59 protein-coding genes (2 of these 59 cut by a window edge) are annotated in these 57,671 nt (G+C 49.4%); 12 read left to right on the top strand and 47 right to left on the bottom strand.

Annotated elements, in window-relative coordinates; translation table 11 throughout:
• The 6 genes from era to EKM96_RS04065 form a co-directional block, all read right to left on the bottom strand.
• On the bottom strand, positions 1–322 hold the 5' end (the start) of the coding sequence (gene era / locus EKM96_RS04090) for a GTPase Era (RefSeq protein ID WP_061777200.1). 584 nt of this gene lie to the left of the window's left edge; only the first 322 of its 906 coding nucleotides appear in the window; the start codon lies at positions 320–322; the stop codon falls past the left edge of the window.
• Positions 323–334: 12 nt separating this feature from the next.
• Positions 335–733 (bottom strand): diacylglycerol kinase family protein, encoded by a 399-nt coding sequence (locus EKM96_RS04085; RefSeq protein WP_125640100.1) that lies wholly within the window; start codon positions 731–733, stop codon positions 335–337.
• The gene (gene ybeY / locus EKM96_RS04080) at positions 717–1,205 is read right to left on the bottom strand and encodes an rRNA maturation RNase YbeY (RefSeq protein WP_125640097.1); all 489 of its coding nucleotides are present in this window, start codon (positions 1,203–1,205) and stop codon (positions 717–719) included. Before ybeY ends, EKM96_RS04085 begins: the two co-directional genes overlap by 17 nt.
• Positions 1,205–2,191, bottom strand: coding sequence for a PhoH family protein (locus EKM96_RS04075; RefSeq protein WP_125640094.1), 987 nt, complete (start codon positions 2,189–2,191; stop codon positions 1,205–1,207). Before EKM96_RS04075 ends, ybeY begins: the two co-directional genes overlap by 1 nt.
• Positions 2,192–2,332: 141 nt before the next feature.
• Positions 2,333–2,818, bottom strand: coding sequence for a GNAT family N-acetyltransferase (locus EKM96_RS04070; RefSeq protein WP_125640091.1), 486 nt, complete (start codon positions 2,816–2,818; stop codon positions 2,333–2,335).
• A gap of 215 nt (positions 2,819–3,033) precedes the next feature.
• Complete coding sequence (locus tag EKM96_RS04065; RefSeq protein ID WP_125640088.1) at positions 3,034–3,480, bottom strand: GatB/YqeY domain-containing protein; 447 nt, start codon at positions 3,478–3,480, stop codon at positions 3,034–3,036.
• Positions 3,481–3,645: 165 nt separating this feature from the next.
• Between EKM96_RS04065 and EKM96_RS04060 the strand changes: the two genes are divergently transcribed.
• Entirely contained in the window at positions 3,646–4,674 is a 1,029-nt protein-coding gene (locus EKM96_RS04060) for a zinc-binding alcohol dehydrogenase family protein (RefSeq protein ID WP_125640085.1), read from the top strand.
• A 55-nt stretch (positions 4,675–4,729) separates the two neighbouring features.
• On the opposite strand, the gene rpsU is transcribed toward EKM96_RS04060, so the two are convergent.
• Complete coding sequence (gene rpsU / locus EKM96_RS04055; protein WP_011667518.1) at positions 4,730–4,918, bottom strand: 30S ribosomal protein S21; 189 nt, start codon at positions 4,916–4,918, stop codon at positions 4,730–4,732.
• A 180-nt stretch (positions 4,919–5,098) separates the two neighbouring features.
• On the opposite strand from rpsU, the gene EKM96_RS04050 reads away from it, so the two are divergent.
• Positions 5,099–5,926 (top strand): pyruvate, water dikinase regulatory protein, encoded by an 828-nt coding sequence (locus EKM96_RS04050; RefSeq protein WP_125640082.1) that lies wholly within the window; start codon positions 5,099–5,101, stop codon positions 5,924–5,926.
• A 93-nt stretch (positions 5,927–6,019) separates the two neighbouring features.
• Here EKM96_RS04050 and EKM96_RS04045 read toward each other — a convergent pair whose 3' ends face one another.
• From EKM96_RS04045 to hisS, 8 genes are all read right to left on the bottom strand, one after another.
• Positions 6,020–6,949 (bottom strand): deoxyribonuclease IV, encoded by a 930-nt coding sequence (locus EKM96_RS04045; protein WP_125640079.1) that lies wholly within the window; start codon positions 6,947–6,949, stop codon positions 6,020–6,022.
• Positions 6,942–8,171 (bottom strand): CDP-glycerol glycerophosphotransferase family protein, encoded by a 1,230-nt coding sequence (locus tag EKM96_RS04040; protein ID WP_125640076.1) that lies wholly within the window; start codon positions 8,169–8,171, stop codon positions 6,942–6,944. The genes EKM96_RS04045 and EKM96_RS04040 overlap by 8 nt, the downstream gene beginning before the upstream one ends.
• A gap of 20 nt (positions 8,172–8,191) precedes the next feature.
• Positions 8,192–9,001, bottom strand: coding sequence for an ABC transporter permease (locus EKM96_RS04035; protein WP_125640073.1), 810 nt, complete (start codon positions 8,999–9,001; stop codon positions 8,192–8,194).
• A gap of 18 nt (positions 9,002–9,019) precedes the next feature.
• Entirely contained in the window at positions 9,020–10,168 is a 1,149-nt protein-coding gene (locus EKM96_RS04030; protein WP_225417588.1) for a CDP-glycerol glycerophosphotransferase family protein, read from the bottom strand.
• Positions 10,169–10,390: 222 nt separating this feature from the next.
• Entirely contained in the window at positions 10,391–11,266 is an 876-nt protein-coding gene (locus tag EKM96_RS04025; protein WP_125640070.1) for a YitT family protein, read from the bottom strand.
• Between the two features lie 104 nt (positions 11,267–11,370).
• Positions 11,371–11,901: a peptide-methionine (S)-S-oxide reductase MsrA gene (msrA, locus tag EKM96_RS04020; RefSeq protein ID WP_125640067.1), complete on the bottom strand. Its 531-nt coding sequence runs from the start codon at positions 11,899–11,901 to the stop codon at positions 11,371–11,373.
• Between the two features lie 160 nt (positions 11,902–12,061).
• Positions 12,062–13,858, bottom strand: a complete 1,797-nt coding sequence (aspS, locus tag EKM96_RS04015; RefSeq protein WP_125640064.1) for an aspartate--tRNA ligase — start codon at positions 13,856–13,858, stop codon at positions 12,062–12,064.
• An 11-nt stretch (positions 13,859–13,869) separates the two neighbouring features.
• Positions 13,870–15,165: a histidine--tRNA ligase gene (gene hisS / locus EKM96_RS04010; protein WP_125640060.1), complete on the bottom strand. Its 1,296-nt coding sequence runs from the start codon at positions 15,163–15,165 to the stop codon at positions 13,870–13,872.
• A 359-nt stretch (positions 15,166–15,524) separates the two neighbouring features.
• On the opposite strand from hisS, the gene EKM96_RS04005 reads away from it, so the two are divergent.
• Both EKM96_RS04005 and EKM96_RS04000 read left to right on the top strand, forming a co-directional pair.
• Positions 15,525–16,370 (top strand): N-acetylmuramoyl-L-alanine amidase, encoded by an 846-nt coding sequence (locus tag EKM96_RS04005; protein WP_125640057.1) that lies wholly within the window; start codon positions 15,525–15,527, stop codon positions 16,368–16,370.
• Between the two features lie 24 nt (positions 16,371–16,394).
• Complete coding sequence (locus tag EKM96_RS04000; protein ID WP_125640055.1) at positions 16,395–17,237, top strand: fructosamine kinase family protein; 843 nt, start codon at positions 16,395–16,397, stop codon at positions 17,235–17,237.
• Between the two features lie 74 nt (positions 17,238–17,311).
• On the opposite strand, the gene EKM96_RS03995 is transcribed toward EKM96_RS04000, so the two are convergent.
• The 7 genes from EKM96_RS03995 to EKM96_RS03965 all read right to left on the bottom strand — a co-directional run bounded on the left by EKM96_RS03995 (position 17,312) and on the right by EKM96_RS03965 (position 23,272).
• Entirely contained in the window at positions 17,312–17,953 is a 642-nt protein-coding gene (locus EKM96_RS03995) for an HAD-IA family hydrolase (protein WP_125640051.1), read from the bottom strand.
• Positions 17,954–18,019: 66 nt separating this feature from the next.
• Positions 18,020–18,466 (bottom strand): D-aminoacyl-tRNA deacylase, encoded by a 447-nt coding sequence (gene dtd, locus EKM96_RS03990; protein ID WP_125640048.1) that lies wholly within the window; start codon positions 18,464–18,466, stop codon positions 18,020–18,022.
• Positions 18,467–18,481: 15 nt separating this feature from the next.
• A complete protein-coding gene (locus tag EKM96_RS03985) occupies positions 18,482–20,719 on the bottom strand; it encodes a RelA/SpoT family protein (protein ID WP_125640045.1) in 2,238 nt (745 codons plus the stop codon).
• A gap of 24 nt (positions 20,720–20,743) precedes the next feature.
• Positions 20,744–21,079, bottom strand: coding sequence for a hypothetical protein (locus EKM96_RS03980; RefSeq protein WP_125640042.1), 336 nt, complete (start codon positions 21,077–21,079; stop codon positions 20,744–20,746).
• Positions 21,080–21,145: 66 nt separating this feature from the next.
• Complete coding sequence (locus EKM96_RS03975) at positions 21,146–21,898, bottom strand: 16S rRNA (uracil(1498)-N(3))-methyltransferase (RefSeq protein WP_125640039.1); 753 nt, start codon at positions 21,896–21,898, stop codon at positions 21,146–21,148.
• Positions 21,899–21,900: 2 nt separating this feature from the next.
• Complete coding sequence (gene prmA / locus EKM96_RS03970; RefSeq protein WP_125640036.1) at positions 21,901–22,851, bottom strand: 50S ribosomal protein L11 methyltransferase; 951 nt, start codon at positions 22,849–22,851, stop codon at positions 21,901–21,903.
• 103 nt (positions 22,852–22,954) lie between these two features.
• Positions 22,955–23,272: a hypothetical protein gene (locus EKM96_RS03965; RefSeq protein ID WP_082622325.1), complete on the bottom strand. Its 318-nt coding sequence runs from the start codon at positions 23,270–23,272 to the stop codon at positions 22,955–22,957.
• A 359-nt stretch (positions 23,273–23,631) separates the two neighbouring features.
• Between EKM96_RS03965 and mscL the strand changes: the two genes are divergently transcribed.
• Both mscL and EKM96_RS03955 read left to right on the top strand, forming a co-directional pair.
• Positions 23,632–24,012: a large-conductance mechanosensitive channel protein MscL gene (gene mscL, locus EKM96_RS03960; protein WP_125640033.1), complete on the top strand. Its 381-nt coding sequence runs from the start codon at positions 23,632–23,634 to the stop codon at positions 24,010–24,012.
• Positions 24,013–24,248: 236 nt separating this feature from the next.
• Positions 24,249–24,503 carry a hypothetical protein gene (locus EKM96_RS03955; protein WP_225417586.1) on the top strand — a complete coding sequence of 85 codons (255 nt, stop codon included), beginning with the start codon at positions 24,249–24,251 and terminating at the stop codon, positions 24,501–24,503.
• Between the two features lie 80 nt (positions 24,504–24,583).
• Here EKM96_RS03955 and EKM96_RS03950 read toward each other — a convergent pair whose 3' ends face one another.
• From EKM96_RS03950 to EKM96_RS03940, 3 genes are read right to left on the bottom strand one after another with little or no spacing between them, the layout of a single operon-like run.
• A complete protein-coding gene (locus EKM96_RS03950; protein ID WP_125640029.1) occupies positions 24,584–25,552 on the bottom strand; it encodes a DUF4097 family beta strand repeat-containing protein in 969 nt (322 codons plus the stop codon).
• Complete coding sequence (locus EKM96_RS03945) at positions 25,549–26,181, bottom strand: DUF1700 domain-containing protein (protein ID WP_125640026.1); 633 nt, start codon at positions 26,179–26,181, stop codon at positions 25,549–25,551. The genes EKM96_RS03950 and EKM96_RS03945 overlap by 4 nt, the downstream gene beginning before the upstream one ends.
• Positions 26,174–26,491: a PadR family transcriptional regulator gene (locus tag EKM96_RS03940; protein ID WP_125640023.1), complete on the bottom strand. Its 318-nt coding sequence runs from the start codon at positions 26,489–26,491 to the stop codon at positions 26,174–26,176. The genes EKM96_RS03945 and EKM96_RS03940 overlap by 8 nt, the downstream gene beginning before the upstream one ends.
• A 269-nt stretch (positions 26,492–26,760) precedes the next feature.
• Between EKM96_RS03940 and EKM96_RS03935 the strand changes: the two genes are divergently transcribed.
• The 6 genes from EKM96_RS03935 (at position 26,761) to EKM96_RS03915 (ending at position 30,932) form a co-directional block, all read left to right on the top strand.
• Entirely contained in the window at positions 26,761–27,123 is a 363-nt protein-coding gene (locus tag EKM96_RS03935; RefSeq protein ID WP_125640020.1) for a hypothetical protein, read from the top strand.
• A gap of 191 nt (positions 27,124–27,314) precedes the next feature.
• The gene (locus EKM96_RS03930) at positions 27,315–27,914 is read left to right on the top strand and encodes a hypothetical protein (RefSeq protein ID WP_125640018.1); all 600 of its coding nucleotides are present in this window, start codon (positions 27,315–27,317) and stop codon (positions 27,912–27,914) included.
• A gap of 503 nt (positions 27,915–28,417) precedes the next feature.
• Complete coding sequence (locus tag EKM96_RS10750) at positions 28,418–28,540, top strand: hypothetical protein (protein ID WP_263853537.1); 123 nt, start codon at positions 28,418–28,420, stop codon at positions 28,538–28,540.
• Between the two features lie 79 nt (positions 28,541–28,619).
• A complete protein-coding gene (locus EKM96_RS03925; RefSeq protein ID WP_125640015.1) occupies positions 28,620–29,009 on the top strand; it encodes a hypothetical protein in 390 nt (129 codons plus the stop codon).
• A 498-nt stretch (positions 29,010–29,507) separates the two neighbouring features.
• Positions 29,508–30,149: a hypothetical protein gene (locus EKM96_RS03920; RefSeq protein ID WP_125640011.1), complete on the top strand. Its 642-nt coding sequence runs from the start codon at positions 29,508–29,510 to the stop codon at positions 30,147–30,149.
• A 282-nt stretch (positions 30,150–30,431) separates the two neighbouring features.
• Positions 30,432–30,932 (top strand): hypothetical protein, encoded by a 501-nt coding sequence (locus tag EKM96_RS03915; RefSeq protein ID WP_125640008.1) that lies wholly within the window; start codon positions 30,432–30,434, stop codon positions 30,930–30,932.
• Between the two features lie 92 nt (positions 30,933–31,024).
• Here the strand turns inward: EKM96_RS03915 and lepA are convergent, their stop codons facing one another.
• The 22 genes from lepA to rseP form a co-directional block, all read right to left on the bottom strand.
• Positions 31,025–32,857 carry a translation elongation factor 4 gene (gene lepA / locus EKM96_RS03910; protein WP_125640005.1) on the bottom strand — a complete coding sequence of 611 codons (1,833 nt, stop codon included), beginning with the start codon at positions 32,855–32,857 and terminating at the stop codon, positions 31,025–31,027.
• A 109-nt stretch (positions 32,858–32,966) separates the two neighbouring features.
• Positions 32,967–34,256 carry a D-alanyl-lipoteichoic acid biosynthesis protein DltD gene (gene dltD / locus EKM96_RS03905; protein WP_125640002.1) on the bottom strand — a complete coding sequence of 430 codons (1,290 nt, stop codon included), beginning with the start codon at positions 34,254–34,256 and terminating at the stop codon, positions 32,967–32,969.
• Between the two features lie 3 nt (positions 34,257–34,259).
• Entirely contained in the window at positions 34,260–34,493 is a 234-nt protein-coding gene (gene dltC, locus EKM96_RS03900) for a D-alanine--poly(phosphoribitol) ligase subunit DltC (RefSeq protein WP_125640000.1), read from the bottom strand.
• 31 nt (positions 34,494–34,524) lie between these two features.
• Positions 34,525–35,736 carry a D-alanyl-lipoteichoic acid biosynthesis protein DltB gene (gene dltB, locus EKM96_RS03895; RefSeq protein ID WP_125639997.1) on the bottom strand — a complete coding sequence of 404 codons (1,212 nt, stop codon included), beginning with the start codon at positions 35,734–35,736 and terminating at the stop codon, positions 34,525–34,527.
• The gene (gene dltA, locus EKM96_RS03890) at positions 35,736–37,265 is read right to left on the bottom strand and encodes a D-alanine--poly(phosphoribitol) ligase subunit DltA (RefSeq protein ID WP_125639994.1); all 1,530 of its coding nucleotides are present in this window, start codon (positions 37,263–37,265) and stop codon (positions 35,736–35,738) included. The genes dltB and dltA overlap by 1 nt, the downstream gene beginning before the upstream one ends.
• A 50-nt stretch (positions 37,266–37,315) precedes the next feature.
• On the bottom strand, positions 37,316–37,465 hold the full coding sequence (locus tag EKM96_RS03885) for a teichoic acid D-Ala incorporation-associated protein DltX (protein WP_061775977.1): 150 nt from the start codon (positions 37,463–37,465) through the stop codon (positions 37,316–37,318).
• A gap of 299 nt (positions 37,466–37,764) precedes the next feature.
• Positions 37,765–38,913, bottom strand: a complete 1,149-nt coding sequence (dnaJ, locus tag EKM96_RS03880; RefSeq protein WP_125639991.1) for a molecular chaperone DnaJ — start codon at positions 38,911–38,913, stop codon at positions 37,765–37,767.
• 124 nt (positions 38,914–39,037) lie between these two features.
• The gene (dnaK, locus tag EKM96_RS03875; RefSeq protein WP_125639988.1) at positions 39,038–40,900 is read right to left on the bottom strand and encodes a molecular chaperone DnaK; all 1,863 of its coding nucleotides are present in this window, start codon (positions 40,898–40,900) and stop codon (positions 39,038–39,040) included.
• 38 nt (positions 40,901–40,938) lie between these two features.
• Positions 40,939–41,526, bottom strand: coding sequence for a nucleotide exchange factor GrpE (grpE, locus tag EKM96_RS03870; protein WP_125639986.1), 588 nt, complete (start codon positions 41,524–41,526; stop codon positions 40,939–40,941).
• Between the two features lie 20 nt (positions 41,527–41,546).
• Positions 41,547–42,584, bottom strand: a complete 1,038-nt coding sequence (hrcA, locus tag EKM96_RS03865) for a heat-inducible transcriptional repressor HrcA (protein WP_125639983.1) — start codon at positions 42,582–42,584, stop codon at positions 41,547–41,549.
• Positions 42,585–42,760: 176 nt separating this feature from the next.
• Positions 42,761–43,711, bottom strand: coding sequence for a riboflavin biosynthesis protein RibF (gene ribF / locus EKM96_RS03860; protein ID WP_125639980.1), 951 nt, complete (start codon positions 43,709–43,711; stop codon positions 42,761–42,763).
• 18 nt (positions 43,712–43,729) lie between these two features.
• Entirely contained in the window at positions 43,730–44,638 is a 909-nt protein-coding gene (gene truB / locus EKM96_RS03855) for a tRNA pseudouridine(55) synthase TruB (protein WP_125639977.1), read from the bottom strand.
• A gap of 96 nt (positions 44,639–44,734) precedes the next feature.
• Positions 44,735–45,085 (bottom strand): 30S ribosome-binding factor RbfA, encoded by a 351-nt coding sequence (rbfA, locus tag EKM96_RS03850; RefSeq protein ID WP_125639974.1) that lies wholly within the window; start codon positions 45,083–45,085, stop codon positions 44,735–44,737.
• 20 nt (positions 45,086–45,105) lie between these two features.
• A complete protein-coding gene (infB, locus tag EKM96_RS03845; RefSeq protein ID WP_125639971.1) occupies positions 45,106–47,508 on the bottom strand; it encodes a translation initiation factor IF-2 in 2,403 nt (800 codons plus the stop codon).
• 47 nt (positions 47,509–47,555) lie between these two features.
• On the bottom strand, positions 47,556–47,861 hold the full coding sequence (locus EKM96_RS03840) for a L7Ae/L30e/S12e/Gadd45 family ribosomal protein (protein ID WP_061775968.1): 306 nt from the start codon (positions 47,859–47,861) through the stop codon (positions 47,556–47,558).
• The gene (gene rnpM, locus EKM96_RS03835) at positions 47,854–48,150 is read right to left on the bottom strand and encodes an RNase P modulator RnpM (RefSeq protein WP_125639968.1); all 297 of its coding nucleotides are present in this window, start codon (positions 48,148–48,150) and stop codon (positions 47,854–47,856) included. Before rnpM ends, EKM96_RS03840 begins: the two co-directional genes overlap by 8 nt.
• Before the next feature lie 25 nt (positions 48,151–48,175).
• Positions 48,176–49,387, bottom strand: coding sequence for a transcription termination factor NusA (gene nusA, locus EKM96_RS03830; protein WP_125639965.1), 1,212 nt, complete (start codon positions 49,385–49,387; stop codon positions 48,176–48,178).
• 23 nt (positions 49,388–49,410) lie between these two features.
• Positions 49,411–49,884, bottom strand: coding sequence for a ribosome maturation factor RimP (rimP, locus tag EKM96_RS03825; protein WP_125639963.1), 474 nt, complete (start codon positions 49,882–49,884; stop codon positions 49,411–49,413).
• 127 nt (positions 49,885–50,011) lie between these two features.
• Positions 50,012–50,287: a hypothetical protein gene (locus tag EKM96_RS03820; RefSeq protein WP_125639960.1), complete on the bottom strand. Its 276-nt coding sequence runs from the start codon at positions 50,285–50,287 to the stop codon at positions 50,012–50,014.
• 103 nt (positions 50,288–50,390) lie between these two features.
• Positions 50,391–54,725: a PolC-type DNA polymerase III gene (locus EKM96_RS03815; protein ID WP_125639957.1), complete on the bottom strand. Its 4,335-nt coding sequence runs from the start codon at positions 54,723–54,725 to the stop codon at positions 50,391–50,393.
• 61 nt (positions 54,726–54,786) lie between these two features.
• A complete protein-coding gene (locus EKM96_RS03810) occupies positions 54,787–56,496 on the bottom strand; it encodes a proline--tRNA ligase (protein WP_125639954.1) in 1,710 nt (569 codons plus the stop codon).
• A 34-nt stretch (positions 56,497–56,530) separates the two neighbouring features.
• Positions 56,531–57,671: the 3' portion of an RIP metalloprotease RseP gene (gene rseP, locus EKM96_RS03805; RefSeq protein WP_125639951.1), read on the bottom strand. It continues 137 nt past the right edge of the window; 1,141 of the gene's 1,278 nt are visible here — the last part of the coding sequence; its start codon lies beyond the right edge, outside the window — the gene reads right to left on this strand; its stop codon occupies positions 56,531–56,533.

Raw genomic sequence — 57,671 nt, 5'->3', positions numbered from 1 at the left:
TAAAGTTGTCCCCGGCACCACGCTTCTCCGTGGCGTTAACCATGAATAAGACGGCATCGACTTCATTCAGAGCAGACATGGCCGATTTCACCATGTAGTCCCCCAGCTTACTCTTGGGCTTATGCACCCCAGGAGTATCGATGAAGACGATTTGTGATTCATCGGTGGTGTAAATCCCCTGAATCTTGTTTCGAGTGGTCTGTGCCGTATTTGACATGATCGCAATCTTTTGACCAATGACCCGGTTTAAAAACGTTGATTTACCAACGTTAGGCCGACCAACGATTGCCACAAATCCTGATTTATAGTTTGGGTTATCCATTTTTTCCTCCAGTTAAAACCGTTTCAATAGTGCGGGTAGCAAAATAATTGCCCCCACGATGACGGCAAAGAAAGCCGCCAATAAGACCCCACCAGCGGCGATATCCTTCGCCCGCTTGGCCAGATCATGATACGTTGTGCCGACAACGAGGTCAACCACCGCCTCAACAATCGTGTTCAACGTTTCCGAGAACAACACCAAGAAGATGGCCATGACCAGCCACAACCAGTCGGTCAACGAGACCTGAAGCGCCACCCCAAGGATAAGGGTAACCGCGCCAAGAACCAGGTGTTTACGAAAGTTTCGTTCATAGTGAAAGAGCGACCGCAGGCCATCCCACGCATGGCCTAACGACTGCAAAAAAGCATGGTTCTTGCCGGTTTGACGCGTTGGTTTATCGTTTGAGCCCATACGCGTCTAAGATGTCGGCTTGCAGCTTGAACATGACCTTTTCGTCTTCCGGTTCCATGTGGTCATAGCCGTTCAAGTGTAAGAATCCATGGACCACCAGGAAGCCGAGTTCCCGTTCGTAGGAGTGGCCCAAGTATTCTGCCTGCTCTTCAACCTTATCCATAGAAACGAAGATATCACCAATATTTTCGGGAATCTCCGCTGCCATATCATCATCCAAAATCAATGGGAATTCATCGGCCTCTTCGTCATCGTCTTCAATGGCGAAACTAATCACGTCGGTGGCCCGATCAACGCCCCGGTACTGTTTGTTGATCTGATGAATATCTTCATTATTCATTAACGTTACCGACATTTCCGTATTCTCGGCAAGTTTGATGTACTTGCCGGCGTATTCCAAGACGTCGCGAATCATCTCAACGTGCTTAGCGGGTACACCATCTTTGGTCTTATCGTAAATCTCTAAATCCATTATTTTTTAGCTCCATTTGGTTTAGTATCGTTTGCTTCATAGGCGTTAATGATGCGAGCAACCACTGGGTGCCGCACCACATCGTCGGCGTTAAACGTCACAAATTTAATGTGACTGACGTTTTGTAAAATGTGTTGGGCCTGAACTAACCCGGAACGGGCGTTGTTCGGCAAATCAATCTGGGAGATATCTCCATTGACAATCATCTTGGACCCAAAGCCTAACCGCGTCAGGAACATCTTCATTTGCATGTTCGTGGTGTTTTGCGCTTCATCCAAGATGACGAAGGCCGATTCCAGCGTCCGCCCACGCATGTAAGCCAACGGGGCAATTTCGATGACCCCACGATCCATGAGGCGCGTCGTATGTTCGGCACCCAGGATGGCGTACAGCGCATCGTAGATTGGCCGCAGATAGGGATCGACCTTTTCCTTCAGGTCACCGGGTAGGAACCCGAGGCTTTCACCGGCCTCAACCGCTGGCCGGGTGATGATGAGCTTCTCAACATCCCCATGCTTCAAGGCAGAGACGGCCATGACCACGGCCAGATACGTTTTCCCGGTCCCGGCCGGGCCAATGCCAAAGGTAATATCGTTATGCTTAATGGCATCAATATATTGGCGTTGGCCAAAGTTCTTAACCCGCACTGCGCGGCCCTTGGCATCCTTAATCAAGGTTTCGGTGTAAAAGTCTTTAAAGTACGTGAGCGTCCCTTTGTCGGCCATCTTCATGGCGCTAATGACATCGGCACTGTTCAAGCGAATGCCCTTGGCGAGCAGATCACTCATGCTCCGCAAAATTGCCAGAGTATCGTCCACCGCTGCCGCGACACCAGCCACCTTGATTGAATTCCCAAAGGGCTTGATGGTCACGTTTAGGCCTTCTTCAAGCAAGGTTACAAACTGATCCTGAGCGCCCAACAAGGCAGCTTCGTCCTCTGGGCGCTCCAAAATATATTCTTTTTCAATCGTCGCGTTTTCAGTCAAATATGGTGGCTCCTTCATCTTTATTTTTTGCGGTACTGATAGTCAAATTTTAGCATACCACCGGGGATTGTAAAAGTATTCGACGCGAAAACCCCTCAGCATTAGAATTGACTGAGTTTCACGTAGCCCAGCAATTCAGCCTTAATTAATCGGTAATCGTGGCAAGCTGATGGTTTTCTCCAAAATTAAGCGATCCCGTAGTGGCAACCCATTTCCCGTGATCGACTGGCCGTAATGCGTGGTGAAATAATCAGGCACCACCCCAACGACCCGGAAGCCACATTTCTGATAGAGGTATAACTGCGTTAAACTCGTGGTCCCGGTTGCGATGCGCACCGTGCGGTACCCATGCTCAATGGCCCACTGTAGCGCAAATTGGATCAAGGCCTGGCCGTAGCCCCGCCGTTGCTTTGCCGGTGACACGGCCACATTCTTGACCTCAACGACCAGATCCGATTGACGCTGAAGAACCAGCACGCCAGCCAAGCCTTGACGATCGTTGGCCGCATAGATCGCACTAGTTGCTAGATAACCATCAACCAACCGCTGACTCGGATCGGCCAACAACAATAGGTCATTCAGAGCCGGCGTCAATGGCAAGCTCATCCGTTCATAAGTTAAGGTCATTACGGACCCTCCCGTTCTCTTCGTTACCAATAAAAGGGTCTGGGACAAAAGTCTCAGACCCTTCGTGCGCTCCGAACGTATATTGCGGAAACGTGCGACAAAAGGCAGTCAACTCCGCTTAACCCCGATAGACAAAAAATCCAAAACCGGGATTATTCGTCTATCGACGTTAATGCTCATTGACTAACCGCCTTCTGTCCCACTCTCTTGCGTCATTACTTGTTCAGTTGGGCCTTTACCGTTTGGTTGACCAACGCACCGTCGGCCTTGCCCTTAACTTGTGGCATCACGACACCCATGACCTTACCAAAGTCACCCATGCCGCTAGCCGAAACCTTGGCGATGCTGTCGGCAACGATCTTTGTCACCTCATCGGCATCCAATTGCTTAGGAGCGTACTTCTTCACAATTTCGATTTCCGCTTCAACACCGGCAACCAGGTCATCCCGGTTACCCTTCTTGAATTCGGCTAAGGATTCCTTACGTTGTTTCATTTCACGTGAGACAACCGCTAACTCTTCATCCGCCGTTAACTCGTGGCCCTGCTTAACGCGTTCGTTGGTTAAGGCCGCTTTCATCATCCGAATCACATTCAGAGATAATTTGTCGTGGGCCTTCATGGCCGTCTTTAAATCCGTGTTGAGTTGGTTTTCTAAACTCATGTCAGTTCCTCCTAAATTTCGTTGATAAGGTCTAGTTTACACCTTATTGTTAACGCCGTCAGTTAATAAATTCGCCCGTTAGTCCCACCAAAAGAAATCAATAATAATGGTAGCTTTCTACTCGTGGTTCAGTTACGCTTAAGCTATCAGAAAGGAAGTTTTGTCATGCCAGACATGCGTGCCATTGGCTTCACTCACAACCAACCAATTGAAAATGAACAGAGTCTTTTCGAGTTCTTCGAACCCCGTCCAGTCCCCAAGGGTCACGACCTCTTGGTGAAGATTCACGCCACCTCGGTCAATCCGGTCGATACCGGGGTTCGACGCGGAACCACCGAACGGCTCGACCGACCTAAGGTCATCGGCTGGGATGCCTATGGGACCGTGACGGCCGTTGGCGACGCCGTCAGCCTCTTTAAGCCAGGCGACCGGGTCTTTTACGCTGGATCGTTCATCCGGCCTGGAACGGACAGTGAATACCATTTGGTGGATGAGCGAATTGTTGGCCCGGCCCCAAAGACACTCACGCCGGCGGAAATTGCCGCCGTGCCACTGACCTCGTTAACGGCGTGGGAGGCGTTATTCGAACAACTACAGATTAATTTCGATTCACCAAAGGAAAATGCCGGACACACCGTCCTAATCATCAATGGCGCCGGTGGTGTTGGTTCAATGGCCACCCAACTGGCTCACCTAGCCGGATTAACCGTGATCGCCACCGCCTCTCGGCCCGAGACTACTGCCTGGACTCAGAATCACGGTGCCGATTACGTGGTAAACCATCGTGAGGACGTTGTCGCCCAGGTTCACGACCTCGGTTTTCAAACGGTCGACTATATCGTCGAGCTCAGTAACCTTAACCAACACTGGGCGGAGATTGTGGCCCTCATCAAGCCCAGCGGTCATATTGTTTCGATCACGGGAAGCGACACCCCAATTGATTTGCGCGCCCTAAAACAAAAGCGCGCGACCTTTGCCTGGGAATGGATGTATACCAAATCTCTCTATGAAACCCCAGACATGACGAGTCAACATGTCATTTTGACCCGCATCCAAGAACTACTGGATGCCGGCAAGCTCAAGTCCACCCTGAATAAAACCCTGTCACCGATCAACGCGGCCAACCTAAGAGCCGCCCATGCCCTGGTTGAATCCAACCGCATGATTGGCAAGGTTATCATCACAAATGATTAACAAAAAGCCGCAGGACAAATTGTCCTGCGGCTTTTATTAGAATTGCAAAAAGAGCTTAGAAACGCTTCTTCTTGGCCTTACGCTTACGCGCAGCTTCTGATTTTAACTTTTTCTTCACACTTGGTTTTTCGTAAAATTCACGCTTACGGTATTCTTGTAAAGTACCGCTACGGGAAACCGTACGTTTGAAGCGCCGAAGAGCGTCGTCAAAAGACTCGTTTTTGCGAACGACTGTCTTTGCCATATAAAATTCCCTCCCTCCGAGCACAAATAATAACACTGGTTGGCTAAACACCACCAGTGCAACGGTTCCTAACTATTATACATAAACACAGAAACCACGTCAATAATGCCAGCAAATAAAATTTGAACCTTCTGCTCCCGGGCGGTAAACTAAGGGAAAACACCAGAGGAGTCTGCCATTATGTCACCTATTACAATCTTTATCATCTCTGATTCATCCGGTGAAACCGCCCTGACCGTGGCGCAAACGGCCGTTTCGCAATTTCCAGCCATCGAAGCAAGTTACCAACGATTCCCTTTTATTCAAACCAACTCGATTCTTGAGGGCATCCTAAATTTGGCAAACAAACAACATGCCATGATTTTTCACACCCTCGTGAATGGAAAACTCAGCCAACGGGTCCGGGACTTTGCGGCCAATAACCAGCTGCAACAGTTTGACTGTATTCAACCGGCCATGAAGGTTCTCCAGGATGCCACTCAGCTTCAGCCAGAGGGGGTCCCTGGTCTCGTGCACAACCTGACCGATACCTACTTCGACCGGATTGCCGCGATGGAATTCGCCGTCACCTACGACGATGGTAAGGATCCTGCCGGCCTGTTGAAGGCAGACATCGTGGTCCTTGGCGTCTCACGCACCTCAAAGACGCCCTTGTCTCTGTTCCTAGCAAACCGTAACCTTCGGGTGGCCAACTTGCCATTATCGCCTAAGACCCAGATTCCAGAGGAATTATGGCGGGTCGACCCCAAGCGGATCTTCGGCCTAACCAATCAACCGGCAACCTTGCGTAAAATTCGGCAAGCGCGGATGTTGTCTTATGGCCTACCTGCCAATAGCGCCTATTCCGATACGGATAAGATCAAGGAAGAATTGGCCTATGCGCAACGCATCTATAAGAAGATCGGCTGCCTCGTCATCGATGTGGCCAATAAGTCTATTGAAGAAACGGCGACCCTCATCATGGAGAGTCTCGACTTCGACCTCATTCCCCACCCACTCGCCGACTAACTAAATCGTTTGAATAGACAAAACAGGTCGTGACCTTGTCACGACCTGTTTTTTTGATCGCCTCATGCTTCGTTACCCGGCGACCCGCATGAACTAACGGGTTAGAAATTCGTCAACCGGCTTTTCAGCCAAGACATCGGCTTCCAGGTCCGGATTGAATTGTTGATGCTTAAGCATGGCCACTTCGTACCCGTGGGGATTCAACCCATGTTTACGATCGGGACCAATTAAAGGGGTTTCCATGATTTTTGGCACGGCGGTTAATTGGGGATGATGCGCGATGCTATTCAGCACGTCAAAACCCAAGGTACCTAACCCAATGTTCGTATGCCGATCCTTATGGCTACCCTGGGGATTCTTCGAATCATTCAAATGAATGACCTTAAGCCGATCGATCCCAATCACATGGTCAAATTCATTCAAGACGCCATCAAAATCAGTGGCAATATCGTAGCCAGCGTCACTAGTATGACAGGTATCGAAACAGACCGATAACCGGTCATTGGCACTGGTTGCCGCCATAATGGCCGCCAATTCTTCGAAGGTACGACCGACCTCGGTTCCCTTGCCGGCCATCGCTTCCAAGGCAATCTGAACGGGTTCCTGGGCCGCAGCAAAGATTTCATCCAGGCCCTGGGCAATCTGGGTAATGGCCGCCGGGGCACCCGCCCCCACATGAGCACCGGGATGCAGGACAATCTGCGTGGCCCCTAAGGCAGCCGCCCGTTGGACTTCGGCCGTTAAGAACTCAACGGCAAAGGCATAGTTTTGTGGCTTAGTTGTATTACCCAAGTTGACGACGTACGGGGCATGCACGACAACGGCCGGCTGATCGTGCTCCCGCATAAAGGCCTGGCCAGCTGGAATGTTCAACTCATCAATCGGTTTCCGCCGCGTGTTTTGCGGCGCGCCCGTATAGACCATGAACACATTCTCATCGAAGCTGGCCGCCTCCCGTGCGGACCCTAGCAACATGTCTTTACCCTTCATGCTAACGTGTGACCCGATTAAAAATTCAGACATTCTGGTCATCCTTTCCTTGAACCATTATACGGACAACCCGATCACTAGCCGTGCCATCCTCCCAATCACAGAACTCATGCTGAAAGGCCGCCTGTTTGGCCGCGTATGCTGGAAAGCCCCCCTGCTTGGTCCATTCATCCAATTGTTGATAAAAGGCCGTTGCAGTCGTTACCAGTGGTCCTGGCAGCTCACTCTGGTAATCAAAGTAGAAGCCGCGAAGTTGATCACGATAGTGTTCCAGATCATAGGCAAAGAACAATTCGGGCCTTTGTAGATTAGCGAAATCAAACATCACGGAAGAATAGTCCGTCACCAGGAGGTCTGTGATGAGATAGAGCTCGGCGATATCCGCATCCGCGAGCACCGAAACCCGATCCTCAAACCCCTTGATGTTGACCGCATCCTTAACCAGATAGTGTGGCCGGATAATCAGATGCGTTCCCACCGGAACGTGTTCAAAAAAGGTCGCCAGATCAAAGGGCAAGTCAAACTTATAGACCCCCGGCCGCACGGCCATGTCGTCCCGCCACGTTGGCGCATAGGTGATGACTGGGCCCGGTGTATTCCCCACTAATGTTTGTTTTAACTGTTGAATCTTAGCGGGCTGGTTGTCCCGATATAGGACATCATTCCGAGGATAACCAATCGATAAGAACTTGCCATTAAACCCAAAGGCCCGCTTGAAAATATCCTGTGAGTATTGATTAGGGGCAATCAGATAGTCCCACTGATGGGCCGCCTTAACAAACTCGGCATGATAGGCTTGCGTAGATGTTCCCGGAATCGCCACGCGGTCGATATCAGTTCCCAATTTCTTTAATGGTGTCCCATGCCAGGTCTGAATGGTCTTGGTTCGCCGATTCTTATGCCACCAATTGGGCAAGCGCGAGTTCAAGACCCAGAACTCGGCTCGGGCCATTAGGGTGACCCAATGTGGCGTGAAGCGCTTGACCAACTGAATATCCGGATACTGTTGGTGGAGTTGCTGATACTCTCGAGGCTTCACGCTGAAGTACGCTGTTTCCCGGTATTCTGGATGTTCGGCTACAAGCTTTCGGTAAATCGCGGCCGGATTGTCATTGACATCCTTGCCGTTGAAGCTTTCAAAGATAATTAGTCGTCGTTTTATAGGTAAACAAATAAGCCCATCGTTCATCACGATGAGCCCATAACGAGCAACTAATTTTAATGACTGGATGAGTTTTTGAACACCATTAGTCATGTGGCAGTTGCTCCTTTCAATTAGATTAAATCAACGAAACGTGAACGGAACTTGAAGTGCAGGTGAGAACCGACTAACAGCACGATGAAGACGAATGACCAAAATTCAAGCGTCATTACTGGCCGTTGCCAGAACCAACCGGTTCCGATAAAGGATTCCCGGAACCCGGAAACAATGTAGTAATACGGGTTCAATTCCAGCAAGTGAACAAATGGTGCTGGGAAGGAAGTCGTGACGAAGTTAAACAACACACCGGACATGTAAAATAACATCCGCATCAACGATTGAAGCAGGATGTGATAGTCGCGGACCAGCACACTGATACAGGAATTTAAGACCCCTAAGGCCACGAGTAAACAGATCATAGCGAAGAAGTAGTAAATCCATTGGAACCAAGAAACCTTTGGATAAACCCCATTCAACAGACCGATAAAGATGGAGAAGACCATCATCGTCCAGAAGGAGCTCAGATTACTAACCACCTTGATGGTTGGTAAGGCTGAAATTGGAAATTTCATCTTGGCAACCATGTTAACCCGTTGGAAGATACTCTTTGACGCATCCAACGTGGCCCGGTTCATAAAGAACCAAGGTGAAATCCCGATAACCATCCAAGGAAGGTAACCGATCCCTTGCAATGGCTTACCATGCTTCAACCCGACACCGAAGACCAACCAGTAGATCGCAATCTGAATCAACGGATATAAGTATTCCCACATTAAACCTAAGTAGTGACTTTGGTAGCTCGCTTGATCCTCATACCGCGAAATCCGTAAAATAATCCCCACGCTGGAGACCTGTTCTTTTATTAAGGTTATGACCTCTTTCAAGGCACTGCACTCCTTTAATTAATTGGCTAGTAACGCAACATATCGAGCCACCACGCGTTGCGTGGCCTCCCCGTCGTTGGCCCTATTCCAATGAGAATTGAATTGGGTAAAGTCGACCGCCGCATCCTGCTGGATGGCGGTGGTTAATTGCTCATTGTCGGTCAAGGCTGGACTCGGCAACCAGTCAAACAGATCTGGCTGGACGCCTGGTCCCAGTTCATAGGTCGACAAATCAAATAAGTAAAATAGCAAGCTGTGCGCATTTGGCAACAAACTGTAATCAAAGGCTACCGACGAATAATCTGTGATGAGCGTCTCCGCTACTGTCAGTAACTCCGTTGTGCTAAGGCCCTTTGCCGTCACAAGTTGATCACCTAATGCCTGCTGCAAATGCGGTGACTGAGCTGCTAATGCTGGATGAAGCTTCACCACGACCCGTGCGTCTGGATCACTGGTCAGGGCAGCCGCTAACCCTGCCGGTGGTGCAAAGGTCACGCCTTCCCGATAGGTCGGCGCGTACACGATGACCCGGTGACCAGCCAATGCTGGTGCCTCACGATAAACCCGCTCACGAGTAGCCGTCAACCACTGGGGGTCGAACAGCCGGTCCGAACGCGGATACCCGAGAACTTGCATCCGATCGGAACTGAGGTGATAACTCGTGGTGAAGACCTGACCCATCGCTGGGGAAGCCACCACCACTTCATCGAAATGGTCATAAACCGCCTGAAATCGCCGTTTATCACTGGCGGAACGGTCAACGGTCGTTGGGTCATCCCAGCCGAACCGTTTGATCGCGCCGACCGCATGCCAGACTTGAACAATCCGCATCTGCTTAGGATGTCTTAGACCACCCAAGAAGGCATAGTAGTTGTCACAGAAGACCAATCGGGCCCGCATAATCCGGGGAATCCCTTTGAACACAAAGGTTAGATCATCCCGAAAAATCACGGTCTCGATGCCCTGCTGTGCCAACCGCTCTGCAGCCGCTTGTTGCTGTGGTCGGTAGAACACCGTTACTTTGGTTCCCGCCGGCAATGCCGCCACTAACGCCTCTATAAAGGGCACGTTATCACCGAAGCTCATCAGATACACCACCTGACTTTTTCGGTGCCAACTGCTCATGAGCGACATCAGTCGTACTAACCATAAATAAATCTCTTTCACGTCAATCACCAATATCACTTATTTTCGCTACCCATAACACCGAGAATTATACCACATCTCGAACCCAATCCTAGCGAATTTTAAGAAGCTTTAACATTCACACCCTTGACCCGCCAAACCACCCGAAAGTTAGCCCACGAAAAAGCCACGGTTGGCTTACAAAAGGGCTGCGACGGTCGTCACAGCCCCTGTTTCTTCGTTAAATTCAACGGATTGGCAACGTCACCACTTGGATTCGGTGAAGTGCCCCAAGACCTTAATCGTCGGCGAGATACTGACGAATGCGTCCGGGTCACCCTCCGCCATGGCTGTTTCCAAGCCATCCATTTCATAACGGGTAATAATCGTGAAGAGAATGGTCTTCTCGTCATGATGATAGGCCCCTTCGACATCATGGACAATCGTAATTCCCCGTTGCAAGTGATTCTGAATGCAATCGATTACCGTTTTTGGTCGGTCCGTGATGATCATCACCTGCAATTGCTGCTGCCGTGTAAAGGTCATGTCGATCACCCGGGCACTCACATACAGCCCTAATGCCGAATACAGCGCATAGGGCCAACCATAAACAAACCCGGCACTCAAAACAATTAAACTGTTAAAGGCCATGTTGACGCTACCGATACTATGACCCGTCTTACGACGAACCACAATCCCGATGATATCCAGTCCACCGGTAGAGATCCCATTCTTCAGGGCAAAACCGACACCAAACCCATTGATTGCCCCGCCGAAAATCGCACAGATAATCGGGTCATTCGTCAAATGAATCGGCTGAATCAGGCGAATCATAACCGACGCGAAGACAACACAAATGAAGGTAAAGAAGGTAAAGGTCTTCCCAACCTGCTTCCAAGCCAACACGAACATGGGAATATTAATCAGGAACAGACCCAGCCCCGTACTGATATGCCAAATACCGGCGTTCATGGTCAAGGTGTTAACCAATTGAGCGAGTCCGGTAACCCCGGATGAATAGATATGACCCGGCGTCCAGAAGTAGTTAACCGCCAACGAGACCAGTACGCCGTAGAAAAAGGCCACGGAAAACTTGGTTGTATAAACGTGGCGTTGCATCAGTTGCCGCATGTTTTCCATATTTAAAAACTGACCTCACTTTAAAATAAAAATTATGTCGCGTGAATTAGGGTAACACTAATCGATGGCAACCGGTTGCGACCCCCGCCATTTCTTAGTGAGTTCTAATCCTTGGACCAATTCTGGGCGATGAAGGCTTCGCGTCCGCCCGCTTCTTGTTCCGCAAAGGTCTGCGGGTCTTTCTTATAAAAGTCCTGATGGTTGGCTTCCGCCACATAGAACGGTTGCACCACCTGAATCTGCGTCACAATCGGCCGATCGAACTGTTCACGATCTTGCAGCGCCTGCCGCGACGCCGTGGCGACACGCGCCTGCTCCTCACTGTTAACAAAGATCACCGGCCGATAGTTACTGCCCCGGTCTTGGAACTGACCACCGGCATCGGTGGGATCGGTCTGTTGCCAGTAGAGATTGACCAGCTGTTCATAGCTGATCACGCTCGGGTCAAACCAGATTTTAACCGCTTCGGTGTGGCCAGTGTGTTGGGCCTTCACCTGTTCGTAAGTTGGATTAGCAACGGTGCCGCCGGTATAGCCGGATAAGACCTTCTCAATGCCGGGTAATGAATCAAATGGCCGGACCATGCACCAGAAACAACCGCCGGCAAAAGTGGCGGTCTCAATCGTTTTACTCATTCTAATCACTCCATTTTCTAATATTTCCATTAAACGGCTTTTATGACGGATCGTCAAGCATCCCCGGTACCACCCCATAGAAAAAACAGGCGACCTCCCCGCCTAATCACATTGGATTAAGACGAGGAGACCCCCTGTTTTAATGGTTATTGGCGATTAATTAATCGTCGTCTTCTTTTTTTGCAACCAAGAGGTCCAGGTCCAACAATTGCTTGTCGGAAACGGTCGATGGCGCCTTGGTCATTGGTTCCGTGGCCTTCGAGTTCTTAGGGAAGGCAATCACGTCGCGGATGTTGTCGCGCTTAGCTAACAGGCGAGCAAACCGATCCAAACCGATGGCCAGACCACCATGAGGCGGGAACCCGTAGTCTAAGGCTTTCAAGAGGAAGCCAAATTGCTTTTCGGCCCGTTCAGGTGTAAAGCCTAAGGCCTTCAACATCTTCATTTGCAGTTCACGAGTGTGAATCCGGATGGATCCACCCCCTAATTCCAAACCATTCAAGATGATGTCGTAACTTTGAGCGTAGGCCTTATGTGGATCTTCGCCGTCGTTCAGGTAGTGAGCATCGCCTTCTGCAGGCATCGTGAATGGGTGATGGGCAGGTACCCAACGTTCCAAATCGACATCGTAGTCGAACAATGGCCAGTTGACGATCCAGAGGAAGGCCCACTTATTTTGGTCGATCATGTCTTGTTCCTTGGCAATGGCTACACGTAAGTAACCCAAGGTTGAGGCAACAACGCGCTTTGAGTCGGCAGCGAATAGTAACAGGTCGCCGCTCTTGGCACCAGTCTTGTCGGTAATTTGCTTGAACCAGTCGCCGTCCTTAAAGAACTTGGCGATTGGGCCACTGAAGCCATCGTCCGTAACCTTTAACCAAGCCAAGCCCTTAGCGCCGAAGCGTTCGATGTACTTGCCGTACTTGTCCAAGTCTTTACGACTGTACAGGTCAGCACCACCGGGAACGGCGATTGCCTTGACTTGGCCGCCGTTTTCAACGGCACCGGAGAAGACCTTGAAGTCGGTGTCAGCCATGATGCCTGACAAGTCCTTCAGTTCCATCCCGAAGCGGACGTCCGGTTGGTCGGTCCCAAAGCGAGCCATGGAGTCATCCCAGTCCAAGCGTTCGAATGGCAAGGTAACGTCGACGCCCAGCGTATCCTTCATGACCTTGGCAATTAACCCTTCGGTCAAGTCTTGGATTTCTTCGGCCGTTAAGAAGGACGTTTCCAAGTCGATTTGGGTAAATTCTGGTTGGCGGTCACCACGTAAGTCTTCGTCACGGAAGCAACGCGCAATTTGGTAGTAACGATCGAAGCCGGAACCCATCAGCAATTGCTTAAACAATTGTGGTGATTGTGGCAAGGCGTAGAAGTGACCAGGATAGATCCGTGAAGGTACCAGGTAGTCCCGGGCCCCTTCAGGCGTTGACTTGGTCAAGTCTGGCGTTTCGATATCGATGAAACCGTTCTTGTCGAAGTAACTGTGGACGGATTGAACGATCCGGTTCCGGAGTAACAGGGACTTTTGCATTTCTGGCCGGCGTAGGTCAAGGTAACGGTACTGTAAACGCAGGTCATCGGAAGCATTAACGCCATCCTTGATTTCAAATGGTAATTCCTTGGCCTTGTTTAACAGGTTGATGCCGGAAACCCGGACTTCAACCTTACCAGTCCGCATGTCGGGGTTAATTTCCTTTTCGGTCCGGGAAACAACCTTCCCTTGGACTTCGATGACGTATTCACTCCGCAGATCGCCGGCAACTTCGAAAGCTGCCTGGTCGTAATCTTCACTGAAGACCAATTGCACAATGCCTTCACGGTCGCGCAGGTCAACAAAGACCAAGCCACCCAGGTCACGGCGCTTTTGAACCCAGCCCTTGAGGACAACGGTTTGGTCGAGGTATTCTTCGTCAACTAAACCGGCGTAGGTGGTTCGTTTTAAATTCTTTTCCATGAATTCTCCCTCTAATCTTCTTTAAACTCTGACGCAACGACTTGCTGAAAGTCGTCATAAATTGAAGCCAACTTAACGGTCACTTCTTGACCAGTTGCCATGGACTTCAGGTGCGCCGTTTGATCGGCCAACTCCTGAGAGCCAATGGTTAAAGTATAGCGCGCGTCCAAACGGTTAGCCGTCTTGAACTGGGCCTTGGGCTTACGCGCCAGGTAATCACGGTCGGCGGTCAAGCCGGCGTGCCGGATAGCCTGAACGACCTTCAACGTCTCAACCGACGTCTCGTCGCCAATGCCAACCACGTAGACATCTAATGGATGGGCGTCTGGAATGGCCACCTCTTCAGCCTGCATCAGTAGGACGAGGCGTTCAACACCAAGACCAAAACCAACCCCAGGCATTTCAGGACCGCCAAGCTCTTCAACCAAGCCGTTGTAACGGCCCCCGGCTAAGACGGTCGTGTAACCTTCGCCCAGTGCTGGTGAATCGGCCATGATTTCAAAGATGGTGTGGTTGTAGTAATCCAACCCACGGACCATGGTGGCATCAACATCGTAATCAATGCCCAGACTATCCAGACTGGCCTTCACCCGATTGAAATGTTCCGTCGCCTCTGGCGTCAAGAAGTCCAAGATTGATGGGGCATCCGCAACCAATTCTTGGTCATGGGCGTCCTTACTATCCAAGACCCGCAATGGATTCTTGTGTAACCGCACCTTCGAGTCATCACTCAATTCATCGAAGTGGGGTTCCAAGAAATCAATCAAGGCCTGACGGTAGGCGGAACGAGTCTCCTGGTCCCCCAGGGAATTCAGGGCTAAACGCAAGTGTTTCAAGCCCAACCGTGTCAGTAAGTCCATCCCTAAGGCAATGACTTCTACGTCTAATTCAGGCGCATCACTCCCAAAAGCTTCCACCCCAATTTGATGGAATTCCCGTTGCCGACCTGATTGTGGCCGTTCATAACGGAACATGGGCCCCATGTAATAGACCTTGTAAGGCTTGGTTGTTTCGGGACCATACAGCTTATTTTCAACAAAGGCCCGAACAACGCCAGCCGTTCCTTCTGGCCGAAGGGACAGGTGCCGGTCACCCTTGTCCTTGAAATCATACATTTCCTTGGTAACGATGTCGGAGGTATCTCCTGAGGTTCGGGAGAAGACTTCGAAGTTTTCAAACATGGGCGTCCGAATTTCGGCAAACCGATAGTTTGAGAACAGATGACGCGCCGTGGATTCGACGAATTGCCAGGTTTCTGAATCGCCTGGCAAGATATCCGCCGTTCCTTTTGGCCGTTGATAACGCATATGCACTCTTCCTTTCTCGATCTCACAGAAAATAAAAAACGCCCCTGTCAATTGACAAGGGCGCAGGTATGCACGGTACCACCTTTTTAAAATTCTCTGCAGGATAACGTTGCAAACGAATGACGTAAACCGCCATTAGCCTCAAAAGTGTCTTCAAAGTCACACCGTTAACCACTCCCAGCGACGTGGTCTCTCTGTAAACGGGCTTTCTTATACTGGTCTTTCTCATGGGCAAATTATTTTATTCCTTTTAAGCTTACTGAAAGCCCCCTGAAAAGTCAAGCACGGAGCCGAGATTTACCCTAGCCATTCTGCGAATCGTGGTATAATTAAACCTAATTTGATTAAGGAGACACAGTATGCACTTTAAACCTAAAAACTGGGTGGGACTGGTCACCAGTCTCATCATTCTAGTTATCGCCAGCGGACTCTTGTTGGCTTTCATCCAACATAACGCCGTCACCGCCCGCGTCAGTAATCTCAATCTCCGTCGGGGTCCCGGTTTGAATTACGCCGTGACCCACAAGGTCGAGAAGAATAGTCGCTTAACCATTTTGAGCGAAAAACATAACTGGTATCACGTCCGCGACCACAATAACCACTTCGGTTGGGTGGCCAGCTGGCTCGTGGACCATCCCGGCCAGCTCAAGCGCGCCACTGCCCTGTCCGAAGCGACCATCGTGATCGACCCTGGTCACGGGGGTAGTGACTCCGGCGCCCTTTCCATCGACCAAAAGCACGACGAGAAGACCTACACGTTGGCCATGGCCCAAAAGGTCGCGGCCGACCTCCGCGCTCGAGGTGCCCACGTCATCATGACGCGTTCCAGCGATACGACGGTTAGCCTGGCTGACCGTCCGGCGTTAGCCAATACCGACCAGGCCGATGCCTTCATCAGTTTTCACTTTGATTCCTCACCTTCGAGCAATTTAGCCTCTGGAACGACAACCTATTATTACCACCGCCAATCTTCCTACAAATTAGCCCAGGCGGTCAATCAGCAGATGAACGACCTGCCGCTGACCAACCGCGGCATCAAGTACGGGAATTTTGAGGTCATTCGTGACAATAGTCGGCCGTCCCTACTATTAGAGATGGGTTACATTAACACGAAGAAGGATTTCACCCAGATTAGTAGCTCCCACTACCAACAACAGGTTGCTACCCGCGTGGTTACGGGGCTTAGTAACTATTTCAAGTCATAATCGTTTCGGAAAGAAGGCTTAGGAATGCGGTTAACCTCAACGTGGTTGGACCAATTACCCCTCAAGCAAATTCAATCAGCGACCCCGGTCGCTGGTGGTGATATCAATCAGGCCTTTGCGCTTCAGACCGGCTCTGGACCTTATTTTCTGCTGATCCAACCACAAACCCCGGCCAGTTTCTATACGCATGAGGTTGCCGGACTAAAGGCCCTTTCGCAGGCCGCCAATGTGCCGGCCGTGATTGCTACCGGGGAAATTGATGGCGATGCCTATCTCCTCCTAGAGGATCTCGCGATTGGCGCTGGTAGCCAATATGCCCTTGGTCAAATGGTCGCCCATGTTCATCAATTAACGGCACCACAATTTGGCTTCGATGGTGACCAGTTGACCGGTAAACTCCCAAAGAACAATCACTGGCAGGCTAACTGGACGACCTTCTACCTTGAACAGCGACTCGATCCCCTAGTTAAACGGGCCAGTGAGCACGGACTCTGGTCGGTCAGCCGGGCGGGCGCCTATCAACGCACGCAAGCAGTCATCGCCCACATGAATGATGGGCGCACGATCGTGCCATCCCTGTTACATGGCGATCTATGGGCTGGCAACGTCCTGTTCACCGCCGCGGGCACGCCGACCCTGATTGACCCCGACGTCTTCTACGGCGACCGCGAAATGGACCTGGCCATGACCACCATCTTCGGTGGCTTTGATCAGGACTTCTACCGCGGTTATCAGTCTATCTGGCCGCTGGCAACCGGTCACAATGACCGCCTGCCATATTATCAATTGTATTATCTGCTAGTTCATTTAAATTTATTCGGTGAAGGCTATGGCGAGGCAGTCGACCGCATTCTGGCGCTGGCTTAGTCGTTTAACGATTCATCACTATTTTGCCAAAAAGGCGTCTGGGGTAGAAATCCCAGACGCCTTTTGACCCTGATTTATTCAGCCAACCAGGCTTGTAACTCCGGTAACTGGGTCACCCGAACCATCGGTTGTGAATCAAGGCTAATCCGATGGTCAGGGTCGAAAAGGATCCCGGCCATGCCAGCCCGTTGTGCGGCCTGAATATCTAAGTTACGATCACCAATCATCACCGCCCGTTGCCGATCAACCGCGTACTGCTCACATAGGCTCAAGAGGCTGGTTGGATCCGGCTTGCGCGGAAAGTCATCGTCCTTGGTCACCGCCCCACTAAAAGTCGACCAAACGTCGAGCGCCGTTAACCGCTCAATCGCCGCGTGATCACGATGAGTCAGCAGGAAGTTACGACCACCTTGGTCGGTGATCCAGGTCAAAATATCTGCCAGCCCCTTAAAGGCGGGCGCCGTCGGAAATTCCGCCGGCATCTTCAAGTCATATAACCGCTTCACCCGATGCTGATCGAGTTGATACTCGGCACAAAACTGCTGTAACGCCGTGCCAAAGCTATGCTGCCGCATGGCCTGCATGATGGCGCCCTGATCGATTTCAAAATCATTCACGCCACTGGCTATCAGTGCCGCGGAGAAGGCCCGGACCATTCCCGGATAAGTATCGACTAGCGTGCCATCAAAGTCCCAAAAGAAGTCTTGGTAACGCATTTTAATTCCTCCATTTTCTAAAAAAAAAGGGCGCCGAAACAGCTGGTTTCGACGCCCTAACTTCGTCTAATGTTCGTCGGTATCATACCAGATGGTCACAGGACCATCATTCACTAATTCAACCTGCATATCCGCGCCAAACACCCCGGTAGCCACGGCTAGCCCCGTCGCCGCCATTTTTTGATTAAATTCATCGTAAATGGCTTCGGCATGTTCGGAATTTCCGGCAGCAACAAAACTTGGCCGATTTCCCTTCTTGGTGCTCGCGTACAGCGTAAATTGGGAGACGGACAGAATTTCACCGCCAACGTCTTGAATGCTGAGATTCATCTTGCCGGCATCATCGTCAAAGACGCGAAGCCGACTGATCTTGTGGACCAGGTAATCAACCTCATCACTGGTGTCACTGTCCTCGGCTCCCACTAACAGACAATAGCCCTGTTTAATGGCACCCTGCACATGATCATCAATGCTGACCTGGGCGTGACTGACTCGTTGTAATAAAACCCGCATCGTTCTAAATCCTCTCTAATGGAATGCCCGCTTCACAACGTAAACGTCGGGGACATTCTTGATATTATCCAGAATCCGTTGAAGCTCAACCAGGTTACGAATCCCAATGCTAATGGAAATCGTCACCATCTTGTTGTGGTCAACCTTGCCGTTGATCGAGGTCAGGTACTTCGTGCTGTTGTTGATCGTCCGTAAGACATCATTCAACAAGCCATTGCGGTTGTAACCCTGAACTTCTAGATCGGCATTGTAATTGGTCCGGTCACCGGCAACATCACCCCAGCGAACCGCCACGATCCGTTCGCCATTCTTTTCGGCGTTCTTCACGTTAGGACAGCCATCCCGATGGACGGAAACTCCACGGCCCTTGGTAATGTAACCGACGATCTTATCGCCAGGAACCGGTGAGCAACAGTGGCTTAACCGAATGAGGAGATTGTCGACACCTTCAATAACCACGGTGTCGGCATCCTTCTTCTTACGCGACTTGGCCCAGCGTTCGCTGTCAGGTTCCGTCTTCAAAGTTTGATGCTCTTCAAGCAGCTCACGTTCCTCTTGGCGACGGCGTTCGTCCTCGGCCGCCTGGCGAACGTCATCGGTGAGTCGGTTCACAACCCCTTGCGGCTGAACATCCCCGAATCCAATGGCCGCCAACAGATCGTCGGCGTGTTGATAATGCATCTTAGCCAGCACCTTGTCCATGTTTTCCTTGGCCAAGAGAACCTTGGGATCGTAACCCGATTCACGGAGTAGTCGCGCGATCATGTCCTGTCCCTGGGTGATATTTTGTTCCCGATCGTTCAACCGGAAGAATTGTTTAATCTTGTTCCGCGCCCGCCGTGTTGAGACCAGCTTTAACCAGTCACGACTTGGTCCAGCGGAGCTAGAGGACGTTCGAATATCGACGATATCCCCGTTCTTAATCTCATAGTTTAATGGCACAATCTTGCCATTGATCGTGGCCCCGGTCGTATGGTGCCCGACCTCGGTATGGATGGCATAGGCCATGTCCAATGGGCCGGCACCCTTAGGCAACTCTAAAACGTCACCCTTAGGCGTGAAGGCATAGACATGGTCCCCAAACAGTTCCCCTTTGACACTATCCATGAAGTCGGAAGCATCATCGGTATCTTCTTGCAACTCGATAATGTGCTTAAAGATATTGAGTTTGTCGCCACTATTGGTCTCTTCAACTTTGTCCTTGACGCCTTCCTTGTAGGCCCAGTGGGCCGCAACCCCATATTCGGCCACGGCATGCATTTCCTTCGTCCGGATCTGCACTTCCAATGGCCGGCCCTCAGGCCCAATCACCGTGGTATGCAGTGATTGGTACATGTTAGCCTTGGGCATCGCGATGTAGTCCTTGAACCGTCCGGGCATGGGCTTCCACTGTGAATGAATGGCCCCCAACACGGCATAACAATCCTTAATCGTATCCACAATCACCCGAATTGCCAGGAGATCATAGATTTGGCTAAATTGCTTGTGTTGGTCCTTCATCTTACGGTAAACGGAATAGATATGCTTTGGTCGGCCGTAAATTTCCGGTTGGAGCTTTAGGTCCTTAATCGCCGACTCAATGTCGTTGATCGCTGAAGCGATATATTCTTCACGTTGATCCCGCCGGGAGTTCATCAAGTGGACAATCCGGTAATATTGCTGGGGATTCAGGTACCGCAGGGAAACGTCTTCCAATTCCCACTTGATGGTACTAATCCCTAACCGGTCGGCCAGCGGTGCATAGATCTCCAACGTTTCGTTGGCGATACGCCGTTGTTTGTCCGGCCGCAAGTGCTGCAGCGTCCGCATATTATGTAACCGGTCCGCCAGCTTAACAATCATGACCCGAATATCCTTGGACATCGCGAGCAATAACTTTCGATGATTTTCCGCTAATTGTTCGCGATTCGACTTGTACTTAATCTTGCCAAGCTTGGTCACGCCATCGACAATCAAAGCAACGTCATCCCCGAAGAGTTCGCGAACATCACTCAGTGTGACCCCCGTATCCTCAACGATATCATGTAAGAACCCCGCCGAAACCGTTTCGGGATCCATGTTTAAATCCGCCAAAATACCGGCAACTTGAATGGGATGCATGATATAAGGTTCGCCAGATTGACGGAATTGGTCCTTGTGGGCAACCGTCGCAAAATGGCAGGCTTTAACAACCATCTTAACGTGTTCCGCATTCATATATTTACCAACTCTGGCAATTACTTCTTCTGCCGTCCAGACACGTTCTTTGGTCATATTGGACGCCACCACCCTTAGTTTTTAAGATTTAACTTCTTTGCGAGTCTGCGTCAAACCGTAACTCAAATAGGAAACACAGACGTAAACAATGGCAAAATAACGCGTATAACGTGGGAGAAACAATAGAGCCCCCAATAGATAAATAACTGGCCAGATTAGTAACCACCAGCCTGGTTGCGCCCGTCGATAAATTGCCCGCCCCATCACAATGGCCAAACAACCGTTAATGATGACGAGTAACCCGCCGAACCGCCAAACCGGACTGATACCAACCAGCGTTGCCAATCCTGGTAACGCAATCCCCATAATGATACCAATGACCCAATAGCGCCAACCGATCTTCTCTAAGAACGCCATCTCATTCACCCATCTCTCTTGATAATTGCAACTATTTTAGCATGTTTTCAGTGAGATTTCATTAAGTTATCTTGGTTGTTGGAGTTCCAGAACCATGGATACCGCAGATAAAAGGTACAGCGGCGCCGTTTCGGTCCGCAAGATCCGTGGGCCTAAGCCCACCAAGGTTGCGCCAGACTGTTCGGCCAACTGAATTTCCTTCGGGCTAATGCCACCCTCTGGCCCAAAGATAGTCAGCAAACTATCCCCCGCCTTGAGTTGCGTTAACCGTTGATTCAGTGCGCTCTGTTCGCCCTGCTTGGCGGATTCCTCGTAAGCCACCAATGTGGTGGTGACCGGAGTCTTCAAGACCGCCGGCAAATTGTCGACATAACTAACGGTTGGCCGAGCCAAGCGATGCGCTTGCTCAGCCGCCCCAGCAGCAATCTTATTTAACCGAGTTAATTTCTTAGCCACCTTATTGCCCTGCCATTTGGCGACGGACCAATCGGCCCCAAAGAAAATGATGTGCTGAACGCCCAATTCCGTTGCCTTCTGGGTAATCCATTCGGCCTTCTCCTGTTTGGGAAGTCCGCAGGCAATCGTCACGGGAACTGGCAACTCCACCGCCGGCGTTGGCACAGCCGTCAAGGTCACCGTGGCCGAGTCGTCCGTGACCCGTGTCAGTTCGCCATGGAACAGGTGGGCCGTGCTATCAACGAACTCGGCTTTTTCGCCGACTTCTGCCCGCAAGACCCGAACCCAGTGGCGATACGTCGTCGCATCCAAGGTGAGCTGCTCGCCAGTCGTCACTGGTTCTTCAAGAAAGTATCGTTGCATGCCTATTCATCCTCCGTTGGCTTGTGGGCAATGACGCCACGCCAATCCTTCATTTGCAGAATGTTGTCGATGATGAAGCCCTGCTTTTCTTGCGCCTCAACGACACTGGTCAACTTATCGGCAATGATCCCGGAAGTAAGAAAGTAACCGCCCGGCGTCAGATTTTCCCAGGCTTGGGGCACCAGGGGCAGGATAATTTCGGCCAAGATATTAGCCACCACTAAATTAACCGGCTGATGAATCCCATTCAACAGGTTGTTGGGCTTAGCCACAACGTCCTTGGCAACTGGATTTAGATCAAGGTTGGTCTTCGCGGAACGCACCGCAACCTCATCGAGATCAAATGCCGTGATTTTATCCACGCCCATCAACTTGGCCGCGATACTCAACACACCCGACCCCGTGCCAACATCATACATGGACTCGCCACCACGAACGACCATTTCCATTGCCGTCAGTGACAACCGCGTCGTTGGATGGGTCCCCGTACCAAAGGCCATCCCTGGATCTAACCGGATAACATTCTCACCAGCTTGGACCGGTGAATAGTCCTCCCAGCTAGGCGTCACCGTCAAATAACGGGTAACCCGGACGGGATGGTAATACTTTTGCCAGGCCGTGGCCCAGCTTTCATCGTCAACCGCCTGGCTAGTCACAGTGCCCGGATTGGGGTCTAACCCATACTTACTTAAGTCCGAAACTCGTTGCCGAATCGTTGGCAGAATTTCCGGCACGAATACCGTCTCGGGGTAATAAGCGGTAATTTCGGCCCCTTCCGTCCGGTGCGGGATGGTTGCCAAATCCACAACCTCCCCATATTTTCCGGGCTTCAAGTTGGCAAAGTCGGCAGCATCATCGATCTTGACGCCACTGGCACCGGCCTCCTGTAAAATATTGCTGACGGCTTCAACCGCTTCGTTGGTCGTTAGTACACTCACTTCTGTCCACTGCATGCCGTGTATCCTCCTTAAAATTCAAATAAAAAGAGCCAGAGACAACCACTCATTGTCCCCAGCTCACCGCTAAACATTAACTATAAATGACGCTCATCATCGCTTAGGCCTTCTCGGCGCCGGACGGATGATCATCGTTTTGCTGTTCCCGCTGGGCAAGACGTGTCTCAAGATAATCCAACATATCCGCCTCATTTTGGAACACGCGGGGGTGCTTCTGTTTATGCAGTCGCAAATCAATCTCGTTAATTCGCTGACGTCCCGTCCACGTGTGACCATAACGAATGATTACCCGGTTATTGAGCGAATCTTGACCGAACTTGAAAACGTACACGCTCTCTGGCGCCATCAACGGCCGGATATACGACTTTTCGTAACGATAGTTATGTTGCCGTAAGAACTCTTTGGTTCGACTCAGCATGGTAATCACCTCCTATATATGACAATCTACTCGGTTTTCAAAAGAAACAAGCCGTTTCGGTTGTTCAACTACGTTAAAAAAGTATCAATAATTGATAATAGTTGATCTGACAACGAATTGCAAGCAAAACGTTTGGCGATCCGGCCAAAATTGCTAAGATTGATGGAATCTTTCACTGTTTCGCTCATGTTTTTGAAACCACTTACATTATACCGCAAGCTGCATTTTTATAAAACAAGAAAATTGCGTTCATTAGCGGCAATTGGTCTTTTATCGACGCAATCCAAGTCTTTCTATTGCAATTTATCCCCGGATCGTAAAAAATAGAAGGTAATCAATTCAACCGGGAGGCCAACACATTGCTAAAAGAATTTAAGGATTTCATCGCCCGCGGAAACGTCATGGACCTAGCCGTTGGGGTCATCGTTGGGGCTGCTTTCACCGCTATCGTCAATTCACTGGTCAATAACCTGATTAATCCACTCATCGGCCTATTCGTCGGGAGTATCGACTTCTCTAACCTGGTCCTGACCGTTGGCAGCGCCCACTTCAAGTATGGCGCATTCATCAACTCCGTCATTAACTTTCTCATCATTGCCTTCGTGGTCTTCCTATTAATTAAACTGATTAATAAGGTGGTTGCCAAGCCCGCCGAGGAAGCCCCAGAAGTCCCGGAACCTAGTGCCGAGGAACGCTATCTAAAGGAAATCGTTACCCTGTTGAAGGACAAACAAGACTAAAGGATCCCTGCCAGACAATCGTCTGGCTTTTTTGATACCATAAGTTTTTTTATTAAATATCATAAATATAGTTGCGTATTACTCAAAATATCTTTAAAATTAATTGATGTTGTGTGTTGCTTTTCACAGCTAATTCTGAGATGAGATGGTTAATTAACCCTAATACGCTTTCATTCAACCATTTCATTCAGATTATTCGCTGCACACTTATCATTTTTCTGGGAGGAATCAGTATCATGATGAAAACAATACCAAAGATCGCTATGCTTTTCTTAGTCTCACTCACTTTGGGAGGTACCACTGAACAGTTAACGACTCCAACAACAGTCGCCCAAGCCAAAACTAAGCGCGTCTGGATTGCGGTAGCCCATGGGAAAAAGTACCATTTTTCCAAGCAGTGTCGGGGGCTGAACAACGCCGGTAAACTCAAGCATGTCAAACTATCCTGGGCGAAACACCACCATTACAAACGCTGCGGTTTCGAGAAATAGTGTTTTCGGTTTACATATATGTATACTAAGAGCACTGTCAGTCAATGACTGACAGTGCTCTTTTTGTTTTGTCCTAACGACTACCAGAAACTCACGCTAATGTCGCCATCGGCAGAGGTTAACTGATACTGCGACGTGGCATGTGAATGCCGGCGATAGCCACTGTTCTGTGAGCGACCTGCCACAGAGATATCCCCCATGTCGGCGTCGTTCAGGCGCGTTTCAAGGCCCGCCGTGCGATCGATGTGGGCCGTGATGTCGCCATCATCCGTATAGGCCTTCAAGGTTTTAGCCACCCGATTATTTTGCAGATGCAGATCGCCATTCAACGATGTGACCTTGCCACCGCCAAGTTTATTTTGGGTCAGCCGGACATCTCCGTTTTGCGATGTCACCTGGGTGTCGTTGGCTGACACCCGGCTATTCATGACCGTGACATTGCCATTTTCTGCCGTCAGGCTTAAATGCTTAGCCTGCGTTTGATTGACCTGAACATCCCCATCCTTAGATTGAATCGTGAGACGACCAGCAACCTTGGTATTGGCTATGCGACTATCGGTCGAACTACATAAGTTCATCGTCTTGGCTTGAATACCTTGCAACGACAGTCGACGACTAGCCTTCTGAACCGTCACGTCGCTTAATCGGGTTCCCCGAGGCACCGTGACTAGTACCTTGTCAGACGTATCACTAACGGGACTGAACCCAATGAAGAAGTGACTCAACCGATACGTCGGCTGGCCCCCCGTAATAAACAACGTTCCCTTAGAAACCGTTGCCTTGGCAGCATCCTGTCGGTGATTGGTCATCGTCGTCACGGTCACCCGATTTGAATCCCCCTCCTGGATGGTCACCCGGGACTTCGCATTCACCATAATCTTGTGATACGTTCCGGGATTCATGGACGTCTGGTGTTGCTCAATCACCTGAAACCCCCGATGATCGTGTGACCAGGTGACGCTCTTGTCCCCGTGGTTTAACCAGCCGATCCCGGTCAACACCAGGCCTAATCCCAAGCAAATTAAAGCAATTTTTGTTGTCTTTTTCATAAGGCACGCCCCCGTTCAGCCCGAATACGGGGCATAAATCGATGATAGATTTTCTTGGCTAGCCAAGAAATCCCCCAGATTAACCAACTACCGATCCACTTAATCACCAGCCAGACTAGCCAGTTAGCCCCTAAGATCGTCAGCCCCATCCCGATATAAAAGAGGCCCGTCCAGGGTGCCGCGATCACCGTCGCCACACCAACAAATAGGGTCACGACTCCTGCTGCAATCAGACTCACGAAAGTTGCGACCGCTGCCACCATCAGGCCAAAGACCACACAGCCAAAGGCCAATAGTAAGAGCAAAATGACGAGTAAAATAGGAATAGTAACCGGCGTTGATAACAGTGCCAGGATAATTAACCAGACCATGCGAACGTTGGTCTTGGCCCGTTTAACATTCGTCTGCGAATCACCCGCTGAAGTTTCCTGGTCACTAACCTTAATTGAATAATCGGCTAAAACCTTGCGAGCTAATGAACGTGGCGACCCCAGCTCGTTAACCGCGTCATCATACGACTTGATGCCGGCATCAAATAAATACTCTTGATAGTAAGCGATGACATCGGCCCGTTCGTCCGCGGTCAACTTCCCCAATAGTTTGGTCACCGCTTGAAAATAATCATTCATTAATTTTTCCTCCCAATAGCGTTGTGATCGCAGTACTAAAGCCCTGCCATTCCGTCTGGATTTCCCCAAGTCGACCACGACCAGTCGTTGTTAGTTTGTAGTACCGGCGGTTACGCCCCTGAAAAGGCTCATCATAGGTCTCTAACCAGCCATTCTTTTTGAGTCGCCGTAGCACTGGATACAGCGTCGACTCAGAGATAGGAATGAGCCGTTGAACCTCTTGGGTTAACGTGTACCCGTAATAATCCTTGGTCGTTAATAGACCTAAAACACACCCATCCAATAGTTCAGTTGGCACCTGAATTGCCATACGCTCACCTCCAGCAATACTATACGGCGTATAATATTAATCAATTAATAATATACCCGTTGGATTTGACCTTGTCAATCACTACTAAACCATTTGACGACCTGAACTTGTTGCAACTCTATTTTCAATGGTCCAAACCTTTTTGTGAGCGCCCCTTACTATTCCACATGAAAATGCTATACTGTGAACAGACGCAATTTCGTTAGCAAGTGCCGGTTTCCAAATAGATTTGCGTATTTTATCTTGCGTAAAAAGAGGTCGATAAGACGATGAAAGAGGAACGGATTACTTATACAAAGACTGACTGGCAACAAGCCCAAAACGCTGTTTTCAATGAGTATGACCGGTTGGTGAAAGAGATGCATGATGAAGGGGTCGACTATACCATCCTGCAGGCCCGGCGAATTGTGATTTACCAAGACTTACTTGAAGAATGGAAGCATAACGTTCCCACCCTAATGGTTGACCTGGAGGACAACGACCAGGCCCGCAGCGTTTTCGCCGATCTGGATGAAGATGGTAGCAGTCACCTTTTAAGCCGTTGTGCTAAGCAAATGGAGAACTGGCCCGACTATATTCCTTCCCCCTTAACCATCTGGTTGGAGTTGGCCGAGGATGCTGAGGAAGACTAATTGAAGAATCAACCGACGACTCATCAATGGTGAGTCGTTTTTTATTTATTTTCTAAAATATTAGAAGTTCCAACAATTTATGCGGTATGGTTACAAACCCTATTTACTAACAGTCCACAAAATAGTAAGCTAATTCTAAGAACGCTGACCGCGAGATGATTAGCGCTGTCATGCATGAAGGAGCGATTCTGATGAATTTACATAAAGGTCTCACCTTAGCGGCCGTCACCCTCTCGGCCAGCATATTCTTAGCCATTCCCAGACCGGCCGCCGCAAAGGCCAGCTCATACTGGGACACCGAACACTGGGTAACCATTCGCAAGACGATTACCGTCAGCAAGATCAAGCCCGGCCACCCCACCTACAAGGGTGGCAAGGTTCTTGCTACCTACAAGATCCTACCAGGTACCCATTACAAGCTTGGCCATCCGGGGAGTGACTATACCTGGGTTCTGAACTCTGGAAAGTATAAGTCCGGGCCCAAAGGTGTCTATTCAGTCACAAAGCATGGTTCAAATTGGTTTCAAAAGGGCAAACAACCCCTCTACAAGACGTTCCACGGCTACCGGATTGAGGCCTACAAAGGCATGAAGACCTTCAATACCACCTACTCAAAGAAGACCCATAGCACCGCTTCTTACCTCAAGCCAACGCAAAAGAAACAGGTCATTTTCAAATACGGTACTCACGTCATCCCTACGAAACACGAGTGGGACGTCGTCTCATCTAAGACGGTTACCGCGTACAAGTACTCGAATAAGAAATGGCATAACCTGGGAACTAAGGATTAATTAGATCGCTTGGCTAGGCTGCCGTAACGCCCAAGAGCACCATGATTGTTAGATACAATCATGGTGCCCTTTTGTTGGATTTCCCCCGTTCACACCGGAATTAACCACATTGCAGATACTGTAATGCCAGAATTGACAATTTTTAATTGCCGATACGGAAATTTGTGCCTATACTGAATAGGAATGGTTTTAGAAACTCTGTCTAATCCCTTAACGAACCAAATCAGCAAATTACCAATTTGGAGGAAAAAATGTCTTCTAACTAATCCCCCACAGAACGATAAAATTTGTCAGGAGTGTCGTAACAAACTCGGACACAATGCCGCAAACCCGGCCACGATGAAATTGCCAGGAATGACACGATTGTTGCTATCGAAGCAATGATTGTATTAGGCAAAAAGGTTAAGGCCACGATGTCGCTCAATATGGTAACCCAGACCAGTGACCATCCTTGACAATAGTTCTTACAGCCCATCGGCTACATTAATCAACAACCACAAGCGGTGACTCAACTGGCAACGACCACTGCTGTTGACGAAATTCAACAGTTAAAGGGACAACTGGATGATGGCATTATTACCAAAGAGAAGGTTAACACGAAGAAGCCACAACTGCTTGAGCTATAAGACTCGAAGAGCCTTGCCTAATGAGTAGTCCAAACCTGACGACTCTAAAAGCTGTCTAAAGTTCCATGGGAGGGAAAACATGAAAAAGAAACAATTATTAACAATCGCTCTGGCCACTGTTGCAGCGGCAAGTTTGTTCATTTCAACAACCGATACGGCCTCAGCTTCTAGTACGACCCCTAAGAGTATGCGTGGCTATTATATCGGGGGCAATCACTTATTATGGCTAACAAAGCACAGCCTTCGTGAAGGTGCCCCTCAGGCCGACGTTTACTTTTATCACATTAAAAGTATTTCCAAAAAGGGCAACACCTATCGTTTCCATACTAAATTCACCCTCGGCGGTTCAACCTACCCTACGCTTAAGCTTAAGAAGGTTGGCTACCACAAAATTCGTCTCGTTGGCATGGCAACCGTCCATAAGGTTAGCAAGTCCCACTATTACCGGTATGCTAACGGTGGCTACTAAAACAGAATTTTCCTAAAGTCACCACTAATTTGTCATTCACAACCAAGGCCCCCGTTTGAGTAAGGTTAGTACCTACTCAAGGGCGGCCTTTTTCGTTCAAGCCCATAATAATTTCCAGTCGAACACTTTCAAGATAAGCTCGTAAGGAAATCACATCTAGGTCTATTTATACTAGATGTAGCAAATCGTCAAAAAAAGTAGCTCCCATTATAAATAAAGATATGCATATTACGATATTTTTGATACACTGTTAAAGCGTCTTTTTTAGTCCAAGGCAACGAATAGTTACATCATCATCTATCTATAGAATATCGCCTAATGTTCATTGCCATCTTTCAAATACTTTATTCTCCATTATCTTAGACGACATACATCGAAGAATAGTTGAAATGTTCACTATAAATTTGCCAAGAACCATAAAAGGAACGCCCAGTCTAAGGCTGGATTGGCTAGACATTAGCCCCAAATACTGGTTTCATTAATTTAGGAGGAACAATTTTGTTCATTAGAATTATCGGATGGGTAATCATTATATTCGTGGCAATGTTTATTTTAGGGTCAATTTTGGGGAATAAAGAAGGTTCTGGGGAACGCACGAAACCCAAGGAATTCGTGATTGCAGGATTAATCATTCTCCTGATCGGGATGCCGATGGCCTTTCACCATTCAAAACCAAAGGTCGCCGAACAACATCATGTCACTAAAGCTGAAAAAGCTTCATCATCAGCAAAAAAAGTTTCTTCATCCAAAGCAAGTTCTAAGCGTGAAGAATCCAAAAAAGAAAAATCCGAGGTTAAAAAAGCCAGAGAGAAAAATGAACGAGAAAACTTAGCTAACTATAAAACCGCGCTTAAAACGGTTCCCACTAAGACCAAGGGCACTATCACTAGTGCTTATGTGGATAAAGATAGTGGTGTGACCATGGTCACCTTGTCTGACGATGCACTCGCTTTATCAAGCAATGAATTAAAAACCGTCGTGAAGTCCGCCTGGAATGCCGTTGGTAACCTACGTAGCAATTACACGCCTTTCGCCAGTGATAAGGGATCAACAGAAATGTATATTACAATTCAGGACAGTGCTGGCAATAAGCTGGCACATACTTCCCTTCTGGGATCATTTAAATACGATGGCGAATAATTTTTATATTTAATGAGTCTCAACTTTTTACTCCGACAAGAATTCGAATCCATCCCTTCAATTACGCAGGATAACAAAGCACGACATACCGAACAGCTTAGCTGCCAAGTATGTCGTGCTTTTCTATTCAGTCTTTAAAGCCTCTCATAAGGGGAACCACCATTCGACCAACCCTTGGCCCATCCTCGGCCCAATACCTAGAAATCCATAATTTCACGACCGCAAAGAGTGATATTATAATTATGATACATAAATTAATAATTCTGGGGAGGACTTTTTACAATGAAGAAAGTTTTAAAGTCACTTCTAATTGCCATGGCGTTCCTTATAGCAATCTGTACACTTGGCACCACCGCTTCCGCCAAGAGTACCGGCTACTCCTATAGCAAGTTGCCCAAGTCAATGACCGGAACTTGGTATGCCTATACAAATTTTGGTTATGGGAAGAAGAAAGTTTATAAGATTCACGTTAACAACAAAAATTTGCGCAAATACAAAAAACACCAAATCTACTACGGAAAAAAAGCCGAAAAGACCAGTAAGTACTGGACGGCCACCCAAACCGGTAAACTTCACGGTTATCGTTGGATCCATACTTATGGCTGGCAACAATCAGCCGGTGCTGGTAGCTACTACAACTTGCATAAATTTGGTAAGCACAAAGTACTGACGATTGCTGGCGGTGCAGATGGTGCCGTCGATGCTCATTACTACAGAAGCAAATCGGTTGCCAAAAAGATGGGTACTAAGCGTTATCCCAAATTCGTCTACTTGGACTTTTAGGCAAAGCTAGCAATATAAACATTATAAAAAACACCACCTATCTCGCAATGAAAAATTGCTAAGTAGGTGGTGTTTTCTATTCATTAGATAACCTATTTCGTTTCGTCTTCATCGGTCTTCAGAACGGCCATGAACGCCTCTTGAGGAATATCAACCTTCCCCACGGCCTTCATCCGCTTCTTACCAACCTTTTGCTTCTCCAACAGCTTCATCCGCCGGGTACGGTCACCACCGTACAGATGGGCCGTCACATCCTTCCGATAAGCCTTAATCGTCGTCCGGGCAATAACCTTGGCCCCGATGGCCGCTTGAACCGGAATTTCAAAGTTTTGACGAGGAATGATGCCCTTCAGCCGTGACGCGATCTCACGACCTCGTTGAGGGGCAAACGTCCGGTGAGCGATAAAGCTCAGCGCATCGACCTTATCCCCGTTCAAGAGAATATCAATCTTAACCAGGTCCGCAGCGGAGTAGCCATTTCTCTCGTAATCCAGGGACGCATACCCACGGGTGCTCGACTTCAACTTGTCGAAGAAGTCGAAGATGATTTCGGACAATGGCATGTTATACATGATATTAACCCGGTAATCATCCAGATATTCCATCGTCAAGAATTGACCCCGCCGGTGTTGGCACAGGTCCATGACGGCCCCAACGTATTCGTTAGGCGCCATGATCGTGGCCTTCACGATCGGTTCTTCAATTCGCTTGATGGCGGAAGCCTCTGGCATTTCGGCCGGATTTTCAACTTCCTTCATCGTGCCATCGGTCAGGAAGGCATGATAGGTAACGGATGGTGCCGTCGTAATCAGATCCAGGTTGAATTCCCGTTCCAATCGCTCTTGCACGACATCCATGTGCAACATGCCCAGGAACCCACACCGGAACCCAAAGCCCAAGGCTTGTGAGGATTCGGGTTCAAATTCCAGCGCCGCATCGTTCAGCTTCAATTTTTCCAAAGCTTCCCGCAGATCGTTAAGCTTGGCGTTGTCGGTCGGATACAACCCGGCATACACCATGGGGCTCATTTCCCGGTAACCAGGCAGGGCCTTCTCGGCAGGCATGGCCGCGTTGGTCACCGTATCACCGACACGGGTATCGGTGATATCCTTGATGCTGGCGGTGATATACCCAACATCCCCGGCAATCAAGTTATCCCGCGAAATTGGCTTGGGTGAGTTCACCCCAACCTCGGTCACTTCGTATTCACTCCCGCTGTTCATCAGACGAATCTTATCGCCGGGTTGAACGGTGCCTTCAAAGACCCGAATACTCAAGACAACGCCACGATAGTCATCGTAGACGGAGTCGAAAACCAAGGCCTTCAATGGCGCATCGAGGTCGCCGGTTGGTGCGGGCACCTTGGCCACAATTTGTTCGAGTAATTCCGGAATACCGATCCCCTGCTTGGCACTGGCCAAGACGGCATCATCGGCATCCAAACCAATCACATCTTCAATTTCCTTTTTAACCTTATCCGGATCGGCGGCAGGCAGGTCAATCTTGTTGATGACGGGCACGATTTCCAAATCATCGTCCAACGCTAAATAAACGTTGGCCAGCGTTTGGGCCTCGACCCCTTGAGCGGCATCGACCACCAGCACGGCCCCTTCACAGGCGGCCAGGCTCCGTGAGACTTCATACGAGAAGTCCACGTGCCCTGGGGTATCGATCAGGTGAAACTCATAGTCATTGCCATCCTTGGCATGATACGTCAATTCAACCGCATTAAGCTTGATGGTAATCCCGCGTTCACGCTCAAGTTCCATGTCATCCAACACTTGGTCTTGCATATCGCGCTTGGAAATCGTATCCGTCAGTTCCAGAATACGGTCCGCTAAGGTCGATTTCCCGTGGTCGATGTGGGCCACGATGGAAAAGTTGCGAATGTATTTTTGATGTTGCTTTAATTTTTCAAGATCCATGTTGATTTCCTACTTTCTTAAACGCCATGTCTCAACAATTATACCAACCATCCCCGGGAAGTACAAACTTACCGCCAATGAAAAAGGCCGGCACCGGCCGACCCTTTCCCTACTTCGTATTTTGTTCGTACTGTGACAGATCATCCGGCGACAATTGTTGCCAGGTCTTAGAGTAGAACTTATCATTCATCGCATAGTGGGTCTTCGGTTGTGACTTGCTGAGGAACGGGTTAACCCGTTGATCAACCGCCAACCAGCCCCGCCAGCCTAAGTGAATCGTATCCGTCGTGAAGTACGGCACATCACCCTTATCACTCAAGTCAACGATGTTATTGAAGCCTTGCGATTGCAATTGATAGTGAATCTTTTGGTCAAATTGCCGCAACATGGTTTCGGATAACCCCGTGTACTTTTGCCACCGACTGTTAACCGGTGGAATGATAAAGAGAACATTCGTATTCAATCGTGAAAATTGGTCCAAACAGAGTTGGAAATCGGCAAATTCAGGCGACTTGGTGTAGGAAAGATTCTTTTGGAATCCCTTCAGACTCCCGGTCTTGACTTCCTTTTTCAACCCCTGCTTGTAGAACTTATCACTGATTCGGAATGGATTATCGCCGGTCGCTTCACGACCTAGACGACCACCGAGTTGATCCAGCGCCGAGTAGGAATAATGAGTGGGTAACTGCTTGGCTTGCTGGTTCACTCGACTCAAGTTTCGTGATGGTAAGTCAATCCCCGAGAAGAACTGATCTTCTTGTGTCAGCATGTTCTTCCGCGTTTGCAGATAGAATCGTTGATAGTTGGTCAGTTGCTTCCCGTCCGCTACCCGTTGTAGAGCAGCATAGATGAAGTGGTCCGACTTAGCGGCTGGCATTTGCAGAAGTCGATTAGCCGCATAACGGTCAATCGCATCCGTCCGGAAGTGCGTGAGCCACTCAGCCGTTTGGAGTTGTGAGTAGTAGTAGCCAAAGGCATCCTTACGCGTCCCATCCTTCACGAACCATTGTGGTGAAATCACGAAGACCGCCTTCTTGTTGCGAAGTTCGCCTTGAATGTTTTGCATCACAAAGTATTGGGTCAGTGATTGCGACCCCCTGGCACCCAGCAGGAACGGACGATAATTCCGCTTATACTTCTGGGCTAAAACCGAGGGATGCATGGGATCGATACGTGACCACTCTGAGGACCCAAAGAATGGGACATACCCATCCTTCAAGGCAGCTTCTTTAATATGCTTACCCCGTAAAACATTGGGGGATAAGGATACTGCAGCCTGCTTTTCCTTAGTGGCACTCACATGACTGAAACCAACGTTCACCGGCATTGCTAACACCGCGAAAACGAGAATGGCCGCGAGTATTAACGGACCAAAGATCCGCAGTAATCGCTTTGCCATTGGCTAGGCCAGGCTTTCAGCTTTGCTAATAATCTTGTTGGGCGTGTCCCACTCTGACCGCTCAAATTCTGAAACGGGCACATTAATCCCTAGTTCAGATTGTAATTGTAATAAGAGTTGTACGGAACCCATGGAATCTAACAACCCACTATCAAATAAGTTGTCATCCATCGCGCCACTAACATCGTTCCCCGTTAAATCGTTTAAAATGCTCAAAACCGTTTCCTTAGTATCCATTTTCTATTTCCCCCTCGATGAAATATCGAAATTATTTTGTGAACCAAATTTTATCCAAGAAGCCTGAGAAGATTAAGAAGCTAAAGCAGACCATATTGGCCGTCAAGAAGATGGCGAAGGCTTGCGTAAATCCGTTGTGCGGAATACTTTCCCGATGCTTCTTCTTATAGCGTAACCAGGCATCGTTAACCACCAGTGCTACCCCATGAAACAGGCCGTACGTAATGTAATACCAGGTTACCCCGTGCCAGAACCCCATAATCAACATGTTAATAATATAAGTGACGTTCGCCGTCGTCGTTGGCTTCTTGAAGACCTTATGCTTCATGAACCAGAAGACCAGTCGCATGTAGATAAAGTCTCGGAACCAGAACGACAACGTGATGTGCCAACGATTCCAGAAGTCCTTGATGTTCGGTGACTTCCATGGTTGATTAAAGTTCATTGGCGTCTCAATTCCCATGATGTAGGAGGTCCCGACGGCAAACAATGAATAGCCCGCGAAATCGAAGAACAAGTCAGCACTGTAGGCATACATATACCCTAGCACCGGCCACGACAGGTTCAAAAAGCCACCTCGTGAGTGCATCGCCATGATTTCCAGCTTCGGCATTAACATGGTGCCAAAGTAATAAGCCAGGATAAACTTATACAGGAACCCGACGAAGATGTAGCGAACACCCTTTTGAATCATACCAAGATACTTTTCACGGCTCGGTACCGACCGATAGTCTTTTTCGAAACGCCGGTAACGGTCAATCGGCCCGGATGAAATCGTTGGGAAGAACAACATGAATTGCAGAAAAGTCATGAGTGAATAATTCTTCAGCGTTCCATCACGAGTTTCCATCATCGTTTGCACGGCTCTAAATGTCAGGTAACTCACACCCAAGAACCCAATCAAGGACGCTTGACCATGGTCCACGGCCGGTGTCACCTTGACGATGGTCAATGGGATAATCGCGAGAATCACCATGAGGTAAAAGACTGGTCCTGAATTCTTCTGCCTCCGGTAGACGGCATACCCCCAGGTTAATGCGACTTCATACAAAATGTAGATAATTAACGCGACCCCTTGCGTCCACTTCGGACCCCCGAAGGTTAAGAGCAAGAAGAACACAGAAATTAACGTTTCATACAGTCGTGACCGTTTACCGTACAGGAGACCAATCATCAGTGGCAGCAGTGCCACTCCCAACAAGGCGAAATACGTTGGGTTACCATACGGTTCAAATGACAGCACTATTGATTAACCTCAGCAATAATAGATTTAATATCAACCTTGCCGTTGGGGGTCATCGGTAGGCTATCCTTGTAAACAAATCGTTGTGGAATCATATATTCCATCATATCTCCACCTTGTAAATTGTCCTTAATCGCCTTGGTCAGGGCCAATTCACTACTAAATTCATGATCAGCTGGAACCACCCAGGCAATCAGTTGGCTCACCTTATGACTCCGGTCATAACGAGGAACCGCAACCCCCACCTGAATATGATCTTCAAGTGACAGGTAATGGTTAACCTCTTCCAGTTCAATTCGGTAACCATGTAACTTGATTTGGAAGTCCGTTCGACCACGATACATGATGAGACCGTTGTCGAGTTGAACCCCGAGGTCTCCCGAACGATAAACCGTCTGGCCATTCCAATCAACGAAGGCCTTCGCCGTCTTATCCGGATTGTTCAAGTAACCCTTGGACATCGATGGTCCAGAAATCAGAATTTCGCCTTCCGTTCCGGCGGGAACCGGGTGCAGATTATCATCGACCACCACAATCTTCGAGTCGTCCTTGACATACCCAATTGGTAGTCGTGGATAGGCCCGAAGAACATCCGCCGTAATCTCAACCTGGGTCACAGCCACAGTGGTTTCGGTTGGCCCATAGGTGTTGAAGATTCGCGCATCTGGGAACCGATCATGCAGCGTTTGGGCTGTTCCATGCGTTAGCTCTTCTCCACAGAAGAGGAAACGCGTCAGGTTCGGATAATGGGCGGCATCGAAAGTGGGTTCTAATAAACAGATATCCATGAAAGATGGGGTCGATACCCAGACGTCCAGATTCATCGCTGGCAGTGTTTCAAACAAAGCCTTGAAGTTATCCGTAATCGTCTTCGGCAAGGCCACCAGCGTGCCCCCACTGGCCAAGGTTGGCCCCCAGTCCATAACGGACAGGTCAAACGAGTATGGCGCTTGAGAAAGCGTCCGTGGAAAATCTGGTAGGTCAAAGTCTTCACTCAGCATCCAATTGACGTAGCTCAATAAGTTGGTGTGAGAAATTTGAACTCCTTTTGGCTTTCCGGTTGTCCCAGAAGTAAAAATAATGTAGTACGTTTCATCACCCTTAACCGCATGATCCGCCACATAGTCGATTGCAGAACCGGCAAAGATGGTGTCCAAGTTAGCCGTGGTGATCACGGGTGTTGCTTTTAGGTCAGCCGGAATGGGACTAACGGCAATGGCTGCCGCCGGCTGAGCGATTTCATTAATTGTTGTAATCCGTTCCATTGGCGAATGCGTATCAATCGGAACATAGGCATGGCCACTCTTAACAATGCCTAAGAAGGTTGCCATCATCGCAAAGGTTTGACCACCGTACACCATAATCGGTGCGTGTCGTGGTAAGTCCATGGCATCCAAGTGGGCAGCTAATGCGTCCGATTGCCGTTTCAAATCACCATACGTGTTCGTCTTACCAAGATCGTCATAGGCAATCCGCTGTGGGTCGCTTGTGGCAAACTGGTCGATTGTTTTGATCAGGTCATTTATCATGACTTATTCCCCCCCAGAGTATTTTCACCAACGAGTGGTTGACCCCTCAACTAGAACTCGTTGTATATAAATGTTGAATTGTTTAAACCGCTATATCCGTATAAATACACTAATGCCATCAGAATGCAAAAGTAGAACGTGGTCCAGCCGATAAATGCCACCACCGGCTGGTGCCAAAACGCCAGCCATTTTGCTTTCATGAAATCCACCCCCAAAGTTAGTCGGTTATTCGCCCCCGCACCGACACCGTTCAGCCCATGAACAGAAGCCCGTATTCCCCGACGAATACTTCTGCAGATGGTGAAGATCGTGGCTTCAGCCACGCTTCTTATATTCTGAGATTATCATTGCGAAAACCCGAATGCAAACAACACTACTCAACCTTAACGCTTTCTTGTTATTTTAGAAATCTTTTTCTTTGTGATACCCAACAAAAAAAGGATGCCGAAAACTTCAGCATCCTTGATAGATTAGCGATTAGCCCACTTCTGGGCCTCAACTAATTTTCGTTGAATTTGTCACGCATTTTGTTAAATAAGTTTCCTTTGCCGCTACCAGTGACGTTCTCGCCACTGGCCCGAGCGAAGGCCTTCAGTGCTTCCCGTTGACCCTTATTCAGGTTCTTAGGCGTGACAACCTTAACGGTCACGTGTTCATCACCGTTACCATTGCCCCGCAAACGAGGCGCACCCTTACCGCGCAGACGGAAGGTCGTGCCACCTTGCGTTCCGGCAGGAATCTTGAGCTTAACGTCACCATGAACCGTCTTCACCGTCACGTCATCCCCCATGGTTGCCTGAACAAAGGAGACGTCTTGATCGAAGTAGATTTCACTGCCGTCACGCTCGAAGTCCTTGCTTGGTTCGACCTTGAAGATAATGAATAAGTCACCGTAACCCCCGCCATTTTGGCCGGACTCACCTTGACCCTGCAACCGCATTTGTTGACCGTCATCGACCCCGGCTGGGATGGTCACTTCAACTTCATGCCGTTCTTCTTCATGACCGGAACCGCCACAGGTTGGGCACTTGTCCTTGATTTCCTTACCAGTCCCATTGCAGACGGGGCAAGGTTGTTGGCTACGCATCCGTCCCAATGGTGTGTTGGTTTCAGTCGTCACGTAACCGGAACCGCCACATTGATGACAGGTGACGGGCGACGTGCCTGGCTTAGCCCCGTTACCACCACAGGTATGACACTGAGCCTCACGGGTGTACTTAATCTTGGTCTTCTTCCCAAAGATGGCTTCTTCAAACTTCAAGTCCATCTGGTACTGAAGATCGCGACCGGGTTGCGGCGCGTTAGGATTACGTTGACCACCGCCACCACCAAAGAACTGGTTGAAGATGTCATCGAAACCACCGCCGCCATTAAAGCCACCGAAGCCCTGGCCACCTTGACCGCCGAAGCCGCCAAAACCACCCTGAGCACCATCTGCTGACCCGTATTGGTCGTAGTTAGCCCGCTTTTGTTCATCACCCAAAACGTCATAGGCCTCTTGGACTTCCTTGAACTTATCAGCCGCATCAGGGGCCTTGTTCAGGTCCGGGTGATACTTCTTTGATAATTTCCGATAGGCCTTTTTAATTTCATCTTGGCTGGCATCCTTTGCGACACCTAATACGCCATATAAGTCCGATTGCGCCATCCGATTTCCTCCCAATCAATTCCGCTAAATTAAAATGCTAAGTGTAAGAATAGCATACTCGAAACAAAAAGCCAAAGCCCAACGGACTCTGACTCCTTGCCGTTGCCATGTTAGACGTTAATGACTACTTCTTGTCATCGTCGTTGACTTCATGGAAGTCACCGTCGACTGTTTCGCCGTCTTTGTCGTCCTTCTTGGCACCCTTGTCGTCACCGGCGTCATCCTTGCCAGCGGCTGCTTGTTCTTGTTGCGCTTGTTGGTACAACTTGACAGACAGGTCTTGGATAATCTTGTTCAGGTCATCCTTCTTAGCCTTCATGTCGTCCATGTCGTTGGATTCTTGGGCCTTCTTGAGGGCATCACGAGCATCTTCGGCCTTCTTGATTTCGTCATCGGAAACCTTGCCCTTAACGTCCTTCAACGTCTTGTCGGTTTGGAAGAGTAATTGGTCGACTTCGTTCTTAGTGTCGACTTCTTCCTTACGCTTGTTGTCGGCAGCTTCGTTTTCCTTGGCTTCCTTCATCATCTTATCGATTTCTTCATCGGACAGGCCATCGGAACTCTTGATAGTAATCTTTTGTTCCTTGTTGGTCCCCATGTCCTTAGCAGAAACGTTAACGATCCCGTTCTTATCGATATCGAAGGTCACTTGGATTTGAGGAACACCACGAGGTGCGGCTGGAATATCCGTCAGTTGGAAGTTACCCAACGTCTTGTTGTCAGCGGCCATTGACCGTTCACCTTGTAAGACGTGAATATCAACGGCTGGTTGGTTATCGGCAGCGGTTGAGAACACTTGTGACTTGCTGGTAGGAATCGTGGTATTACGGTCGATCAGCTTGGTGAAGACACCACCCATGGTTTCAATCCCCAAGGATAATGGCGTAACGTCAAGTAAAACAACGTCCTTAACATCACCAGTAATCACACCACCTTGAACCGCAGCACCTAAGGCAACGGCTTCATCAGGGTTGATTGAGTGGTTGGATTCCTTACCCGTCCACTTTTCAACGGCTTCTTGAACGGCTGGAATCCGAGTGGACCCACCGTTTAAGATCACAACGTCAATGTCGGAAGCTTGTAAGTCGGCATCCTTCAAGGCGTTTTCAACGGGTACCCGCGTCTTTTCAACTAAGTCAGCGGTTAATTCGTTGAACTTAGCCCGGCTCAAGCTCTTTTCCAAGTGCAATGGGCCATTGTCGCCAGCGGAGATAAATGGCAAACTGATTTGGGCTTCAGTAACCCCAGAGAGGTCCTTCTTAGCCTTTTCAGCAGCATCCTTTAACCGTTGAACGGCCATCTTATCCTTGGACAAGTCAACGCCATTTTCTTCCTTGAAGCCGGCGATTAACCAATCCATAATCTTTTGGTCAAAGTCATCCCCACCTAAGTGAGTATCACCGTTAGTAGACAGAACGTCGAAGACGCCATCCCCTAAGTCCAAGACAGAAACGTCAAACGTCCCACCACCAAGGTCATAAACCATGATTTTTTCATCTTTGTCTTGCTTGTCCAAACCGTAAGCTAAGGCTGCAGCTGTTGGTTCGTTGATAATCCGTTCAACGTTCAGACCAGCAATCTTACCGGCATCCTTGGTAGCTTGACGTTGGGCGTCGTTGAAGTAAGCTGGCACCGTGATAACGGCCTTATCAACCGTGTCACCAATGTAGTCTTCAGCGAAGGCCTTCAAGTGTTGTAAAATCATTGCAGAAATTTGTTGTGGCGTGTAGTCCTTGCCGTCAACCGTTTCCTTGAAACCAGCTTCACCCATGTGACTCTTGATGGATGAGATGGTGTTAGGGTTAGTGATTGCTTGGCGCTTGGCCACTTCACCAACTTGAGTTTCGCCATCTTTAAAAGCGACAACGGATGGCGTCGTACGAGCGCCTTCCTTGTTTGCAATAATCTTTGGCGTGCTACCTTCAAGAACGGCAACGGCTGAGTTAGTCGTCCCTAAGTCAATTCCGATAATCTTGTTACTTGCCATCAAAAATTCCCTCTTTTATCTTTATTTTTTATGATTAATTATTGAGCAACGATGACCATTGCTGGCCGTAAAACTCGGTCCTTCAGCAGGTAACCCTTCTGTAAAACCTTGACCACGGTATCCGCTTCCTGACCGTCTTCGGCAGGAACGGATTGGACCGCTTGGTGTTGCGTCGGGTCAAACTTTTGGCCCTCGGCAATAATCTCGGTCACATGGTTACGCTTCAAGGCATCTTCCAGATGATCATAGGTCATCTGAACACCCTTCTTCAGTTGAGTTCCCGCTTCATCAGCAGCCTCAACGTCTAGCGCCCGTTCCAAGTTATCAATGACAGGGAGCACATCCTTTGCCAATTGTTGACCATCATACTTAATCAGCGTGGCCTGTTCCTTTTGAAAACGCGTTTGCATGTTTTGTACTTCGGCTTCCGCCCGCAAATACTTGTCTTCAAAGTCATCGGCCCGCTTCTTGAGTGCGGTCGCTTCCTCAGCGGTCATTTCGACTGCCTTGGCCTTAGCTTGATCCGTGGACGCGTCCTTTACATCAGCCTTGGCTGAGGACGTTTTGGTTGCAGCGGCCTTAGCCGCGGTTTGATCATCGGTGGTTGCTTGATGCTTATCAGCCACGATAAAAACCCTCCCTTTCTTTACTCGTCATAGTTTCGATAGTAATCTAATAATTTTTTGGCGAGCTCTTCACGAAACGCACCAACAATTCCTAACATTCGTGAATATGGCATCCGCGTCGGTCCCAGGATGGCAATCATGCCGCGACCGTGCTGGTTCACGTCGTAGGTCGCCGTAATCAGGCTGAAATTCTGTAAGGCATCGTTCGTCATTTCATTCCCGATTTGCACGGAAATGTTATCACTCGGTGGCCCCAGAACATTCGCAATATCATCGGTCTTATCGATCAATGAGTACAACGACTTCAACGAATCCACATCACTATCCTGAGAAAAGTTCAGGAGATTTAGTCGGCCACCAACGTAGAAGCGCTCTTGCGCAGCCCGCGTTAAGACGTCGCCAAAGATATCCAAGAACCCCGTAGGACTCTGTAAATAATTGGCGATTTTTAGCGGAATATCCGTCTGCAATTTCTGCAAGACATCCGGCAGCGTGAGCCCCACCAACTGGTCATTGATGAGCCGTACGACCGCCTCCAGCTGATCACCTGAGACCGCCTCGGAAACATCAAACGTTTGGTTTTCCACATCGCCGCTATCCGTCACTAGGATGGCCATGACCTGGCGCTTACCCAATGGCACTAACCGGAACCCACTCAGACGACTGTCCTTCAGTTCTGGCTTCAAGGTAAAGGCGGTGTAACTCGTGAGATTAGAGAGGATGGTTGCCGATTGCGAAATAATCTCGTCAATCTTATGAAAATCCCCACCTAACGACGTTTGAATCACATCAATATCATTTGGTTGCAATGGATCTGGCTTGACCAAATGGTCGACGTAGTACCGATACCCTTCAACGGAAGGAATCCGCCCCGATGAGGAGTGGGTCTTCTTAATCAAGCCCTGTTCCTCAAGTGCGGCCATCTCATTACGAATTGTTGCTGAGCTTACATGAATGGGCAACTGCTTCGCAAGGGCCTTCGACCCCACCGGCACACCGGTGTTGGTGAAGTCGCGGACCACAGCTCGCAGAATCATCATTTGTCTTTCTGAAAGCATCACAATCACCCCTTTTTTAGCACTCAAACAAACCAAGTGCTAAGACACATATATAATGTAGCAAAACCGCGATTTTATGTCAAGAAATCCGGTAGAATTTTTAGCAATCTCGCCTATTAAGTGCTAAAAACGGTTCAGACCGACTAGTCTGAACCGTTTTCACCATTATTTCACTTTTAATCTGCCGCTAATTGTTTGAAGTAAGCCCGGGTGGCAACCTCATCCTGTTGAAGCTGAGCAACTAAGGGCTCAACCCCGGCAAACTTCACTTCGCCTCGCAACCGGTGATGCCATTCCACCGTCACGGACTCCCCATACAAGTTGCCCTGGAAGTCCAACAGGTTGATTTCAATCGTTATGGGCCGATGATCCCCGAAGGTGACGTTCCGGCCCACAGAGACCATCCCAGGGTACCAGATGGCCCCAACCTTCAACCGGGCCGTATAGATCCCAATCCCTGGTACCCATTCGTCATCCGGTGTCAGGACGTTAGCTGTGGGAAAACCCAGCTCCCGACCACGTGCCTCGCCATGAACCACGAGTCCGGTCGATCGGTACTGATAGCCCAGGAGTTGATTGACCTCGTCAATCTGACCGGCCACCATGGCCTGGCGAATCCGGGTCGAGGAAACCTTTTGGTCAGTCTCTTCGACTGGAGCGACCGTCTCCACATCGAACCTGCCCTGGGCATATTCGGGTAGCCGACTCATCGTGGCCACATCCTTCTTCCCATAGGTATGATCGAAGCCAGCCACCGCCGTGACGGTATGAAATTTAACCAGATAATCGTCGACGAACTGTTGTGGACTCTGGGCAGAGAACGCCCCCGTATAGCTCACCAGAAATACCCGGTCAACCCCAGAGCGGGCCAGCAACTGTAACTTTCGCTGTGTGGTACTGAGATACTTCTGGTCGTCCAAGGTTAAGGGGCGATAGACGATGGCCGGATGATGGTCATACGTCAAAACGGCCAGCTTAACCCCTTTGGCTTGCGCAATATCCCTAGCCCGCTGAATCACAGCCTGATGGCCGCGATGGACACCATCAAAGAAGCCCATGGCCAATACAACCGGATCCGCGGGAATTTGTCGTTGGTCCAATGGATGATGTATGCGAATAACTTCCATAACCGACTCCCTTTCTAATTACTTCGTGCTAAACATTTTTAAGGGCTTATAAGCCTGTTTTTCTTCATGCCACTCATAAAGACACTTGATCTGATCTTCAAACCGCAGTGCCACGATCGGCTCGGAACTAGCCACCTCATCGCGAGACAACCAAACCCCGTTTTGAACCAGGTGCCAGACCTTCTCCGGCAGATCAACTTGAGGATAATCCTTCAAGGCATAGTCCAAGGGCCGCAAGATACTGGCTAAATCTTCGTTCTCCATGGCAGCCGCCACTTGCTCCAGTGTAACCGTCTGGTCCAGGCTAAACCCACCGCTGGACAGGCGGGTTAACGATGACATCACCGCGGGAACCCCCAATTGGCGACCAAGATCAACCGCCAGTGTCCGGACATAGGTTCCCTTGGAACAGGCAATCTCAAATGCCACGGTCTGAGTCCCCGCTTCAACATCAAATTCACCGTCATCGGCCAGATCAAAGCGATCAACGGTAATGGTTCTCGTTGGCCGCTCAACCGTTTCACCGGCACGGGCATATTCATAAAGCCGGCGTCCATGCACCTTAACCGCGGAGAACATGGGTGGTGTCTGTTGAATCGTTCCGGTTAATTTCGCCGCCGCAGCCTCTAAGTCAGCCAACGAGAATGGGTTAGCCAACGGTTGCGTCTCAATCACTTCGCCATCGAGATCCTCGGTGGTTGTGGCCAAGCCTAGCCGGACCGTACCCTTATACACCTTGCCCGATGCCATTAAGTATGGCACAACCTTGGTAGCTGCGCCAATACAGATGGGTAACACCCCATCCACACTGGGATCAAGGGTCCCACTATGGCCAACCTTCTTCGTGTGCAGAATGTGACGAAGCTTCGCCACGCAATCGTGGCTGGTGAATCCCCGTTCCTTATACAACGGAATAATTCCATTCATGTTGCGTCCTCCGTTTCTAGCCGTTACCTTGCCGCCAATAAAAAGACGCTGATCCCCTCGGACCAGCGTCTTTTCTGTGTCATTATCTGGTTAGCATTATTCTTGATGATGGAGATCGTTGAGTAACTCATCGATCCGGCTACCATAACGAACCGATTGATCTTGTTCAAACGTTAATTCTGGCGTCTTATAGATACTAAGCCGAGAACCCAATTCGGACCGAATCAATCCAGTCGCCTTTTTAAGGCCCGCAGCGGTCTTTTCGACAGATGACGCCTTGTCGGAAAGAATACTGTAGTAAACCTTAGCTTCCTGCAAATCACCAGTGACTTCTACACCCATAACGGTCACGCCGTCGACCCGTGGGTCCCGAACGCGCTTCAGTAGAATATCCGTTACTTCCCGTTGGATTTCTTGTTCCAACCGGCCAACTCGATATTGTGCCATTTACGATTGCCTCCGATTATTTATTTAACAGGAACTTCCTTCATAACGTAAGCTTCGATGACGTCATCAACCTTGACATCGTTGTAATTCTCGATGGTCAAACCTAATTCGAAACCTTGCTTAACTTGCTTAACATCATCCTTGAACCGCTTCAAACTACCAAGCTTACCTTCGTAGATGACCACGCCGTCACGAATTAACCGAACATCACTTTCGGAGGTCACGTAACCACTGGTTACCATCCCACCAACAATGGTGCCGACCTTCGATGCATGGAAGATATCTCGAACCTCAATTTGGCCGATGATTTCTTCTTCATAGGTTGGTTCCAGCATCCCCTTCATGGCCGTTTCGATTTCATCAATGGCATTGTAAATGACATTGTGCAAACGAATATCAACCTTGTCGGAATCTGCTTGAGCCCGTGCTTGTGGCGTTGGCCGCACGTTAAACCCAATGATGATGGCGTCTGAAGCTTCGGCCAAGGTCACATCACTTTCGTTAATGGCCCCAACGGCGGAGTGAATGATGTTAACCCGAACACCGGAGACATCAATCTTCTTCAAGCTACCAGCTAAGGCTTCAACTGACCCTTGAACATCGGCCTTGATGATCACGTCAACTTCCTTCATTTCGCCTTCCTTAAGGGAGTCGAAGAGGTTGTCTAACGTGACATGGCTGGTGTTGTTCCGTTCCTTGACCAAGGCTTCCTTGGCCCGTTCTTCACCAGCAGCCCGTGCCGTCTTTTCATCATCGAAGACCACGAAACGATCCCCGGCTTCTGGCACGTCACTTAAACCGGTAATTTCGACAGGAGTCGATGGACCCGCCGTCTTAATCCGCCGACCACGTTCGTTAACCATCGTCCGAACCTTACCGAAGGTGTTCCCAACCACGATTGGGTCCCCAACTTTAAGCGTCCCTTGTTGGACTAACAACGTGGCTACGGAACCCTTACCTTGGTCCAAACGCGCTTCGATGACAGACCCAACCCCGTTTTGACGTGGGTTAGCCTTCAATTCAAGCACTTCGGATTGTAAGAGAATCATATCCAGTAATTCATCGATGTTCTTACCAAACTTCGCAGAGATTTCAACGAAGATGGTATCGCCACCCCAGTCTTCAGGAATTAATTCATATTCCGTCAACTGTTCCATGACGTGGTTAGGGTTAGCACCTGGCTTATCGATCTTGTTGACAGCAACGATAATCGGTGTCCCAGCGGCCTTCGCATGGTGAATGGCTTCGATAGTTTGTGGCATGACACCATCATCAGCAGCCACAACCAGCACCGTAATGTCGGTAATTTCGGCCCCACGAGCACGCATTTCAGTAAAGGCAGCATGTCCTGGCGTATCCAAAAATGTAATCTGCTTGTCATTGTAGTGGACTTGGTAAGCCCCAATGGCTTGCGTGATCCCACCGGCTTCACCCTCGGTAATGTGAGAATGACGTAAGTGGTCAAGTAAGGTCGTCTTACCATGGTCAACGTGTCCCATGATGGTGACGACAGGTGCCCGGGTTTCCAGGTAATCCGTGTTAGCCATTTCGGCATCGAAGAACTTATCGATATCGGTTACATCGACTTCGACCTTTTCTTCAGCTTGAATGCCGTAGTCATCGGCCAAAATTTCAATCGTATCCTTATCCAGGGATTGGTTTTGGTTGACCATAACACCCAACATGAAGAGCTTCTTGACGATTTCAGCTGATGAACGGTGCAAGATTTTTGCCAAGTCCTGCGCATTCATCCCATCCGTAAAGACTAAGGTTTCTGGTAAAGCCTTGTTCTTCCGTTCTGGGGCGCCCTTGTGCTGGTTCGTGTCTTTAATCCGTTGGTTCTTCTTGTAACGGTTGTTATTGTTAGTGTTGCGACGACGGTTGTTCCGGTTATTTCGGTTGTTACGGCCGCCACGACTGTTGCCGCCGCCATTGCCGCCACGCCGGTTACTGCTGCTATTATTAGTATTATTATTCAAACTTCCACCAAATCTGCCGGTGCCGGAGTTTCGTGAATCACTGTGATTACTGCCGGCCTGGCTGTTATTTTTGTTACTCGTCTGCTGGCTCTGTTGGCCATGAGACGCTTGCTGGTTCTGGGAACGGGCATGCGTGTTAGTAGCATTTCGATTATCCCGTGATTGCCCATTGGACTGAGCAGGTTTAGCCGCAGGCTTACTGTGGCCTTGAGTCGTTGATTGACTTGGCTTAGCCGCCTGCGTTGGCTTGGCTGCTGGTTTAGCAACTGGCTTCGTGGCTTGACCCTTTGTTTGAAAGGCAGCCCGCAATTGACGTTCTTCGTTCTCGCCGAGCGTAGACATATGGTTTTTCACTGGAAAGCCCTTTTCTTCGGCCTTCGCAATGATCTGTTTACTGGAGACATTAATTTCTTTTGCGAGTTCATAAATTCGCTTTTTCCCCATATCTTCACTCTCCTTAATATTCTATCGATCGCGAGAACGTCAAGCGGCTACGCTGACAACAACTGGTGTAACTTCCGGACGAAACCCGGATCGGTAATGGCTATAACCGTGCGTGCCGCCCCAATGGCAGTACTCAACTGGTCTTTAGTAAATGTTTCTATTAATTCGACCTGATAACTGGTCGTTTTATCACGAAATTGTTTTTGGCTACTCTTACCGGCATCGTTTGCCAATAAGACCATCTTGGCAGAGCCATCGCGTACGGCAGCTAAGACGAATGATTCACCCGTCACTAGCTTACCGGCCCGACGAACCAAACCCAAGAGCTGCAAAGCCTTATCGGAGTTAGTCATTATCGAATAATTCCTTACGAGCCTGCTGGTGGTCAACGTATGCGATCAGGTCATCATAGAACTGGTCATCAATCTTGACGCCAAAGACGCGGTCAAAAGTCTTTTCATGCTTGGCCTTTTCGGCAACCTTCACGTCAAGCGAGATGTATGCGCCTCGACCTGATTGCTTGCCGGTAGGGTCGATGCTGACCTCTTGATCCTGGTTCCGCACAACGCGGACCAGTTGCTTCTTAGGTGCCATTTCCCCGGTCACGATATCTTTCCGCAGGGGAACCTTTCGCTGTTTCATGGACCCGAACCTCCTTTAATTCTGGTTAGTCGGTCGCTTGTTCATCGTCAGCTGGTGCGGCTGATTCGGCAACGTCATCGGCTGCCGGCGTGTCGTCAACAGTTGAAGCTGCGTCGTCATCAGTTGCTGACGTGTCACTGGCACTGGCATCTTCTGCCGGTGCGGTAGCGTCATCCGCGCCCTCATCAGCCTCCATTATAGCAGAAGCTTCAGATTCTGATTTAATATCAATCTTGTAACCCGTCAACTTTGCCGCCAAACGAGCATTTTGGCCCCGCTTACCAATGGCCAAGGACAATTGATAATCTGGCACGATGACTTCGCAAGCCCGTTCGTTGTTAGGATCAAAGATAACATCAAGGACTTCGGCCGGGTTCAAGGCATTAGCAATGAACTTAGCCTCATCATCGGTCCATTCAACGATATCCATGTTTTCACCGCCAAGTTCGTTAACGATGGTTTGGACCCGTTGCCCACGAGGACCAACGCTGGTCCCGACTGGATCGATGTCAGGGTTGTTCGAACGAACGGCAACCTTTGCCCGGTCACCGGCCTCACGAGCAATGGCCATGATTTCAACGGTCCCGTCATAAATTTCAGGAACTTCTTGTTCGAAGAGCCGCTTCAACAGGTCCGCATGTGTCCGGCTAACGAAGACCTGAGGACCCTTCGTGGCGTTTTCAACCCGCGTCACATAGACCTTAATCCGGTCATGAATCCGGTAGGTTTCATTTGGCATTTGGTCCTGACGACCCATGACCGCTTCCACCTTGCCCAAGCTCACGTAAACAAATCGAGAGTCTTGACGCTCAACTTCACCCGTCACGATTTCATTTTCGTATTGGCTGTATTGGTTAAAGATGATGTTACGTTCGGCCTCACGAACCCGTTGCAAGATGACTTGCTTGGCCGTTTGGGCAGCAATCCGACCAAAGTTTTTAGGCGTGACTTCGAACTTGATGTCGTCGCCCAACTCGTAACCCTTGTTGATCGTCAGCGCTTCGTCCAAACCAACTTCCAGGCGGGAATCGTAGACTTGGTCCACGACCTTCTTCACGGCAAAGACGTGGATGTCACCCTTCTTTGGATCGAATTGAACTTCAACGTTTTGGGCCTGGTCGTAGTTCCGCTTGTAGGCAGAAACCAAGGCTGCTTCCAAGGCGTCGATAACGACTTCCTTGTCAATCCCTTTTTCAGTTTCGAGCACGTCTAAGGCGCCCAATAATTCTTTACTCATTGTCTGTTTCGCTCCTTATTTAGTTAGAACTTGATCGCTAACCGGGCTTGGGCAACTGCGTCCCGTGGAATCTGCAAGGTCTTAATCCGTCCCTTTAAGTTGACTTCAAGATCCATGCTGTCCGCCGTTAAGTTTAACAACGTTCCTTCATAGACCTTACTTTGACCAATCTTTTGATAGAGCGAGACGTGAATATAATCACCGACTGCTTTTTCAAAATCCGCGGGCTTCTTCAGTGGCCGTTCGGCACCTGGAGAGGACACTTCTAGAAAATAGGCCTGAGGAATTGGATCGGGATCCAAGGCATCCATTTTTTCTGACATTTCATCACTGACCATGGCACACTCTTCGATGTTAATTCCACCGGGTTTATCAATGTATAGCCGTAAATACCAGCTCTTACCTTCTTTGACAAATTCGACATCCACCAATTCAAACTGATGTTGCGTCACAATGGGTTTGGCCAAAGCCGTCACCGTCTCGACGACACTACTCAAAGATTTCCGCCTCCTACATTTATCCATTAAAAAGAGTGAGCAGAGACTGCTCACTCATTTAAAAAACGAGTTTAACTACAACTTTTACTTTACTACATCTAGCCTGTGATTGCAACTATTACGGGGGTTAGCGCTCGATTGTGACGAGCAAAATCAAGAAGCCAGCCACCGTCACTAATTCGAAAATCAAAAAGTTTAATCGTGTTAAGTCCATATTTCGTAAACTCACCGACTTGATCGCGGTTAACACGGCCGCCACCAAGAAATACCCGATTACGACGATTAAGAACGGAACCGCCGTAACTGTTGCTAACAAACCAAATACAAGATAACCGAGCCCAATCAAACAGTAACCTGCCAAGAATAACCAACCATCTGGTAACCTCGCAAATCGCTGCAGCATGATGAACACCTACTTTCAGTCGAGTTGTTAATGGTCTTATTAGTCCTTACCATATTATAACATGAATTCGGCTGAATGTAAGCGTTACCACACCGATTGTTCTCTACATTAAATCATCGAACAAACTCAATTGGTTCTCATCTGGTAGCCCCTCTAGAACACCATTTTCCGTCATGAAATCAATCAACGTCTTGGAGACCTTTCCCCGTTTGGCAAGGTCTTCCTTCGACAGGAATGGTCGGTCGTTACGAGCCGCCACGATCTGCTTGGCCACGTTTAATCCAAGGCCAGGTGCAGATTGGAATGGGGCAATTAGGGTATCCCCATCGATAATCCAATCGGCGGCATCGGACTTGTTCAGATCAATCATCTTGAACTTGAAGCCCCGTTCCAACATTTCATTGGCCAACTCAAGGACCGTCAACAGGTTCTTGTCCTTAGCCGAGGCGTCCATCCCCTGATCATTGATCGCCTTCATGGCTGCCTTAACGGCGGGCTTGCCTTGTGACATGGCAACCACGTCGAAGTCATCGGCCCGCACGGAGAAGTAGGCCGCGTAGTAGATGATTGGGAAGTATACCTTAAAGTAAGCCACCCTTAACGCCATCAACACGTAGGCTGCGGCATGGGCCCGTGGGAACATGTACTTAATTTTCAAGCAGGAGTCGATGTACCAATCGGGACAATCGGTCTCCTTCATTTTCTCTTGCCATTCATCGGGAATTCCTCGGCCCTTCCGCACGTGTTCCATGACTTGGAACGACGTTTCGGAATCCAGGCCGAAGTTAATCAAGTCGGTCATGATGTTATCCCGACACCCAATAACGTTGGCAATCGTTGCGGTCCCATTCTTGATCAGCTCTTCGGCATTCCCCAACCACACATCGGTCCCATGAGAAAGACCAGAAATTTGCAGCAATTGTGAGTAATTTTGCGGATGCGTCTCCTCCAGCATCCCCCGGACAAATCGCGTCCCAAACTCAGGCACACCCAGTGTCCCAGTCTTCGACTGAATTTGCTCCGGCGTAACGCCTAGAGAATCTGTCCCGGAGAACAACGCCATGACACCCGGATCATCCATCGGAATCGTCTGCGGATCGACCCCAGACAAGTCTTGGAGTGTCCGAATCATCGTGGGATCATCATGCCCCAGGATATCAATTTTCAAAATATTATCATGGATCGAATGGAAATCGAAGTGGGTCGTTTGCCAGGCGGCCATCTGGTCGTCGGCTGGATATTGGATTGGCGTGAAATCATAGATGTCCATGTAGTCCGGCACAACAATAATCCCCGCGGGATGTTGACCGGTGTTCCGCTTAACCCCGGTGACCCCTTTGGCCAATCGATCGACCTCGGCCCCACGCAGGGTCTGCTCGGTGTCTCGTTCATAGGCCTTTACGTAACCATACCCGGTCTTATCGGCAACCGTCCCGATCGTCCCAGCCCGGTACACATTCTTCTCACCGAACAACACCTTGGTGTAGTTATGGGCAATGGGTTGGTAGTCACCGGAGAAGTTCAGGTCAATATCGGGCACCTTGTTTCCCTTGAAACCTAAGAAGGTTTCGAACGGAATGTTATGGCCGTCACCGATCATTAAGGTGCCACAGTTTGGACAATTCTTTTCGGGCAAATCATAACCCGAGCTGTATTCACCCTTGGTATAGAAGTGTGAATACTGACAATTCGGGCAACGATAGTGTGGTGGCAAGGGATTAACTTCCGTAATGCCCGTAAACGTGGCCACGACACTGGAGCCAACGGACCCCCGTGACCCAACCAAGTAACCATCCTTGTTGGACTTGGCTACCAGCCGTTGCGCAATCAGGTAAATCACGGAGAACCCGTTCCCAATGATCGACTTCAATTCCCGGTCAACTCGGTGCTGAACCAGCTCTGGTAACGGATTACCATACCAGGCATGCGCTGTATCCATGGTTCGTTGCCGAATTTCGTCCTCGGCACCATCCATTCGTGGTGTATAAAGCTTATCCTTCAAGGGATGGACATCGTCCATGTCATTGGCAATCTTCTGGGTATTGGTCACCACGATTTCCTTGGCGGTCTCCTCACCCAGATAGGCAAAGTCATCCAGCATCTCGTTGGTGGTCATGAAGTATGATTCCGGTAATTCTTGCCGATTGAGCGGGTTGGCACCCCCCTGAGAATGAATCAAAATTTTTCGATAAATGTAATCCTCTGGATTCAGGTAATGGACATCCCCGGTTGCCACAACCGGTTTATTGAGATCATGACCCAGTTGAACCATGTTCTTAACGATTTCCTCCAGATTAGCTTCGTCCGCGATCAGTCCCGAATCAATCAGCGGCTGGTAGGCGGCCTTCGGTTGCACCTCGAGGTAATCATAGTATTTGGCCTTATCGGCAGCCTCAACCTGCCCTTTTTGCATCATCGCGGTGAAGACCTCGCCGGACGAACAGGCCGAACCAACGATAATTCCCTCACGGTAATGGTCAAGGACACTGCGTGGCACCCGTGGCACTCGGTAGAAGTAATCCACATTCGAAGCCGAGACCAGCTTGAACATATTCTTCAAGCCTTCCTGCGTCTTGGCAATCAAAATGGCATGGCTAGGACGCGCGTGCTTATAGGCATCGTTATCCGTCATGTGGTCGTTCAGTTGGTCATGGTACTGGATGTTGTAGCGCTTCTCGGCGTCCTTTAGGAATAAGTAATTTAAATGACCGGTTGATTCCGCATCGTAGACCGCCCGGTGATGATGTTCCAGGCTGACGTGGAATCGTTTGGCCAAGGTGTTCAGTCGATAGCTCTTCAACGTTGGGTAAAGGAATCGTGCCAGCGTCAACGTATCGATGATGGGATTAGGAATTTCCGGCATGCCATGACGCTGATAACCGGTATTCATGAACCCCATATCAAAGGTCACGTTATGCCCAACGATAATGGCATCCCCACAGAATTCACGGAAGGCCTTGAAGACCTCCTCCTCGGACTTGGAACCGGCCACCATATCATCGGTAATGCTGGTCAGGTTCGTGGTCTGTTCCGACAGTGGAAAGCCCGGATCAATGAATTCTTCGAATTGATCAATCACGTTCTGATGCTGCATCTTAACCGCAGAGAGTTCAATGACCTTGTCATAGATGGCCGACAGACCGGTCGTTTCAGTATCAAAGACCACATAGGTCGCGCCATCAAGGGCCTCATGGGCACTGTTGTACCCGATCGGCACCCCGTCGTCCACCAGATTAGCCTCAACACCATACAACATCTTGATGCCAGCCTTAGCCGCCGTATTAAAGGCGCCTGGGAATCCTTGAACGTCGGCGTGGTCGGTAATGGCGATGGCGGGCATCCCCCACTTGCTAGCCTGAGAAACGTAGTCCCCAATCGGATTGGTCGCGTCCATTTGGCTCATGGTGGTGTGGAGATGCAGCTCTACTCGCTTTTCGCCCTCTGGCGCCGTATCCTGACGGCTGGCATGCTTCACTTCATTGATATCATAGGCATTTAGCGCCAGGTCACGCATGAAACTATCCTCTTGGACACTCCCACGGACCTTAACCCAACTACCCTCATTAACACCGGCAAATTGGGCCTCATCCTCGGCACCCCGGGAAAACTTTTTCACCACAATTGATGAGGTATAATCGGTAATCTTAATCGTCAGCAATTGCCGGCCAGACCGCAACTTACGAACTTCCTTATCGAAGACATAGCCTTCAACAATGACGGAACGTTCTTCTTGGGTGATATCGACCATCCGGGTCAACGGCTGATCGCCCTTGATGGTCTTCCCAATTTGGGTTGGTCCGCTGGCGGCTACCGGCTGATCGCTTTGCCGTTGCTTATTAGCCTTTTCAATGGCCGCGGCCGCCTGTTGGGCCAACTGTGCATCGGTCTTTTCTTGCCGCGCGCGGAATTCCTCAATCTTTGCTTGTGACTTGGTTTCGTCAACCATCACTTGAATATTGAATTTAGGGAATCCGGCCGCCCGATAGCTGGCTTCAATGGGACCCAATGCCTGATTACTCAAAAATTCCTTGACGACCTCATTTTGGGCGTATAACAGGACCCGGCCGTCATCGTCTAATTGGGGAACCTGTGACTGGCAGAGCTCTTGAACCAGGCTCCCAGTCAACCCACTGTTTTTAACAATCCATTCCCAGTAATCGCCCAGGAGGCGGTTGGTCATTTCTGGTTTGTCGACCAACCAGGTGGCCTCAACCGTTGCGATATCCTGAAAGGCAACTTGCAGATGTTGCGAGAACTCCGCAAAGGTCACGAACGGCAAGATCTCAGAAGCCTGTAAGTAAAAATGCCAACGGCGAGACTGTTCGTGCACCGTCAGATGGTCGATGGCCGCCGTCTTCAGTACCGCCTGTTCAGGGGTGGGCTGCAAATCTAATTGTTGTAATAGCTTGTCAAATAATGCATGGCGATCTTCGTCCACGAGGAAACTCCTTTCATTTGTCGAAAAAAGACCAGCAAGTCTCGCTGGTCTTTACAGTGAGCTAGTCGATGTCCTTGAATAGGATTTCCACGGTGCTAGCAACTTCGTCTTTAATGACTTCGACTGTTTCACCAGTCTTACGAATCTTAATTTCAACGATACCTTCGCCGGCCTTCTTACCAATGGTAATCCGAACCGGAATCCCCATCAGATCGGAGTCGGCAAACTTAACGCCAGGCCGTTCTTGCCGATCATCGGTCAAGACCCGGTAACCCTTAGCGGTTAATTCGCTTTCGAGTTCGGTGGTTAAGTTGGCTTGGTCTTCCTTCTTCAGGTTAACGGGAACCAAATGAATATCGAATGGCGCAATGTTCCGTGGCCAAACCAGACCATTTTCATCGGCCTGCTGTTCGGCGATAGCGGAGAGTAACCGGCTCACACCGATCCCATAGCTCCCCATGACAACGGACTTTTGCCGGCCATTCTCGTCAAGAACCGTTGCCCCTAAAGCATCGGAGTAGCGTGTTCCTAGCTTGAAGATATGGCCAATCTCAATACCCTTGGTAAACTTCAGGACCCCGGAACCGTCTGGTGACAGGTCACCCGGTTGGACGTCGCGGAAGTCACCGTAGTCGTCGACCCGGAAGTCACGGTCAACGTTGGCATTCAAATAATGATGTTCGTCTTCGTCGGCACCCACGGTAATGTTAACCATGTCGCCAACATATTGGTCGGCCAAGATTTTAACGTCTTCACCAACACCAACGGGACCAAGGGAACCAAAGTTAGCCCCCAAGAATTCTTGGGCCTGGTCGGGTGTGGCTGGGTCTAAGAAGTCGGCACCCAAGAAGTTCTTGAGCTTCGTTTCATTGACTTCGTGATCCCCACGAACCAAGACCATGACCGGCTTTTCATCGGCCACATACAGCATGCTCTTGACCAACGTTGAAGGCTTAACATCCAAGAACTCGGCAACCTCATCGATTGTGTGAGCGCCTGGCGTCGAAATTTTCTTCAGATCTTCCATAGCCGCATGCGACTTCTTGCTGATGAAGAGGCTCTTGGCCATTTCCAAGTTGGCGGCATAGTCGGAAGAATCCGAGTAGACAATGGTGTCTTCACCAACTGGTGCAATGGCGGAGAATTCCTTGGAATCAGAACCGCCCATGGCGCCCCCATCACCAACAATGGCCCGATAATTCAAGCCAACTCGATCAAAAATATTTTCGTAGGCTTGGGCCATTTGATTGTAAATCCGGTCCAAATCTTCGTCGTTTAACGAGAAGGAATACCCATCCTTCATGATAAATTCACGGCCCCGTAACAAACCATAGCGTGGTCGATCTTCATCCCGATACTTTGGTTGAATTTGGTACATCACCAATGGCAAGCGCTTGTAGGACTTGATGGCGTCTCGTACCAAGATGGTGAAGGTTTCTTCATGGGTTGGTGCCAGGATGAAATCACTGTCGTGCCGGTTCTTAAACTTAAATAAGTTTGGACCGTATGTCTCATACCGGCCGGATTCTTGCCAGAGCGAGGCTGGCAAAACGGCTGGCATTAACATTTCAACGGCGTCGATCTTTTCCATTTCTTCCCGGATAATCTTTTCAATGTTGGTTAACACCCGGTAAGCCAATGGTAAGTAGGCGTACATTCCGGCAGTAATCTGACGGACATAGCCAGCCCGCAGCATCATCTGGTGACTCAAAGCTTCGGCATCATTCGGAACCTCTTTTAAGGTTGGGATGAGCATTTGTGATTGTTTCATAGTCAAATAATCCCTTCTCGTAACAACTTTACTATTAGCGGATAAAGTACCGTTCAATATCGTTCCAGGTTACCAGGAGCATTAACAGCACCAAGAACCCAACCCCCACCAGAGTAATGCCCGCTTCCACATTCTCTGACAACGGTTTGCGACGAATAGCTTCAATAATGTTTAATAATATTTTACCACCATCTAACGCTGGGATCGGAATTAAATTCACGATCGCCAGGTTAATGGATAGGAAAGCCAAGAAGTTCAAGACCCCGACCAACCCAAACTTAGTGGCCTGTGACGTCGTGGCAAAAATGGCCACTGGACCACCCAGGTCATTCAAACTGAAGTGACCGGAGACCATGCGCCAAAGTGCGCCAAACAGGGTCTTAGTCATCGACCACGTCTGGGTAAACCCGGAAGCCAAGATGGCCCCCACGTTTTTATTCTGGGCCTGAGTAATCCCAATCATCCCAACCGTTTTGCCATTAGACTTTTGACCCGTTGGTGTCACCGTTAACTGCTTGGTCTGCTTGCCACGCTGAATGGTTAACTTCGTCGGCTTGTTGGCCCGTGGTTGGATGGCCGTGCTCAAATCCGTCCAGGTCTTGGTGGTCTTTCCTTCAACGGCAATAATCTTGTCATTCGGCCGAACCCCGGCCTTCTTAGCCACAGATACGGGCGTCTTCGAGACCTGAACCTGGTTGGTTCCCATGGCGACCCCGCCCTGAGCCAGCGACATCAGCATGAAGGCCACAATGGCCAAGAAGATGTTGTTCATTGGACCGGCAAAGTTCGTCATTAACCGCCGACCTAAAGAAGCCGACTGGAATTGAACGTCCTTGGGGGCAATCTGAACCTCGGTCCCGTCGCCTTCGATAATTGTGGCGTCGTGATCGACCGAATAACGTTTAACTTCGGACTCGTCCCCATTTTCATAGCCCTCGATCCAGAGTTCATTTTCTAGATCGGTAGCCGTGACTTCAAGGGGAATCCCATTAAATAACGTCGACTTCTTACTCGTGTTAATCCGTTGAACCCGTTCATCTGCCCCAACATACAGGCTGACAGGCGTCCCAGGCTTCAATTCTTCTTCGTCCTCTTCGGCACCGGCCATCCGAACATAGCCCCCGACTGGTAACAATCGTAGGGTATACGTCGTGCCATCCTTGCCTCGATGATAG

The sequence above is a fragment of the Levilactobacillus tangyuanensis genome, assembly GCF_003946545.1.
GTDB classification, from domain to species: Bacteria; Bacillota; Bacilli; order Lactobacillales; family Lactobacillaceae; genus Levilactobacillus; species Levilactobacillus tangyuanensis.
The sequence above is the reverse complement of the archived record's forward strand: the minus strand, read 5'-3'. Positions and strand labels throughout refer to the sequence as shown.

Excerpts from the sequence above, each read along its gene's own strand:
- EKM96_RS04085 (WP_125640100.1), bottom strand. The coding sequence starts at position 733 with ATGGGCTCAAACGATAAACCAACGCGTCAAACCGGCAAGAACCATGCT.
- ybeY (WP_125640097.1), bottom strand. The coding sequence starts at position 1,205 with ATGGATTTAGAGATTTACGATAAGACCAAAGATGGTGTACCCGCTAAG.
- EKM96_RS04070 (WP_125640091.1), bottom strand. The coding sequence starts at position 2,818 with ATGACCTTAACTTATGAACGGATGAGCTTGCCATTGACGCCGGCTCTG.
- EKM96_RS04065 (WP_125640088.1), bottom strand. The coding sequence starts at position 3,480 with ATGAGTTTAGAAAACCAACTCAACACGGATTTAAAGACGGCCATGAAG.
- EKM96_RS04060 (WP_125640085.1), top strand. The coding sequence starts at position 3,646 with ATGCCAGACATGCGTGCCATTGGCTTCACTCACAACCAACCAATTGAA.
- rpsU (WP_011667518.1), bottom strand. The coding sequence starts at position 4,918 with ATGGCAAAGACAGTCGTTCGCAAAAACGAGTCTTTTGACGACGCTCTT.
- EKM96_RS04050 (WP_125640082.1), top strand. The coding sequence starts at position 5,099 with ATGTCACCTATTACAATCTTTATCATCTCTGATTCATCCGGTGAAACC.
- EKM96_RS04045 (WP_125640079.1), bottom strand. The coding sequence starts at position 6,949 with ATGTCTGAATTTTTAATCGGGTCACACGTTAGCATGAAGGGTAAAGAC.
- EKM96_RS04040 (WP_125640076.1), bottom strand. The coding sequence starts at position 8,171 with ATGACTAATGGTGTTCAAAAACTCATCCAGTCATTAAAATTAGTTGCT.
- EKM96_RS04025 (WP_125640070.1), bottom strand. The coding sequence starts at position 11,266 with ATGGAAAACATGCGGCAACTGATGCAACGCCACGTTTATACAACCAAG.
- msrA (WP_125640067.1), bottom strand. The coding sequence starts at position 11,901 with ATGAGTAAAACGATTGAGACCGCCACTTTTGCCGGCGGTTGTTTCTGG.
- aspS (WP_125640064.1), bottom strand. The coding sequence starts at position 13,858 with ATGGAAAAGAATTTAAAACGAACCACCTACGCCGGTTTAGTTGACGAA.
- hisS (WP_125640060.1), bottom strand. The coding sequence starts at position 15,165 with ATGCGTTATCAACGGCCAAAAGGAACGGCGGATATCTTGCCAGGCGAT.
- EKM96_RS04005 (WP_125640057.1), top strand. The coding sequence starts at position 15,525 with ATGCACTTTAAACCTAAAAACTGGGTGGGACTGGTCACCAGTCTCATC.
- EKM96_RS04000 (WP_125640055.1), top strand. The coding sequence starts at position 16,395 with ATGCGGTTAACCTCAACGTGGTTGGACCAATTACCCCTCAAGCAAATT.
- EKM96_RS03995 (WP_125640051.1), bottom strand. The coding sequence starts at position 17,953 with ATGCGTTACCAAGACTTCTTTTGGGACTTTGATGGCACGCTAGTCGAT.
- dtd (WP_125640048.1), bottom strand. The coding sequence starts at position 18,466 with ATGCGGGTTTTATTACAACGAGTCAGTCACGCCCAGGTCAGCATTGAT.
- EKM96_RS03985 (WP_125640045.1), bottom strand. The coding sequence starts at position 20,719 with ATGACCAAAGAACGTGTCTGGACGGCAGAAGAAGTAATTGCCAGAGTT.
- EKM96_RS03980 (WP_125640042.1), bottom strand. The coding sequence starts at position 21,079 with ATGGCGTTCTTAGAGAAGATCGGTTGGCGCTATTGGGTCATTGGTATC.
- EKM96_RS03975 (WP_125640039.1), bottom strand. The coding sequence starts at position 21,898 with ATGCAACGATACTTTCTTGAAGAACCAGTGACGACTGGCGAGCAGCTC.
- prmA (WP_125640036.1), bottom strand. The coding sequence starts at position 22,851 with ATGCAGTGGACAGAAGTGAGTGTACTAACGACCAACGAAGCGGTTGAA.
- EKM96_RS03965 (WP_082622325.1), bottom strand. The coding sequence starts at position 23,272 with ATGCTGAGTCGAACCAAAGAGTTCTTACGGCAACATAACTATCGTTAC.
- EKM96_RS03955 (WP_225417586.1), top strand. The coding sequence starts at position 24,249 with ATGATGAAAACAATACCAAAGATCGCTATGCTTTTCTTAGTCTCACTC.
- EKM96_RS03950 (WP_125640029.1), bottom strand. The coding sequence starts at position 25,552 with ATGAAAAAGACAACAAAAATTGCTTTAATTTGCTTGGGATTAGGCCTG.
- EKM96_RS03945 (WP_125640026.1), bottom strand. The coding sequence starts at position 26,181 with ATGAATGATTATTTTCAAGCGGTGACCAAACTATTGGGGAAGTTGACC.
- EKM96_RS03940 (WP_125640023.1), bottom strand. The coding sequence starts at position 26,491 with ATGGCAATTCAGGTGCCAACTGAACTATTGGATGGGTGTGTTTTAGGT.
- EKM96_RS03935 (WP_125640020.1), top strand. The coding sequence starts at position 26,761 with ATGAAAGAGGAACGGATTACTTATACAAAGACTGACTGGCAACAAGCC.
- EKM96_RS03930 (WP_125640018.1), top strand. The coding sequence starts at position 27,315 with ATGAATTTACATAAAGGTCTCACCTTAGCGGCCGTCACCCTCTCGGCC.
- EKM96_RS03925 (WP_125640015.1), top strand. The coding sequence starts at position 28,620 with ATGAAAAAGAAACAATTATTAACAATCGCTCTGGCCACTGTTGCAGCG.
- EKM96_RS03915 (WP_125640008.1), top strand. The coding sequence starts at position 30,432 with ATGAAGAAAGTTTTAAAGTCACTTCTAATTGCCATGGCGTTCCTTATA.
- lepA (WP_125640005.1), bottom strand. The coding sequence starts at position 32,857 with ATGGATCTTGAAAAATTAAAGCAACATCAAAAATACATTCGCAACTTT.
- dltD (WP_125640002.1), bottom strand. The coding sequence starts at position 34,256 with ATGGCAAAGCGATTACTGCGGATCTTTGGTCCGTTAATACTCGCGGCC.
- dltC (WP_125640000.1), bottom strand. The coding sequence starts at position 34,493 with ATGGATACTAAGGAAACGGTTTTGAGCATTTTAAACGATTTAACGGGG.
- dltA (WP_125639994.1), bottom strand. The coding sequence starts at position 37,265 with ATGATAAATGACCTGATCAAAACAATCGACCAGTTTGCCACAAGCGAC.
- EKM96_RS03885 (WP_061775977.1), bottom strand. The coding sequence starts at position 37,465 with ATGAAAGCAAAATGGCTGGCGTTTTGGCACCAGCCGGTGGTGGCATTT.
- dnaJ (WP_125639991.1), bottom strand. The coding sequence starts at position 38,913 with ATGGCGCAATCGGACTTATATGGCGTATTAGGTGTCGCAAAGGATGCC.
- dnaK (WP_125639988.1), bottom strand. The coding sequence starts at position 40,900 with ATGGCAAGTAACAAGATTATCGGAATTGACTTAGGGACGACTAACTCA.
- hrcA (WP_125639983.1), bottom strand. The coding sequence starts at position 42,584 with ATGCTTTCAGAAAGACAAATGATGATTCTGCGAGCTGTGGTCCGCGAC.
- ribF (WP_125639980.1), bottom strand. The coding sequence starts at position 43,711 with ATGGAAGTTATTCGCATACATCATCCATTGGACCAACGACAAATTCCC.
- truB (WP_125639977.1), bottom strand. The coding sequence starts at position 44,638 with ATGAATGGAATTATTCCGTTGTATAAGGAACGGGGATTCACCAGCCAC.
- rbfA (WP_125639974.1), bottom strand. The coding sequence starts at position 45,085 with ATGGCACAATATCGAGTTGGCCGGTTGGAACAAGAAATCCAACGGGAA.
- infB (WP_125639971.1), bottom strand. The coding sequence starts at position 47,508 with ATGGGGAAAAAGCGAATTTATGAACTCGCAAAAGAAATTAATGTCTCC.
- EKM96_RS03840 (WP_061775968.1), bottom strand. The coding sequence starts at position 47,861 with ATGACTAACTCCGATAAGGCTTTGCAGCTCTTGGGTTTGGTTCGTCGG.
- rnpM (WP_125639968.1), bottom strand. The coding sequence starts at position 48,150 with ATGAAACAGCGAAAGGTTCCCCTGCGGAAAGATATCGTGACCGGGGAA.
- nusA (WP_125639965.1), bottom strand. The coding sequence starts at position 49,387 with ATGAGTAAAGAATTATTGGGCGCCTTAGACGTGCTCGAAACTGAAAAA.
- EKM96_RS03820 (WP_125639960.1), bottom strand. The coding sequence starts at position 50,287 with ATGCTGCAGCGATTTGCGAGGTTACCAGATGGTTGGTTATTCTTGGCA.
- EKM96_RS03810 (WP_125639954.1), bottom strand. The coding sequence starts at position 56,496 with ATGAAACAATCACAAATGCTCATCCCAACCTTAAAAGAGGTTCCGAAT.